The 55,420-nt window shown below is 60.3% G+C and carries 60 protein-coding genes and 3 pseudogenes (1 of these 63 cut by a window edge); 40 read left to right on the forward strand and 23 right to left on the reverse strand.

The annotated features are described in order from the left end of the window. The 4 genes and pseudogenes from NKH02_RS26240 to NKH02_RS34580 all read left to right on the forward strand — a co-directional run. Positions 1-871 (forward strand): trans-sulfuration enzyme family protein (locus NKH02_RS26240; RefSeq protein ID WP_352882621.1); only part of this gene is annotated, 871 nt, incomplete at its 5' end. Between the two features lie 52 nt (positions 872-923). Next, complete coding sequence (locus NKH02_RS26245) at positions 924-1,826, forward strand: dihydrodipicolinate synthase family protein (protein ID WP_352882622.1); 903 nt, start codon at positions 924-926, stop codon at positions 1,824-1,826. 29 nt (positions 1,827-1,855) lie between these two features. Beyond that, complete coding sequence (locus tag NKH02_RS26250; RefSeq protein ID WP_352882623.1) at positions 1,856-2,509, forward strand: FMN-binding negative transcriptional regulator; 654 nt, start codon at positions 1,856-1,858, stop codon at positions 2,507-2,509. A 395-nt stretch (positions 2,510-2,904) separates the two neighbouring features. Next, positions 2,905-3,996 (forward strand): annotated as a pseudogene (locus NKH02_RS34580) (IS6 family transposase). A 217-nt stretch (positions 3,997-4,213) separates the two neighbouring features. On the opposite strand, the gene NKH02_RS26265 reads toward NKH02_RS34580, so the two are convergent. The 7 genes from NKH02_RS26265 to NKH02_RS26295 form a co-directional block, all read right to left on the reverse strand. Further along, on the reverse strand, positions 4,214-5,236 hold the full coding sequence (locus NKH02_RS26265) for a transketolase family protein (protein WP_502913862.1): 1,023 nt from the start codon (positions 5,234-5,236) through the stop codon (positions 4,214-4,216). Continuing rightward, positions 5,233-6,072, reverse strand: coding sequence for a transketolase (locus NKH02_RS26270; RefSeq protein WP_352882672.1), 840 nt, complete (start codon positions 6,070-6,072; stop codon positions 5,233-5,235). Before NKH02_RS26270 ends, NKH02_RS26265 begins: the two co-directional genes overlap by 4 nt. A 19-nt stretch (positions 6,073-6,091) precedes the next feature. Beyond that, positions 6,092-6,844, reverse strand: coding sequence for an SDR family NAD(P)-dependent oxidoreductase (locus tag NKH02_RS26275; RefSeq protein WP_352882624.1), 753 nt, complete (start codon positions 6,842-6,844; stop codon positions 6,092-6,094). Positions 6,845-6,884: 40 nt separating this feature from the next. Continuing rightward, positions 6,885-7,778, reverse strand: a complete 894-nt coding sequence (locus NKH02_RS26280; protein ID WP_352882625.1) for an amidohydrolase family protein — start codon at positions 7,776-7,778, stop codon at positions 6,885-6,887. A 61-nt stretch (positions 7,779-7,839) separates the two neighbouring features. After that, positions 7,840-8,796 (reverse strand): substrate-binding domain-containing protein, encoded by a 957-nt coding sequence (locus NKH02_RS26285; RefSeq protein ID WP_502913863.1) that lies wholly within the window; start codon positions 8,794-8,796, stop codon positions 7,840-7,842. A 28-nt stretch (positions 8,797-8,824) separates the two neighbouring features. After that, positions 8,825-9,829, reverse strand: coding sequence for an ABC transporter permease (locus tag NKH02_RS26290; RefSeq protein ID WP_352882628.1), 1,005 nt, complete (start codon positions 9,827-9,829; stop codon positions 8,825-8,827). Beyond that, positions 9,826-11,295, reverse strand: coding sequence for an ATP-binding cassette domain-containing protein (locus tag NKH02_RS26295; protein ID WP_352882629.1), 1,470 nt, complete (start codon positions 11,293-11,295; stop codon positions 9,826-9,828). Before NKH02_RS26295 ends, NKH02_RS26290 begins: the two co-directional genes overlap by 4 nt. Before the next feature lie 166 nt (positions 11,296-11,461). On the opposite strand from NKH02_RS26295, the gene NKH02_RS26300 reads away from it, so the two are divergent. After that, positions 11,462-12,436, forward strand: a complete 975-nt coding sequence (locus tag NKH02_RS26300) for a LysR substrate-binding domain-containing protein (protein ID WP_352882630.1) — start codon at positions 11,462-11,464, stop codon at positions 12,434-12,436. 62 nt (positions 12,437-12,498) lie between these two features. On the opposite strand, the gene NKH02_RS34585 is transcribed toward NKH02_RS26300, so the two are convergent. Continuing rightward, on the reverse strand, positions 12,499-12,732 hold the full coding sequence (locus NKH02_RS34585; protein ID WP_502909984.1) for a hypothetical protein: 234 nt from the start codon (positions 12,730-12,732) through the stop codon (positions 12,499-12,501). Positions 12,733-12,949: 217 nt separating this feature from the next. Here NKH02_RS34585 and NKH02_RS26310 point away from each other — a divergent pair. Further along, positions 12,950-13,159 (forward strand): annotated as a pseudogene (locus NKH02_RS26310) (hypothetical protein); the annotation flags it as partial. A gap of 142 nt (positions 13,160-13,301) precedes the next feature. Here NKH02_RS26310 and NKH02_RS26315 read toward each other — a convergent pair. After that, positions 13,302-13,646: pseudogene (locus NKH02_RS26315) on the reverse strand (class I SAM-dependent methyltransferase); the annotation flags it as partial. A gap of 274 nt (positions 13,647-13,920) precedes the next feature. Here NKH02_RS26315 and groES point away from each other — a divergent pair. The 3 genes from groES to NKH02_RS26330 all read left to right on the forward strand — a co-directional run bounded on the left by groES (position 13,921) and on the right by NKH02_RS26330 (position 16,402). After that, positions 13,921-14,217: a co-chaperone GroES gene (gene groES / locus NKH02_RS26320; RefSeq protein ID WP_006199659.1), complete on the forward strand. Its 297-nt coding sequence runs from the start codon at positions 13,921-13,923 to the stop codon at positions 14,215-14,217. Between the two features lie 59 nt (positions 14,218-14,276). Continuing rightward, complete coding sequence (gene groL, locus NKH02_RS26325) at positions 14,277-15,932, forward strand: chaperonin GroEL (protein ID WP_352882631.1); 1,656 nt, start codon at positions 14,277-14,279, stop codon at positions 15,930-15,932. 119 nt (positions 15,933-16,051) lie between these two features. Further along, on the forward strand, positions 16,052-16,402 hold the full coding sequence (locus tag NKH02_RS26330) for a hypothetical protein (RefSeq protein WP_352882633.1): 351 nt from the start codon (positions 16,052-16,054) through the stop codon (positions 16,400-16,402). A gap of 173 nt (positions 16,403-16,575) precedes the next feature. Here the strand turns inward: NKH02_RS26330 and NKH02_RS26335 are convergent, their stop codons facing one another. Continuing rightward, positions 16,576-17,313 (reverse strand): helix-turn-helix transcriptional regulator, encoded by a 738-nt coding sequence (locus NKH02_RS26335; RefSeq protein ID WP_352882634.1) that lies wholly within the window; start codon positions 17,311-17,313, stop codon positions 16,576-16,578. A 1,397-nt stretch (positions 17,314-18,710) separates the two neighbouring features. On the opposite strand from NKH02_RS26335, the gene NKH02_RS26340 reads away from it, so the two are divergent. Continuing rightward, positions 18,711-19,049: a hypothetical protein gene (locus tag NKH02_RS26340; protein WP_245263590.1), complete on the forward strand. Its 339-nt coding sequence runs from the start codon at positions 18,711-18,713 to the stop codon at positions 19,047-19,049. Between the two features lie 522 nt (positions 19,050-19,571). On the opposite strand, the gene NKH02_RS26345 is transcribed toward NKH02_RS26340, so the two are convergent. Further along, positions 19,572-19,850 (reverse strand): hypothetical protein, encoded by a 279-nt coding sequence (locus NKH02_RS26345; RefSeq protein WP_352688647.1) that lies wholly within the window; start codon positions 19,848-19,850, stop codon positions 19,572-19,574. Then, a complete protein-coding gene (locus NKH02_RS26350) occupies positions 19,847-20,941 on the reverse strand; it encodes an acyltransferase family protein (protein ID WP_352882636.1) in 1,095 nt (364 codons plus the stop codon). The genes NKH02_RS26345 and NKH02_RS26350 overlap by 4 nt, the downstream gene beginning before the upstream one ends. A 43-nt stretch (positions 20,942-20,984) precedes the next feature. On the opposite strand from NKH02_RS26350, the gene NKH02_RS26355 reads away from it, so the two are divergent. The 3 genes from NKH02_RS26355 to NKH02_RS26365 are packed head-to-tail and all read left to right on the forward strand — an operon-like array spanning position 20,985 to position 22,843. Next, positions 20,985-21,575 carry a hypothetical protein gene (locus tag NKH02_RS26355; protein ID WP_352882638.1) on the forward strand — a complete coding sequence of 197 codons (591 nt, stop codon included), beginning with the start codon at positions 20,985-20,987 and terminating at the stop codon, positions 21,573-21,575. Between the two features lie 58 nt (positions 21,576-21,633). Continuing rightward, the gene (locus tag NKH02_RS26360) at positions 21,634-22,143 is read left to right on the forward strand and encodes a hypothetical protein (protein ID WP_352882639.1); all 510 of its coding nucleotides are present in this window, start codon (positions 21,634-21,636) and stop codon (positions 22,141-22,143) included. A 1-nt stretch (position 22,144) separates the two neighbouring features. Next, positions 22,145-22,843: a transglycosylase SLT domain-containing protein gene (locus NKH02_RS26365; RefSeq protein WP_352882640.1), complete on the forward strand. Its 699-nt coding sequence runs from the start codon at positions 22,145-22,147 to the stop codon at positions 22,841-22,843. A gap of 42 nt (positions 22,844-22,885) precedes the next feature. On the opposite strand, the gene NKH02_RS26370 is transcribed toward NKH02_RS26365, so the two are convergent. Together NKH02_RS26370 and NKH02_RS26375 are read right to left on the reverse strand one after the other, a co-directional pair. Further along, positions 22,886-23,218: a hypothetical protein gene (locus NKH02_RS26370; protein ID WP_352882641.1), complete on the reverse strand. Its 333-nt coding sequence runs from the start codon at positions 23,216-23,218 to the stop codon at positions 22,886-22,888. A 142-nt stretch (positions 23,219-23,360) separates the two neighbouring features. After that, positions 23,361-23,813 (reverse strand): helix-turn-helix domain-containing protein, encoded by a 453-nt coding sequence (locus NKH02_RS26375; protein ID WP_352882643.1) that lies wholly within the window; start codon positions 23,811-23,813, stop codon positions 23,361-23,363. Between the two features lie 627 nt (positions 23,814-24,440). Between NKH02_RS26375 and NKH02_RS26380 the strand changes: the two genes are divergently transcribed. The 3 genes from NKH02_RS26380 (at position 24,441) to NKH02_RS26390 (ending at position 26,814) form a co-directional block, all read left to right on the forward strand. Beyond that, a complete protein-coding gene (locus NKH02_RS26380) occupies positions 24,441-24,782 on the forward strand; it encodes a hypothetical protein (protein ID WP_352882645.1) in 342 nt (113 codons plus the stop codon). Between the two features lie 603 nt (positions 24,783-25,385). Next, complete coding sequence (locus tag NKH02_RS26385) at positions 25,386-26,138, forward strand: DUF7146 domain-containing protein (RefSeq protein WP_352882646.1); 753 nt, start codon at positions 25,386-25,388, stop codon at positions 26,136-26,138. 208 nt (positions 26,139-26,346) lie between these two features. Next, positions 26,347-26,814: an ABC transporter ATP-binding protein gene (locus NKH02_RS26390; RefSeq protein WP_502894658.1), complete on the forward strand. Its 468-nt coding sequence runs from the start codon at positions 26,347-26,349 to the stop codon at positions 26,812-26,814. Between the two features lie 178 nt (positions 26,815-26,992). Here NKH02_RS26390 and NKH02_RS26395 read toward each other — a convergent pair whose 3' ends face one another. Both NKH02_RS26395 and NKH02_RS26400 read right to left on the reverse strand, forming a co-directional pair. Next, positions 26,993-27,475: an RES family NAD+ phosphorylase gene (locus NKH02_RS26395; protein WP_352882648.1), complete on the reverse strand. Its 483-nt coding sequence runs from the start codon at positions 27,473-27,475 to the stop codon at positions 26,993-26,995. Further along, a complete protein-coding gene (locus tag NKH02_RS26400; protein ID WP_023755433.1) occupies positions 27,472-27,903 on the reverse strand; it encodes an Xre family toxin-antitoxin system antitoxin in 432 nt (143 codons plus the stop codon). Before NKH02_RS26400 ends, NKH02_RS26395 begins: the two co-directional genes overlap by 4 nt. Positions 27,904-28,722: 819 nt before the next feature. Between NKH02_RS26400 and NKH02_RS26405 the strand changes: the two genes are divergently transcribed. Continuing rightward, the gene (locus tag NKH02_RS26405) at positions 28,723-29,961 is read left to right on the forward strand and encodes a DUF1173 family protein (protein WP_352882650.1); all 1,239 of its coding nucleotides are present in this window, start codon (positions 28,723-28,725) and stop codon (positions 29,959-29,961) included. Between the two features lie 175 nt (positions 29,962-30,136). Beyond that, on the forward strand, positions 30,137-30,499 hold the full coding sequence (locus tag NKH02_RS26410) for a hypothetical protein (RefSeq protein ID WP_352882651.1): 363 nt from the start codon (positions 30,137-30,139) through the stop codon (positions 30,497-30,499). On the opposite strand, the gene NKH02_RS26415 is transcribed toward NKH02_RS26410, so the two are convergent. Together NKH02_RS26415 and NKH02_RS26420 are read right to left on the reverse strand one after the other, a co-directional pair. After that, positions 30,456-31,055 carry a thermonuclease family protein gene (locus NKH02_RS26415; RefSeq protein WP_352882653.1) on the reverse strand — a complete coding sequence of 200 codons (600 nt, stop codon included), beginning with the start codon at positions 31,053-31,055 and terminating at the stop codon, positions 30,456-30,458. The two genes, NKH02_RS26410 and NKH02_RS26415, sit on opposite strands and share 44 nt — an antisense overlap. Then, positions 31,055-31,594, reverse strand: a complete 540-nt coding sequence (locus tag NKH02_RS26420; protein ID WP_352882654.1) for a hypothetical protein — start codon at positions 31,592-31,594, stop codon at positions 31,055-31,057. Before NKH02_RS26420 ends, NKH02_RS26415 begins: the two co-directional genes overlap by 1 nt. 110 nt (positions 31,595-31,704) lie before the next feature. Between NKH02_RS26420 and NKH02_RS26425 the strand changes: the two genes are divergently transcribed. From NKH02_RS26425 to NKH02_RS26490, 14 genes are all read left to right on the forward strand, one after another. Beyond that, on the forward strand, positions 31,705-32,541 hold the full coding sequence (locus NKH02_RS26425) for a lytic transglycosylase domain-containing protein (RefSeq protein ID WP_352882673.1): 837 nt from the start codon (positions 31,705-31,707) through the stop codon (positions 32,539-32,541). A gap of 12 nt (positions 32,542-32,553) precedes the next feature. Continuing rightward, positions 32,554-32,862 (forward strand): TrbC/VirB2 family type IV secretion system protein, encoded by a 309-nt coding sequence (locus tag NKH02_RS26430; protein ID WP_352492028.1) that lies wholly within the window; start codon positions 32,554-32,556, stop codon positions 32,860-32,862. A gap of 5 nt (positions 32,863-32,867) precedes the next feature. Continuing rightward, positions 32,868-33,176, forward strand: a complete 309-nt coding sequence (locus tag NKH02_RS26435; protein ID WP_352882655.1) for a VirB3 family type IV secretion system protein — start codon at positions 32,868-32,870, stop codon at positions 33,174-33,176. Positions 33,177-33,223: 47 nt separating this feature from the next. After that, a complete protein-coding gene (locus tag NKH02_RS26440; RefSeq protein ID WP_352882656.1) occupies positions 33,224-35,590 on the forward strand; it encodes a VirB4 family type IV secretion/conjugal transfer ATPase in 2,367 nt (788 codons plus the stop codon). After that, complete coding sequence (locus NKH02_RS26445) at positions 35,587-36,468, forward strand: hypothetical protein (protein ID WP_352882658.1); 882 nt, start codon at positions 35,587-35,589, stop codon at positions 36,466-36,468. The genes NKH02_RS26440 and NKH02_RS26445 overlap by 4 nt, the downstream gene beginning before the upstream one ends. A gap of 50 nt (positions 36,469-36,518) precedes the next feature. Then, positions 36,519-37,193, forward strand: a complete 675-nt coding sequence (locus tag NKH02_RS26450; RefSeq protein WP_352882659.1) for a type IV secretion system protein — start codon at positions 36,519-36,521, stop codon at positions 37,191-37,193. A gap of 226 nt (positions 37,194-37,419) precedes the next feature. Beyond that, positions 37,420-38,490 (forward strand): TrbL/VirB6 family protein, encoded by a 1,071-nt coding sequence (locus NKH02_RS26455; protein WP_352882660.1) that lies wholly within the window; start codon positions 37,420-37,422, stop codon positions 38,488-38,490. Between the two features lie 13 nt (positions 38,491-38,503). After that, complete coding sequence (locus NKH02_RS26460; protein WP_352882661.1) at positions 38,504-39,235, forward strand: VirB8 family type IV secretion system protein; 732 nt, start codon at positions 38,504-38,506, stop codon at positions 39,233-39,235. Continuing rightward, entirely contained in the window at positions 39,232-40,068 is an 837-nt protein-coding gene (gene virB9, locus NKH02_RS26465; protein WP_352809434.1) for a P-type conjugative transfer protein VirB9, read from the forward strand. The genes NKH02_RS26460 and virB9 overlap by 4 nt, the downstream gene beginning before the upstream one ends. A gap of 7 nt (positions 40,069-40,075) precedes the next feature. Next, positions 40,076-41,410 (forward strand): type IV secretion system protein VirB10, encoded by a 1,335-nt coding sequence (virB10, locus tag NKH02_RS26470; RefSeq protein ID WP_352882663.1) that lies wholly within the window; start codon positions 40,076-40,078, stop codon positions 41,408-41,410. After that, entirely contained in the window at positions 41,376-42,422 is a 1,047-nt protein-coding gene (gene virB11, locus NKH02_RS26475; RefSeq protein ID WP_352882664.1) for a P-type DNA transfer ATPase VirB11, read from the forward strand. The genes virB10 and virB11 overlap by 35 nt, the downstream gene beginning before the upstream one ends. A 256-nt stretch (positions 42,423-42,678) precedes the next feature. Continuing rightward, complete coding sequence (locus NKH02_RS26480) at positions 42,679-44,721, forward strand: type IV secretory system conjugative DNA transfer family protein (protein WP_352882665.1); 2,043 nt, start codon at positions 42,679-42,681, stop codon at positions 44,719-44,721. Positions 44,722-44,940: 219 nt separating this feature from the next. Then, on the forward strand, positions 44,941-45,264 hold the full coding sequence (locus tag NKH02_RS26485) for a type II toxin-antitoxin system RelE/ParE family toxin (protein ID WP_023819763.1): 324 nt from the start codon (positions 44,941-44,943) through the stop codon (positions 45,262-45,264). Continuing rightward, on the forward strand, positions 45,261-45,542 hold the full coding sequence (locus NKH02_RS26490) for a helix-turn-helix domain-containing protein (protein WP_006205593.1): 282 nt from the start codon (positions 45,261-45,263) through the stop codon (positions 45,540-45,542). Before NKH02_RS26485 ends, NKH02_RS26490 begins: the two co-directional genes overlap by 4 nt. Positions 45,543-45,674: 132 nt before the next feature. Here NKH02_RS26490 and NKH02_RS26495 read toward each other — a convergent pair whose 3' ends face one another. Together NKH02_RS26495 and NKH02_RS26500 are read right to left on the reverse strand one after the other, a co-directional pair. After that, positions 45,675-47,153, reverse strand: coding sequence for a relaxase/mobilization nuclease domain-containing protein (locus tag NKH02_RS26495; RefSeq protein ID WP_352882667.1), 1,479 nt, complete (start codon positions 47,151-47,153; stop codon positions 45,675-45,677). Positions 47,154-47,941: 788 nt separating this feature from the next. Beyond that, entirely contained in the window at positions 47,942-48,352 is a 411-nt protein-coding gene (locus NKH02_RS26500) for a hypothetical protein (protein ID WP_244493981.1), read from the reverse strand. A 325-nt stretch (positions 48,353-48,677) separates the two neighbouring features. Between NKH02_RS26500 and NKH02_RS26505 the strand changes: the two genes are divergently transcribed. The 3 genes from NKH02_RS26505 to NKH02_RS26515 all read left to right on the forward strand — a co-directional run bounded on the left by NKH02_RS26505 (position 48,678) and on the right by NKH02_RS26515 (position 50,194). After that, a complete protein-coding gene (locus NKH02_RS26505) occupies positions 48,678-49,370 on the forward strand; it encodes a ParA family protein (protein ID WP_352688713.1) in 693 nt (230 codons plus the stop codon). 29 nt (positions 49,371-49,399) lie between these two features. Beyond that, complete coding sequence (locus NKH02_RS26510) at positions 49,400-49,708, forward strand: hypothetical protein (protein ID WP_352603828.1); 309 nt, start codon at positions 49,400-49,402, stop codon at positions 49,706-49,708. Between the two features lie 213 nt (positions 49,709-49,921). Further along, positions 49,922-50,194, forward strand: coding sequence for a WGR domain-containing protein (locus tag NKH02_RS26515; RefSeq protein ID WP_352882668.1), 273 nt, complete (start codon positions 49,922-49,924; stop codon positions 50,192-50,194). Positions 50,195-50,408: 214 nt separating this feature from the next. Here NKH02_RS26515 and NKH02_RS26520 read toward each other — a convergent pair whose 3' ends face one another. Then, positions 50,409-50,711, reverse strand: coding sequence for a hypothetical protein (locus NKH02_RS26520; protein WP_352549336.1), 303 nt, complete (start codon positions 50,709-50,711; stop codon positions 50,409-50,411). A 113-nt stretch (positions 50,712-50,824) separates the two neighbouring features. On the opposite strand from NKH02_RS26520, the gene NKH02_RS26525 reads away from it, so the two are divergent. Next, on the forward strand, positions 50,825-51,718 hold the full coding sequence (locus NKH02_RS26525) for a phosphotransferase enzyme family protein (protein WP_352882669.1): 894 nt from the start codon (positions 50,825-50,827) through the stop codon (positions 51,716-51,718). A gap of 48 nt (positions 51,719-51,766) precedes the next feature. On the opposite strand, the gene NKH02_RS34590 is transcribed toward NKH02_RS26525, so the two are convergent. Together NKH02_RS34590 and NKH02_RS26535 are read right to left on the reverse strand one after the other, a co-directional pair. Next, positions 51,767-51,991: a hypothetical protein gene (locus NKH02_RS34590; RefSeq protein WP_352951167.1), complete on the reverse strand. Its 225-nt coding sequence runs from the start codon at positions 51,989-51,991 to the stop codon at positions 51,767-51,769. A gap of 502 nt (positions 51,992-52,493) precedes the next feature. Beyond that, positions 52,494-52,766 (reverse strand): hypothetical protein, encoded by a 273-nt coding sequence (locus NKH02_RS26535; RefSeq protein ID WP_352549342.1) that lies wholly within the window; start codon positions 52,764-52,766, stop codon positions 52,494-52,496. A 344-nt stretch (positions 52,767-53,110) separates the two neighbouring features. Between NKH02_RS26535 and NKH02_RS26540 the strand changes: the two genes are divergently transcribed. The 4 genes from NKH02_RS26540 to NKH02_RS26555 all read left to right on the forward strand — a co-directional run. Continuing rightward, the gene (locus NKH02_RS26540) at positions 53,111-53,515 is read left to right on the forward strand and encodes a hypothetical protein (RefSeq protein ID WP_352549344.1); all 405 of its coding nucleotides are present in this window, start codon (positions 53,111-53,113) and stop codon (positions 53,513-53,515) included. Between the two features lie 144 nt (positions 53,516-53,659). After that, on the forward strand, positions 53,660-53,872 hold the full coding sequence (locus tag NKH02_RS26545; RefSeq protein WP_031193926.1) for a hypothetical protein: 213 nt from the start codon (positions 53,660-53,662) through the stop codon (positions 53,870-53,872). Between the two features lie 270 nt (positions 53,873-54,142). Continuing rightward, positions 54,143-54,730, forward strand: coding sequence for a DUF309 domain-containing protein (locus NKH02_RS26550; RefSeq protein WP_352795113.1), 588 nt, complete (start codon positions 54,143-54,145; stop codon positions 54,728-54,730). A 171-nt stretch (positions 54,731-54,901) separates the two neighbouring features. Beyond that, positions 54,902-55,420, forward strand: partial view of a DUF2130 domain-containing protein gene (locus NKH02_RS26555; protein WP_352882670.1) — the 5' end (the start) only. 771 nt of this gene lie beyond the right edge of the window; the window shows 519 of its 1,290 coding nt (coding positions 1-519); the start codon lies at positions 54,902-54,904; the stop codon falls past the right edge of the window.

Raw genomic sequence — 55,420 nt, forward strand, 5'->3', positions numbered from 1 at the left:
CAAGACGCTTTATGCGAACACGCTTGCCATGGTCGAACAGGCGGTCCCCCGCTTCGGCATCAAGGTCGTCGCGGTCGATCTGTCAAATCCCCAAAATCTCGATGCTGCGATCACCGAGCGGACGCGGCTGGTTTTCTTCGAGACGCCGGTGAATCCGCTGAGCCGCATCCTCGACATAGCGGCAATTGCCGAGCGCGCTCACGCGCGCGGTGTAAGGGTTGCAGTCGACAGCACCTTCGCCTCGCCCGCGCTCCAGCGACCGCTTGAGCACGGGGCGGACATCGTGCTCCATTCGCTGACCAAGTACATCAATGGTCATGGCGATGCCCTTGGCGGGGCGCTTCTCGGCGACGCCCAAACGCTCCGTACGCTGCATGAAACGGGCCTGCGCTACATCACCGGCGCAGCACTCTCGCCCATGTCAGCTTTCCTGATCCTGCGCGGTCTCAAGACGCTGACGCTGCGTATGGAACGGCACAGCGCCACGGCCCTTGCGGTGGCTAGGGCGCTGGAAGCGCACCCGGCGGTGGCATTTGTGAGTTATCCGTTCCTCGACTCGCACCCTGATCAGGTGACGGCGCGAAAACAGATGTCCAACGGATCGGGCATGTTGGCCTTTGGCCTCCACGCTGGATACGAAGGAGCGCGCCGGATGATGGACCGGCTCAACCTGATCATTCGCGCCGTCAGCCTCGGCGATGCCGACAGCCTCATCTATCATCCAGCAAGCCTCACCCGTGCTCGGCAGCCGATCCGCAAGGATGCCCATTTGGCCGATGGAGTCGGCGAGGATCTCATGCGTCTCTCGGTGGGGCTTGAAGACGCCGATGACCTGATCGCCGATCTGCGGCGGGCTTTGGACATCTTGTAATGACCTGGCGTGCGGCCACCTCTGCGCTCACACATAGATCTGGAGCCTTGCCATGGCATTCCTGAGCGGTCTTTCCGCGTTCCCCATCACCCCGACCAATCGTGACGGCCGCGTCGATAGCGTTGGTCTGCGCAAGCTGATTTCTCGGCTTGGCGCCGCTCAGGTCCATTCAATCGGTCTTCTCGGCAGCACCGGTACATACATCTATCTGTCGCGCGAGCAACGGCGGCGGGCGCTCGCCGAGACCTTGGACGAAACCTCGGGGCGAATGCCGGTCGTGGTGGGTGTAGGCGCGTTGCGCACCGATGAGGCCGTGAGGCTCGCGCAAGACGCCAAGGCCCTTGGAGCTGCCGCGGGACTGCTTGCCGCCGCCTCCTACACCCCGCTCACCGATGACGAGGTGTTCGAACATTTCTCCACTGTGGCGCGCGAAAGTGGCCTGCCGATCGTGGTCTACGACAATCCAGGAACGACGCATTTTCATTTCAGCCCGGCCCTTGTCAGCCGCCTGGCAAAGGTGGGTGGGATTGTCGCCATCAAAAATCCAACAGACAAGAGCGATGCGATCAAGAACCACCTGGCCGAACAGAGGCGCACGCTGCCGGAAGGGTTCTCGATTGGCTACAGCGGCGACTGGAACGCTGCCGAGGCCATGATCGCCGGCGCCGACACATGGTACAGCGTCCTCGCGGGCATCCTGCCCGAGGTCTGCATGACGATCGTCACGGCGGCGCAGCACGGCGATGCGACCGAAACGCGACGGATCGATACCGCGCTAGCCCCGCTCTGGAGCCTCTTCAAGGAGTTCTCAAGTCTTCGCGTCGTCTATGCACTTGCCGATCTGCTCGACATTTGCAGTGCCGAACCCCCGCGTCCCATCCTGCCTCTGCCCGCGCCAGCTAAGCGCCGGGTCGCCGCGGCACTGGAACGCTTGCCATCAGATGCCCGCAGGTAAACACCAACCCGCCCATGAAAGGAATTGTCATGTATGTACCCGCACATTTCGATGAACCGAGCCGAGAAGTCCTTTACCAACTGATCGAGAACAACGCGCTTGGCGTGCTGATAACCCATGGCCAGAGCGGGCTCGACGCCAATCACATCCCCTTCGAACTCGACGCGTCACAGGGAGAAAACGGCACCCTGCGCTGCCACGTCGCCCGCAACAATCCAGTTTGGCAGGATGTGGCGACCGGCGATGAGGTGCTCGTGGTTTTCCGTGCCGGCGACGCCTACATCTCACCGCAGTGGTATCCGAGCAAGCAGGAGTTCCACAAGCAGGTCCCGACCTGGAATTACATTGTCGCACATGCATATGGGCGCATTACAATCCATGACGACGAACGCTATGTCCGCCGCAATGTCGCCAAACTGACTCACAGGCACGAGGCGACCCAAGCTGTCCCGTGGAAAATGGGGGACGCACCCAGGGACTTTATCGACACGATGGTCAAGGCAATCGTGGGTCTCGAGATCGAGATCACCCGCCTTGTCGGCAAGGCCAAGCTCAGTCAGAACAAGGAACTGCGCGACATCCGTAACGCTGGTGAGATAGTCAACGCGCAAGGGGATCATCCGATTGGTCAGGCGATGCTGGCGGCCGCCGATCGGAAGTCACAAGGGAGCCGACAAACATGAGAATTTCCGCAGATTGCGGCGGTCGGGGCGGCTAAGTCGTTGTCAAGCTATCTCGGGAGAGCAGCTCCAATCGATACCGTGAAAACCAGCGAAAACTTGGGATTCCTGGGCGACTTTGCGCGGCAGAACCAACGGATTTCTGAGGCATGTCGTTCACTCAACACCTAGGGCCGGATCTCGTCGACTCACGCCCGAGTGGTTATTAGCTTGGCGCTTACCTATCCAGGTGCAGTGTAGAAAAACGTCAAGGTTATCTGACGGTCATTTCCTGCAACGCCAAAGCGGGCGCGGAAAATCTTCGCCTGAAGCAATAGACAGGCAGGGAACGACTCATTGATGAAGCTCCCGACGAACCGAAGCCTTGAATTTATGCCATCTGATACAAAGGACGCACCGTGTATATACCAACGCACTTTGACGAACCGAAAGTCGGCATCCTTCATAAACTGATTAATAGTCATCCTCTCGGCATTCTATTCACAGTTGGAAAAAGCGGTATGGACGCAAATCACATCCCCTTTCTCCTTGATCCCGAGCAAGGATCCTTGGGAACGCTTCATGCCCATGTCGCACGATCGAACCCCATCTGGCAGGACGTCGTTGACAACGATGAGGTGCTTGTCGTGTTCCGAGCCGCGGATGCCTACATCTCGCCAACCTGGTATCCAAGCAAGCACGAGACGCAACGGCAGGTTCCTACATGGAATTACATGGTCGCTCATGCCTTCGGGAAGGTAGTTATCCACGATGATGAGCGCTATGTACGCGGTATGGTAGCGCGCTTGACGCGCATTCACGAAGCATCCCAAGAAGTGCCGTGGAAAATGACCCTTCCCCCGCAGATCATCGCCCAGCGGTCTGGCTCTACTACCGGTTCCCCTTGAGCCTGCGTCTGGTCGAGGAAATGCTGCTGGAGCGCGGCATCGTGGTCTCCTACGAAACGATCCGCCGCTGGGGCAAGAAGTTCGGGCCCGATTATGCTCGCCGCTTGCGCCGCAAGCAGCCGAGCCGCGGTGACATCTGGCACCTGGATGAAGTCGCCATCACCATTGCTGGCCGAAAACACTGGCTATGGCGCGCCGTCGATCAGGACGGCTATATCCTCGACGAGATCGTCCAGAACCGCCGCAACGCCAAGGCGGCCAAGCGATTGCTGACGCGCCTATTGAAGAAACAGGGTGTCGCGCCGAAGCGCATGATCACTGACAAGCTGCGCTCGTATGGAGCGGCAGGTGATGCCGGACGTCGAGCACCGGTCACACAAAGGATTGAACAACCGCGCCGAGAATTCCCATGTGCCGCTGCGAAAACGAGAGCGGGTGATGCAAGGCTTCCGATCGCCAGGACGCCTGCAGTATTTCGTCTCGATCTTCTCGGCTCTGCGCAACCTCTTCGTTCCACCTCGCTCAAAACGCTCCGCTCTCACCACACATATTCACCGCCTGCAGGCCATGGCGGAGTGGGAAGCCGTGACCGTGATCAGCTGACAACAGCGCCGCAGGTCTCAGCGCGTGCATAGCCAGACAACGTGACATCCCCCTGCGGGCGTTCACGTTCCGCTCAGCGCGCCGCCACGATCCCCTTGCGGCGATTTCGCTGCTGAAACGGCTCTATGCCGAGAAGCGGCGGACCCTTCCGGATACCGTCAGCCTGTCAAAGGTTCAAGTAGATGGCTCAACTGTTGCATGGGACGGCTCTTACTTCTCATTCGCTCCAGGTGCGGACGCGGCGCACGAGCTCGGACGTTGAGATCCCGTAGCGATCATGAAGCGTCGGCAGCGCGCCAGCGTCGAGGAACTCATCGGGCAGGGCGATCTGGCGAAACACTGGGGTCACTCTCTCGCGCATCAGTAGCGCGGCAACGCCTTCGCCAAGGCCACCAATGATGGTGTGGTTCTCCGCCACCACCACCAGCCGTCCCCAACGGCGCGCGGCGGCAAGTATCGTCTCCTTGTCCAGAGGCTTGATCGTCGGAACGTGCAGAACGGCGCAGCCGATCCTGTCGGCTTCCAGCGCCTTCGCGGCCTCCAGCGCGCGCATGGTCATCAGGCCGCTGGAAATGAACAGTACGTCCGCACCCTCGCGCAGCATTCGCGCCTTGCCGATTTCAAATGTATAGTCGTATCCGTCGAGCACGACAGGAACCTTACCGCGCAAAAGCCGCATGTAGACCGGTCCGTTGTAGTCCGCGATTGCTTCCGTCGCCTGTTCGATGTCGAGCGCGTCGCAAGGGTCGATGATCGTCAGGTTCGGCATGCCGCGGAAGATCGCGATGTCCTCGGTCGCCTGGTGGCTGGGGCCATAACCGGTCGTCAGCCCCGGTAAGGCGCAGACGACCTTCACATTGAGTTTCTCCTCGGCTATCGCCATGCAGATGAAATCGTAGGCACGTCGCGATGCGAAGACAGCGTAGGTCGTGGCGAAGGGCGTAAAACCCTCCCGCGCCAGGCCGGCGGCGGCGCTCATCAGCACCTGCTCCGCCATGCCCATCTGATAGAAGCGGTCCGGATGCTCCTGTGCGAAGATATGGAGATCGGTGTATTTCGCGAGGTCTGCCGTCAGGCCAACTATTCCGGGCCGCTGGTGCGCCAGTCTGGCCAGTGTGTGCCCGAACGGCGCGTTGCGCGTCGGAACGCCATCGGGCGCGATCGACGCGATCATCGCCGATGTGGTCTTGCGCTCACCGGCATTGGCGGCGTGGCGCGGTGCGAACTTTGACAACCTCACTGCGGACGTCCCTTTTCCAAAGCTTCGAGCGCCAGCGTCCATTCGTGCGGTTCGACGCGGATGAAATGCGTGATGTCGCGGGTTTCCAGGAACGGCACGCCCTTCGCCATACGGGTATCGCAGACAATGACGCGCGGGCGAGGTTCCTTAAGTTCGCGTGCCTGATCGAAGGCCACCCGTACCGCTTCGAGGTCGTTGCCGTCGACGCGCTGTGCGTACCATCCGAACGCCTCGAACTTGTCGGTTACCGGCTCGGAGGAAAGCATGGCCGTCGATGGACCATCGGCCTGCTGATTGTTGAAATCGACGATCGCAATGAGATTGTCGAGCCTATGGTGCGCGGCCGACATCGTGGCTTCCCAGGTCGAGCCCTCGCCGAGCTCGCCGTCGGACAAAAGATTGTAGACGAAACTGTCGCTCCGCTTGCGTTTCAGTCCCAGGCACATGCCGACGGCAATGCCAAGGCCATGACCGAGCGAGCCCCCGGTGATCTCCATGCCGGGCGTGTATGCCGCCATGCCGGACATCGGCATGCGGCTATCGTCGCTGCCATAGGTCTCGAGTTCTTCCTCCGGAAGAACGCCCGCTTCGATCAGCGCCGCGTAAAGCGCAATCGCATAGTGTCCGATCGATAGCAGGAAGCGATCGCGTCCCTCCCACAACGTGTCCTCCGGCCGGTAACGAAGCGCATGGAAATAGGCGACGGCAAGCACATCGGCGACACCGAGCGCCTGTCCGACGTAACCTTGGCCCTGGACTTGACCCATCCGCACGGCATGTCGCCGGATCCGATAGGCTCGTTCGGCAAGGCTGACATTGCTGCCGGCGCGAGGCATCTCAATCTCTGTTGTCCGGTCAGCCATGGATCAGCATCCCGCCGTTGACGTCGATCACGGCGCCGGTGATGTAGCTGGCCAGATCGGACGCGAGGAAGAGATAGGCGCCGGCGACGTCGCGCGCGTCGCCCAGCCGGCTGAGGGGGATTCCCTTGATGATGTCGGAGCGCATGGCGTCGGTCAGCTTATCGCCGGTGATGTCAGTCTGGATCAGGCCGGGCGTGACACAGTTGATGCGGATGCCGTCGGGTCCGAATTCGCGTGCCATGGCCTTGGCAAGCCCGAGCACGCCTGCCTTGGCAGCCGAATAATGCGGGCCACCGAAGATGCCGCCGCCGCGTTGCGCGGAAACCGACGACATGCAGATGATCGAGCCGCCGCCATTTTCGCGCATATGCGGGATGAAGGCCTGGCTGAGATAGAGGACGCCGCGCAGATTGACATCAAGGATGCGGTCCCAATCAGCGGCGCCGATATCCAGTGTCTTTACCGGCTGCGTGATCCCGGCAATGTTGCAGAGCACGTCGACCTTGCCGAAGGCTTCAGTCACTTCCGCAGCAGCCTTCTTGCAGGCATCGAGGTCGGCGACATTGCAGGCGAGGCCAATGTGCTCGGCGCCGAGCGACACGGCTGCGTTGCGGGCTTGCTCCTCATCGAGGTCGAGTATTGCAACGCGTGCCCCGTGCTCCGCCATCAGCGTTGCCGTGGAGCGGCCAATTCCCCGAGGGCTGGCTGCACCCGAAATCACCACGGCTTTGCCCTTCAGCAACATGTCAAAGTCTCCTGCTATTTCAACTGTTTCGGCGGGTAATCTAGAGCCGGTAGTAGCTGGCGGCGTTGTCGTGGAACAACGCGAGCCGCTCCTGGTGCGTGTAGCCTCGCGTGATCTCCTTGAAGGCGTTCACGATGGCGTCGAAGCTCGAGAACAGCTTGTCGACCGGAAAGTTCGTCGCGAACATGCAGCGCCCGACGCCGAAGGCCGCGATAGCCTCTTCGACATTGGGACGGATCGACGCGACGGTCCATTTCCAGTCGCCCATGCCCAGGCCGGATATCTTGCACGCGACATTCGGCGCCTGCGCCAACTGGTGCATGCCTTTTCTCCAAGCATCGAAATGCTCAGAGCCATCGACCTGCATTCCGGTGTGATTGAGAATGATCTGGCTGTCAGGAAAATCGCGCGCGAGTTCAAGGAACTCCCCCATCTGCGGATAATAGAGCTGCAGGTCGAAACTCAGCCGGCGTTTCGCCAGTTCGCCAAACCCCCGCCGCCATTGTGGCGTCCGGCTCACTTCCGGCCGCGCCTGATAGGTCTTGGCCGGGTCGGGATGGTAATTCATCGACTGCCGGATACCCCTGAAGTTCGGATACTCCATGTGCCGATCGAGAAGGTCGCCCACATCGGGTTTGGAGAGGTCGGCATAGCCGACGATGCCGTGGGGGAAGCCCCGATTGTTCGCGATCTCTTGCAGCCAGCGGGTTTCGCCGACCGGATCGCTGGGATCGAACCCCACATCCAGATGCACCGATTTCACCAGGTTCTGGTTCCTGGCGTCTTCCAGGTAGTCGTCGAGAAGGTAGCTTTTGCGGATCGCCTCGTAGTCGCCGAAGGCCGACGGCTTAACCCCGTCGGTTAGCCACGGATAGTAATTGGCCTCTAGGTCCCACAGATGATGGTGCGGATCGATGAACGGCAGCTCGGCCACGGTCGGTATTCCTCGCTCGGGTCTGGACCCGCCCGCATGGCCGGCGGGTCCATAGGTGCGCTTAGTTGCTGGGCGGGAACACGCGGGCAATGACCTTCTTGGCCTCCGGACTGTCGACCTTGTCGGCGGTCACGAGAGGCATGACCAAGGCCAGGTCCTGGGTCACCGGAGCGCCCGTCAGCGCATTGTAGACCTGTTGGGTGCCGTCGATGCCTTGGCCCACCGCCTCCTGGAAGAAGATGCCCTGGATCGCTCCCTTTTTGAGCAGCGCGATCGTGGTTGGCGAGCCGTCGGCGACGGTAATGCCGATCTTGCCGGTCAGCCCCCGGGTCTCGACCACCTTGGCGGCGCCGGTCCCGGCTTCGTCATACATGCCATAGATGGCCTTGATGTCGGGATTGGCGGTCAACAGGTCGTTGGCCTGGGTGACGGCTTCGTTGATGGTTAGGCCGCGGGTCTCCAGCATCTGGACGAGGTCGCAGCCGTCGGCGGCAAACGCCTCCTTGGCGCCCTTGAGGTACTTCTGGGCATTTTCCCGGTCCTGCGGCAGGGACAGCATGCCAACCTTGTTGCCGCCACGCTCCTTGGCGAGCTCGCAGGTGAATTTCCCTTGCGCCTTGCCGGTCTCATAGTTGTTCGCGGTGACCGAGGACGTATAGTTCGTGAGGCCCGGCTGTGGCCCGATGCCGGCAAAGGCGATCGGCACCTTCTGCTTCGCCAGATAGTCGAGCAGCGGCGGTGTCGACGTCGAACTGACGGGCCCGATCACAATGGCCGAGACACCTTTGGTGACGGCTGTCCTGGCATTGTCCATCTGCTTGGCGGGCGAATTCTCCGACGAGTACTCGACATAGTCCATGCCGAGTTCCTTGGCCTTTTCCTTCACGCCGTAGCCGACCCATTGCCAGTATGAGATGTCCAGCGATGGGGCGATATAGGCTACGGTCTTCTTGTCTTCAGCGTATGACGCGCTGGTTAGTGCGGCCGCCGCCAATGCCGCAAGCAGGATTGTCTTCATTTTCATCTTGGTTCCTCCCGTTGATGATCTAGATGCGGTTCTTGTTGCTGAAGCGGTCAATCAGAACCGCGAGCAGGATTGCGGCGCCTGTGACGGAGCCTTGCCAGAAGCTGTTCACGCCAATGAGGTTCACGCCGTTCTGGATGCAGGTGATCATCAGCGCGCCCAGCACCGCGCCGATGGCACTGCCCGTTCCGCCAAAGAGGCTGGCCCCGCCGATGACAACGGCGGCAATCGCCTGCAGCATAAGGCTGGCTCCTGCCATGGCTTCGGCGTTGAGGATGTAGCTAACGGTCAACAGCCCGGCGAAAGAAGCAAGCAGGCTCGATACGACATAGGCCGCGAACTTGATGCGCAGAACCGGGATGCCGAGCAGCCGGGCAGCAATTGCCGACGAGCCGACGGCATAGAACCATCGTCCGACCACGACCTTGCGTAGGATGTATTCCAGCACGACCATCAATATGATGCAGAACAGAAGATGGTTGGGTATGCCGGGAATGATTTCGCCCGAATTCAGGAGCCAGAAATCCGGCGCGCCGATAGGCATCGAACGACCGTTCGTGACGATGAAGGCAAGGCTGCCCGCCACCGCGTAGGTGATGAGCGTGACGACGAAGGGCGCGAGCCCGACGACCGTGACCAGAAGCCCATTGATCGAACCGAATACAAGGCCGACCGCCAGGCCGGCAGCACTCGCGGTTAGTCCATCAGCTCCACTGGCCATCGCCAGCGCCGTCACCATTCCGGTTAGGGAGAAAACTGAGCCGACCGAAAGATCGATGCCGCCCGTGACCACGACCAGCAAAACACCGAGTGACATGATGATGAGAGGCGCGGCGGCCTGGATGATGTTTTGGACGTTGCCCATGCTGAGTGCGGCGGGCACGAATATGCCGACGGCCAGCAGCAGGACAACGATTGCCCCGGCAATCGCGGCTTCCGTGCGATAGGACAAAAGAACTGCTGGGACGCGGGACCTAGTGGTCCGGCCTTTGTCGGTTGTCCTGGCGCTGTTGGTTGCGTCGGTCATGCCGCCATCCCCGTCAGTTCGGCGAGCCCGCCTTCGGTGAAGTGTTCTGCTGGCAGAAATCCCTTTGGCCGCCCATCGGTGTCGAAGGCGAAAATGGCGTCGCAAAGCTCGAGCAGTTCGACGTTCTCGGTTGACCACCAGATGATGATCGCGCCGGCGTCGGCCATCTCTCGGATCAAGCCGTAAATGTCATGCTTGGTGCCGATGTCGACGCCACGCGTCGGCTCTTCCAGGACCACCATGCGCAGGGGCAGCCCAAGCCAGCGTGCGACGAGAAGCTTCTGCTGGTTGCCGCCGGACAGCGAGGCCGGCAGGTCCCAGATTGAGCTCGCTTTCAACTTCAGCGCCGAAACAAGATCGCGACACTCCTGCCTCTCGGCCGGGGCAACGATCCGCCGCCTCTCGCGAACCCTGCGCGCCGCGAGCACGTTATCGACGATTGGAAGCTGCGAAAGGATGCCCTTGGTTGCTCGGTCGCCCGAGACAAAGCCAATGCCGGCACGCGCCGCTGCCGCCGGGGACGAGAAGCGGCCCCCAAAGCCTTCGCCGGAAAGGCGCCAACCGGCTCCGGGTCCTGCGCCTACAAGGGGAGCAATGAGACCGGTCGGACCCGCCGGTGCGCCGGCTAGACCCAGGATGGTGCCGGTCGAAAGCGCGATCCTGACGTTGTCTGGACCAAGCAGCTCGATTGGTGCGCCATGTTGGAGGTCCCTTTGTGGGCTTCGGTGCGTTGCCGGACGCTGCGCGGGTTGTCCCATCTGCCGGACGATCTCGGCGTCGCCAAGCGAGGCAAGGGGCGTTGCATTGGCGATGGTGACGCCATCGCGCAAGATCGTGCAGACATCGCATAGCTCGCGGATTTCCCGCATACGGTGCGAAACAAAGACGATGCCCATGCCTTCCTCGCGCACCAACCGCTTCAATACCGAGAAGAGTTTGGCCGTCTCGCCGGCGGTGAGATTGGCCGTGGGCTCGTCGAGGAGCAGCACTTCGGCTCCGGTGGAAAGGGCACGAGCGATCTCGACGATCTGGCCTTCGTGGAGGGACAATTTGCGTGCTGGCAGATCAATGATCTCTTCGCCGATCGCCGGGTCGATCAGGCGCAGGGCATCAAGCGCAATTTCGCGCATGCGGCGACGGCTGATCTGCGACCAGCCCGACCGCGCATGCACAATGCCGATGTTTTCGGCGACCGACAGCTCGGGCAACAGCGCCAGCTCCTGATGCACCACAGCGATGATCGGACTGACGCGGCCGGCCTTGGACGAGGCAAAGCCAATGTCGCCGGCATCGCGTGAGGTCAGCCCCGTGATGATGCGGATGAGAGTGCTTTTGCCGGCGCCGTTGCCGCCTAGGAGCGCGTGGATTTCGCCAGCCCGAACCTGAAAACTCACCCCCCGAAGGACCTGCGTCGCGCCGTAGTTCTTCTCGACATTGGAAGCTTCGATCAGGAGCTTCCTGCTCAATGCCTGTCCAACTCCCGGCACATTGCCGGCACTACCCAAGCTTTGGGCTGAACCCGCTTCCATTCTGCATCTCCTCCCGAGACCACCAGATCATGCGACCGATTGACAGTCGGCTCAATTCTCGTTTCTTAACATTCTGTGTAGCTCAGCTTAACTAATGAGAGCGATGTCGGACCTCAAATTCAATTCGATGACCCATTTCGAAGCGGTCGCGCGCCTCGGCGGCGTAGCGAAGGCCGCGCAGGAATTGCAGATCACGCCTTCGGCGGTCAGTCAGCAACTGCGGCTGCTCGAACACCAACTCGGGGTGCGGCTTTTTCAGCGCGAAAAGCGCCATCTCTCCCTGACGATCGACGGCGAACGGCTGTACCAGACCACCACCCAGGCGTTCGAATCTATACGCGAGGTGCGAAACGCCATCGTGCGGCAGCATGAAAGCTCCCAGCTCAGCATTCGCGTCAGTCCTTCTTTTGGCGAGAAGTGGCTGGCGCCTCGATTGGCCGAATTCAGCAAGGACTATCCAAGCTGGAATTTGCGCGTCGACGCCACGCCGAATTTTTCGGACTTCGAAACGGAGGTTATCGATCTGGATCTGCGTTATGGCGACGGCGGCTGGGCCGATCTCTACTCGAACTGCGTCATCAATGACCTGATCCTGCCGATGTGTTCGCCGTCATACCTTGCCGAACTGCGTGCACTTTCGGCCGATCCGCGCGAACAGATTCGCCATGCGAGACTGATCGACAGCGTGAAGGCCTATTTCCGGTGGGATTATTGGCTGCCGCGCAACGGTATCCTGGGCGCCCGCATGACTTATCCCTATCGCTTCGACCGGTCGTCGATGTCTGTCCAGTTGGCGAAGGATGGGGCGGGCGTGGTTCTGGAAAGCACTTCCATCGCATTCGAGGACCTGGCGTCGGGCTCTCTGGTTCCGGTCTCGACCGAGTTCGAGGTCATCGAGTTTCCGGGATACTGGCTGGTCTGTCCTTCGCGGCATATGAACCGACGCGCGGTTCGCGTGTTTTCTGAATGGGTGTCACGGGTAGGCATACGCTATACTGATCTGGCACGCCGGTTCTTGACCGAGAAGGAGCATCGCATATCGTTCGAACGTCGGCCACACTTCGGCGCGTCGACATAGCACTTTGGAAAGGCACGCAGCACAAAGCAGGCTGCTAGGTGTTTGATCCCGAGGAGGCGCTGCTAGTCGACCCGAGAGCGATCGAATTTCAGCCACGACGAAAAACCATCCAGCAGGAGGCGCAGGCGCCCTGCCCTGCGCGCGGATATGGTCGTATTCACGCCAACCGGATAGTCGATATAGGTCTTGGCGCCGCCGCCATAGAACGTGGACTTGTCTGGTGTGTTCAGTTCGGCTCCTTCCCAGAGCCTGCGCACGAGATTCGGATTGGCAAGGAAGAGTTTGCCGAAGGCCACCAGGTCGGCCCGCCTTCCGCGAACACCGTCTGAGCAAGCTTGCCGTCATAGCCATTGTTGACCAGCCAGGCACCGTTGCTGACAGCGTCGCCATTTAGTCGAACGGCCGCTCGCCTTGCCGAAAATCCCGCGCTCCCCCTGTCGCCCTTTTATGACGTGGACATAGGCAAGGGCATAGCGGCCAGCCGCCTCACGACATTGAAGCAAGGTTGCTCACCAGACCGATCGAAAACTCATCTTCGGGCAGGAGAAGCCCGAGCGCCGGCTCTATGAGATTGCAACGCTAGCGGCTTTGCGAATTCGGCTCCGATCCGCAGATATTTGGGTCGATGGCAGCCGATCCTTCCGGCCGATCGACAAGCATCTGATGCCGCGGTCAACGTTCACCACCCTGAAAGAGCAGGATCGCCTCGGACTGGGCGTCAGAAAAATAATGTCACATTGACGACGCTGCAGATCATGGCAAAAGGCTTGCAAGTGTCTTTTGCAGGATTGCTCGCCGGCGGTAAGAAAGTTCCGGAATGGGCGCATCGGTTGGACGACAGGCGGAGGCGACATTCATAAAACTGGAATGCGTTGCCCAATCTGAAGTCCACGCCCGAGAAGCGTTGCACCAGGCCGTCGTAGAAATTCCTGGAGTATTCGACCGACACCAACTGATGCGGTTTGATGCCCCTCTCCAGGATTGCCTTGGTGATGACGCCGGTTCCCGCGCCAAGCTCCAGGATCGGCATTCCAGACCGCGGGTTGACGACGCTTGCCATCCGGCGCGCCGCATAAATCGAAGTGGGGATGAGGGCTCCTACGCCCTTCTTGTCCTTCTGCCAGCCTTTGAAGAATTGCACCTCTTGATCAAACCTTTTGCCGAGCAGCTCCTTCAGTCGCAAACCATGTTCTCTCCGAGCTCCGGCCATTTAGCGAAGCGCGTTGTGGCCAAGCTCAGCGAATTTTGCAAGCCCGTTACAACTTGCTTGCGTGTTAAGGCCCGTCACAGGCAGTCACGAACAGCGAGGGCGTCTTGCGCTCGCAGGGCCACGCGATTTTTGCACTTCGCCCGTCCCTCTTTCGTCTTGACTAGTATGAGCTTACAGCCTATCCCACAGCCGCGTTAGCACTCGCCACTTGCGAGTGCTAACGACGCTCCGGCAACGGGCAACCGTTCAACCTCCGCACCAGGGACATCCAAAAATGGCAAAGTCGAATTTCCGGCCGCTTCATGACCGCGTGGTCGTTCGCCGCGTCGAGTCCGAAGCGAAGACCGCCGGCGGGATCATCATCCCCGATACGGCAAAGGAAAAGCCGCAGGAAGGCGAGATCATCGCCATCGGCTCCGGCGCCCGCGACGAAGCTGGCAAGCTCGTCCCGCTGGACGTCAAGGCTGGCGACCGCATCCTGTTCGGCAAGTGGTCGGGCACCGAAGTCAAGCTCAATGGCGAAGACCTTCTGATCATGAAGGAATCCGACATCATGGGCATCATCGGCTGATTATCGGCCTCACCGTCAACTGAATTCTGGGCTTACCCCAAGTTGCCAGGAGCTAAAAAATGGCTGCCAAAGACGTAAAATTTTCCCGTGACGCCCGCGAGCGCATGCTGCGCGGTGTCAACATCCTCGCCGACGCGGTGAAGGTCACGCTCGGCCCCAAGGGCCGCAACGTCGTCATCGACAAGTCGTTCGGCGCCCCGCGCATCACCAAGGACGGCGTCACCGTTGCCAAGGAAATCGAGCTTGAAGACAAGTTCGAGAACATGGGCGCGCAGATGGTCCGCGAAGTTGCTTCGAAGACCAACGACATCGCCGGCGACGGCACCACGACCGCGACCGTTCTGGCGCAGTCGATCGTCCAGGAAGGCCACAAGGCGGTTGCCGCCGGCATGAACCCGATGGACCTGAAGCGCGGCATCGATCTGGCCGTGACCGAAGTCGTCGCGGCACTCGGCAAGGCTGCCAAGAAGATCAAGACCTCCGAGGAAGTTGCCCAGGTCGGCACGATCGCCGGCAATGGCGACGAGTCGGTCGGCAAGATGATCGCGGAAGCGATGCAGAAGGTCGGCAACGAAGGCGTCATCACGGTTGAAGAAGCCAAGACCGCCGAGACCGAACTCGAAGTCGTCGAAGGCATGCAGTTCGACCGCGGCTACCTCAGCCCCTACTTCGTCACCAACGCCGACAAGATGGTTGCCGAGCTCGAGGACGTCTACATCCTCCTGCACGAGAAGAAGCTCTCCAACCTCCAGGCCATGCTGCCGGTTCTCGAAGCCGTCGTGCAGACCTCCAAGCCGCTGCTCATCATCTCGGAAGACGTCGAAGGCGAGGCTCTGGCCACGCTGGTCGTCAACAAGCTGCGTGGCGGCCTGAAGATCGCCGCCGTCAAGGCGCCGGGCTTCGGTGATCGCCGCAAGGCCATGCTGGAAGACATCGCCATCCTCACCGGTGGCCAGGTCATCTCGGAAGACCTCGGCATCAAGCTCGAGAACGTCGGCCTCAACATGCTCGGCCGCGCCAAGAAGGTGTCGATCTCCAAGGAGAACACCACCATCGTCGACGGCGCCGGCACTAAGGCCGAGATCCAGGGCCGCGTTGCCCAGATCAAGCAGCAGATCGAAGAGACCACGTCGGATTACGACAAGGAGAAGCTGCAGGAACGTCTCGCGAAGCTCGCGGGCGGTGTTGCGGTGATCCGCGTCGGCGGTGCGACGGAAGTCGAAGTCAAGGAAAAGAAGGACCGCGTCGATGACGCCCTCAACGCAACCCGCGCGGCCGTGGAAGAAGGCATCGTTGCAGGCGGCGGCGTTGCCCTGCTGCGCGCTTCGGCCAACATCAAGGTCACCGGCGTCAATGCCGACCAGGCTGCTGGCATCAACATCGTGCGCCGCGCGCTGCAGGCTCCGGCCCGCCAGATCGCGTCGAACGCCGGTGCGGAAGCATCGATCGTTGCCGGCAAGATCCTTGAGAACAAGGGCGCGACCTTCGGCTACAACGCCCAGACCGGCGAATATGGCGATATGATCGCCATGGGTATCGTCGATCCGGTCAAGGTTGTCCGTACCGCTCTCCAGGACGCGGCCTCGGTCGCCGGCCTGCTGGTCACCACCGAAGCCATGATCGCGGAGGCTCCGAAGAAGGAGTCGGCTGGCGGCGGCATGCCTGGCGGCATGGGCGGCGGCGGCATGGGTGGCATGGGTGGCATGGGCTTTTAAAGGTCCACGCATCTCGACAATTTCGAAAGGGCGGCAAGCAATGCCGCCCTTTCTTTGTGCCCTTGCGCCGGTTGTCGGCGACCCGCAAGCCGGGGGATACGCCCGCCAAGGGTATGCTTATGTTTGAACGGATTCTGCCTTTTTTCCTGGGGCTGGCCTTACTGTTGGGCAGCGGCTGCGCGCACAGCGATGATGGTACAGTGATTATTCCGAGATCGCTTGATGCCAGGCGATTCTTTGACAAAGAGCCGCCACGCCTGCAGCAGCGGCGGATCGAAGCCAGCGTGTTCCCGGTTGCGCCACAGGAGCCGGAGAGACTCGAACCGAGCCGTACGGCAAGTCTCAAGACATCAAACAGAGGGGCATCGCCGGCCGCAAGTCCGCCGCTCTCCTCTTCCGAGCCACACAAGCCGCTTGTCTGCAAGAACATCAGCAAGCCCGGCAAGCGGTACCGTGTGGTTTGCGAATAGGACACTTGGTTTGGCCAGCATTCTACCCTTGGAGCGTCGCGGTGCCTTTCCGGATCAGGTCGTCCAGAGCGACGCCTCCCTTCTTTCCCCATGATTCAGTCGTTCTAGCATTCCCAGCTTCACGAAACGGAACGAGTTTGCCGGCGGCTTCCCGCGAAGCGCTTGGCGACCGATCAGAACACTCTTTGAAAGAAAAGGCCGCGCTCTGCCGCGATCGCAACCGCATGGGCCAAGCTTTTGGCACCAAGCTTGGCCCGTGCCAGATCAAGATGAAATCGGACCGTGCGAGGGGATAGCGACAGTATCTCTGCGGTCCGTTTGACCTTCTCTCCCCTCGCGTACCATTTCAGGCATTCGATCTCTCTATCGGAGCAGACAGTCGGATGGCGTGGCCTTCCTTGGATTCGACCGATAGCATTGTGAAATTCACCGGCGAGATGCTGGAAGTCGCGAACCTCGGATTTGAGAAACGTCTGCCACGCCGCTGCGTTCTCGTTGCTCGTCACGGTCAGAATGCCGCGGTCGCCGTCGACACCCCTAACCGGGAACGTGACGCCATGCTTCCCGACACCATGTTCCCTCGCTTCACCGAAGAACGTGCGCACGGGCTTGTCCGATAGGTCGATCTCCTTCCAATCAACCAATTTCACAGCACGCAGCCCATAGCGAAGCACGGGATCGATGTCGAAAAAATCCTTCTCGATGTAGCGTTTCACCCAGTCAGGCGAATAGGTGGTCACATAGAACGGCTTACTCGGTTCCTCGTAAACCGGCCTGACGGTAAGAAAGGCCGCCGTCTCAAGACCGTAACTTTCGACAACTGTGTTCAGAAGGTCCGCCGCGTCCGCAGGAGAGGCAACTGCGTGAATACCCTCCGTCACGTCGTGAAAATTTGAGTCAAATCTCGCCATATCCAGCTTACCTCCTTGCTATCGACGCGCCTCTCCAGCCATTCGCGCGGCTATCGAACTAGGTTGCTCCTCGCTGGATTCCAGCGTCTCACGACCTGTCAAAAGTGACAGGCAAAACCGCCAGTATACATAGGTTGCAACCCGCATTATTCCAGATTGGATGACCACAACCCGGCGTGGAGGAAACGCCTTGGATACGATTTTACTTTCGTCGAACGATGTGGGTCGGCAGACTAACCCTACGCGTACCTCGCGCCGTGCATCACATCGGAGTTCCGGAACGGACGACCACGAAATTTGCCGTCTCTGCTCGGAGCTAAAACAATTAGACGCTGATCGGGAAGCTCTTTTTGCTTTCTTCCCCCCGCCTGCGCCGGGCAACGCTGCGCAGAGCAGGCAGTTTTTCACAAAGCTGAACTCGATTACGGCTCGCTATTTAGCGCTCGAACAGCGGCTTCGAAAGGCTCGCAGCGATATCAGGCAAGGCCGGCCACGAAGCCGCTGAGTTCGTCCAGCGGATGCCGCTGCGACCGCCACGGCATAGCGCGCATTCAGAGTATCGATTGCCGGATGGCCCCGCGTCAAGTCGACACCGAGGCCCTGCCCGGCCCATCGGGCGCGGATCCGGATACGAGCACCCTCCTCCCCTCGCGGGATATGAGTCAGAGACACTTGCACAGCGATTTGCAAGATAGTTTACTGACTCAATGAATCTGAAGCGGAGTGATCCATGGGGAACCAGCAATCAACTTTTGCTTCGTGCACCTATCGCGGCGTCGACGGCTGCGACCTGGGCCAGACCGCGACGCTGGGAAAGCAGGCGTTGCCTTGTGGCGTTGTCGCCATGGCATGGCTCGTAACCGCCACCTTGAAACAATGGCTTGTCTGCTGCCGATCCGGAAAGACGAGGGCGTTGTGCAACCAGCGAAATGGCCGACGTCGCCGGCGAAAGGCTGAAAGCAGGCGTAGCCGTCACCCTCCCCGATGATCTCGATCGCCGCATCCCCCCTCTACGCCCAGATCGAGCGTCAGGCTCGCAAAACCCATCGCGGCATTTGGGCCAGCACCTTCCAGATGCCTTGGCTTCACCGGAAATTCTCACCTGCAAACCCATGACCCCCGAGCACGATATGCGTTCTTTTCGTCACATCCTCCACCTCGTAGCATCCGCGGCCTTGCTCGCCGGTTGCGCCGAGCGAGTGCCGGATGCTTCACATTCGGCCGGCCCCGTTTCGGCTACGGACTCCTGTTGGAAGCCTGATCGGGTCAGTCGCAGCCGGCAAGAATATGCGCCAGACTGGGGGCGCTTCCCGCCGGTCATTACCCGGCGAGCCGGCTACCCAACCGAAGCTCAGGCGAATAACGCCTTGCGCCGCTCGCATTGGAACTCCGTGCCTGTGCGCACGCTCATCACCAAGGAAGGCATCAAGACGATCTCCGTCCCCGCGGAAGCCCCGGACACGATCGCTGCAGGCGTTCGCGTCTTTGCCTGCCGGCCAGGAGCGCTCAACGGCTATACTGGCCGCGTGCAATTTTACGACGGCCCCGTCGTCGCCTGCGCTTCCGACCTCCTGTCTGCCGATGGTCGCGTGCTCGCCCGAGTACCCCTCAATTTCTACTACTGGCAGAAGGCTTGGCGCGTCCAAGACCCGAGGCCGTCCTACAAGTCTGTCCCGTGGGCCTATCAGGAACCCTCGCCGCCCAAGAGCAAGGGCTGGTTCGGCGACCGCTACTAAGCGGCGGCCGTCACACTGCCGCGTGTCGGCTGGCCAGATGCGCACAGAAGCCGACGGCCAAACCAACGGCGCCGGCGTCGGCAAGATTTGTCCGCGGGCGTATGAGAGGTACGCTGCGAGCGGCTTTTACGACGCTCCGGATGTGTCGTCACGCAGCGTGCCAATTCACTACTGCGTCTCTTCGTGCAGATCCCAGTACGAAGATTGCGACGACCGTCTTCGGCGACTTCGAGCGTATTGCGTGTGGTCGCGCCAGCAGTCATGGCGACCTTCACGCATGGAGGCCGCATCGCTCACCTCCGGCCGAAAAATCATGCGTCCCTATGCGAGACCGATCAGTCGTTCGGCCAAAGCGTTTTGCAAGGCTTTAGTTCAATCTCTTTCCTGGCGAAATCATTGTCAGTGGCATTGCTGACGGTCGTCCACGAAGATCAAACTGCGGATATCGTGCATTCAGCATTCCGGGGGATCGAGCGGCAGGCCGCACAGCCCCCCAACATGGTAGCTACTTCGCGGTCGAAGTCATCTACCGGTCAGGTTCTGCTCTTCTGCTGGGAGCTCGCTTCGCACGAACACGTCCAGCACTTGCGCGATATCGACCCCTGACGGCGATCCGTTGCGCACCATACCCCTCGATACCGCCGAGCGCATGGCTCCAACGACGCAGCATGCCGCGACGAGCGCTGCCACGGCATCGCCGTCGGTCTCGGTCAACAGCTGCTCCGCCAGCGCCCTCGCTCCTCGCGGAATTTGATCGACATCTTCACCACCAAGCGACCACTGACGATTTTCTCCCGTCACGGCGACACCTCCCGGACTGTTCGATTTGACCATTGGCGGCCGAGCTGGCGGAGCGGATCTCCGATTGCCACCGTCAGCACATGAGACAGCCCGATCGCGCCGGCGATCGAGAGCGTTGCCGTCGCCGGAGCGTCCAGGAATTGGCCAAGCGACCAGTTGAACAGCGCCAGCACCGGCAGATGGATCAGATAGAGGGCATAGGAGATGCCTCCCAAACGGCGCAGCATCCGCCCCGGCCAGTTCACAGAATCATCCCGCAAGGTCGCCCTTGTCACGATCCACCCGCACATCAGCGCCAGCACGGCAGTCGCCCCGCCATGCATCGCCGGCGGCAAGATCGCCAACATGAAGGCCGCGATCGACATCCAGAACGCCGCTTCCATGTTGCCGATCACCCGCAGGTGTTCCGCCAGACGGGGCCATGCGCTTGTGCCCATGGTTGCTCCGATCGCCAGCCCGACCGCGATTGCATCGATGCGGAACGTCCAAAGCGTTCCGCCCCAAGGCCGCAGCGTGAAGGTCCCGACCACGAGAACGAGTCCGGCCAACGCGACGAGCGCCCGCTGCGGTAGCAAGAACACCAGGAGCGGAGCCACTAGATAAAATTGCATCTCGGCGGCAATCGACCAGAATGGCCCAAACGCAAAGGCGTTCCCGCATCCTGTGGCGCCCCCGAAACAGGGCGCCCAGTGCGCATTCGAGATGAAGGCGAATGCCGCCTTCGCGTCTGCAGGCTCAACGCCGCTTCCCGGGATGATCAACCCGATCGAGAGGATGGCGCCGACGCACCAGGCCAGCGGCACGATCCGCATAGCACGCCTGACATAGAAGGCGGAGGCCGCCTCGAGCGCACCGCGCTCGAGGCGCAGGCTTCGCAATGAGCGTTCCACCACCAGGCCGGAAATCACAAAGAACAGATCGACCCCGACGCTCCACGCCGGCGCAAACAGCAGAACGGCGACCGTCCCGCCTTCTCCGAAGACCGGCCCGACATGCGACAGCACCACCAGCCCGATCGCCAGGCCTCGCAATTCATCCAGCCCCGATAGGCGGGCTTTTTGTTCCATCCAAATATCACGCTCGACAATCATCACAACATTGATTTAATCATAGGGCACACAAGCGAGGCAAGGAATGCATGCACGCCTGACATTTGTCGCAGTCGCGGCTGCCCTTACATTGGCGCCCCACGCTTCGGCCCAGTCGCTCACGCATGATCCGAACGCCTGGCGCGCCGTCGCCTATGCCGATCTCGAGCTCCCGAACTCGGAAGCCGTGCCCTACGCCTCCCTATGGGCCGACCGACTGAAGAAGAACAACGACGCCTACGTGGCCAAAGGTGATACACGCTTTGCGGTCGCCAACGCGCCGGCTTCCGAGAGTCACATCGTCGTTCGCAGCCCGACCAAAACCGTCGTCCTCTCGGTCCTGCACACGCTCACCGGCTGCTCGCCGATCCGCACCGACCCTGTCGGCAATGCCATACTGAAACGATGCCCCATGCGCTTGGCGATCTACCAGAACGGCCGATCAACGGTCGCTGACGCTGGCTCCGGCTGTTTCATCGAATATGGCGCGCAACCGAATAACGTCCGCCCCGACCTCGCTCGGAATGGTGCGATGGGTGCATATGATGTTCAGGCCAAAAGCATTCGCGCCGGCATCGTATTCCAAGGTGAAATCGCCCAGGAATGCCAATTCCGGGTCCCTGTCCCTCAACCCTAGAGGAAGCAGCCCACGCCGTTGTGTTTGGGCAACCTCGATATCCCCAAGGAGCGCAATCATGATCGGCACGGAGAACCTGACGTTATTCAGGACACCAGCCAGCCACCGGCCATCGCCAACGGATCAATGCTTCCCTGACGGCGCGCGATGCGCGGCCTTGACCGCGGCTCCTGCCGGCGGCCACGGCGGAATGATGTTCCGGAGATCTGCCATGGCCAGCCGGACAATCTTAGCGACACTAGCCGTCTTGATCTCGCCGGCAATCGCGCAAGCACTTGATCCGCTCAAGGCTCCGCAGGGATCATATGTAGCGTCCACGCACACATGTGCCGATCTCGACCATGGCGTCGGCGCTCTCGAACTTGCCGAATTCGACGGCGACGCAATCACCGTCGGCGCAAGCACCTGCGAGATAGCAGGCACCCGTCATGCAGACGATGCGTTCGAAGCCTCATGTACAGAGCGTGGCAGCAGCTCCCCGGTCATCACGCCGATGAAGATTACGCGCCCATCCAGCAACGCGCTCTCCATCAATGGCACCATCTATAATTTCTGCCCGGGGAAGTAAGATGCTGCGTCCCTTCCCAATACTCCTCTCCGCGCTCCTGGTCGTTGGACAAGCGCCTGTTGCGCAAGCGAATTCCTTCGATCAGGATGCAAGTTCTTGCGATCTCCATGACAAAACAACCTTGCGTACCCTTTGTACGAACGGTGCGGGTCTGCCGAGCTATCCGTCCACGCAAGAGATGACGGAGCGCAGCCCGAACATCGCCAATATGATTGTCGACGCCGCCAACAAGTATGGTGTTGATCCCAAGCTCGCTCTTGCCGTGTCCGCTCACGAAGGCGCGATGTCAGCATGTGCCGGCTCCTTCAGTGGCGTTCTTGGACCGATGCAGCTTACGGGGGCGACCGGCCGGGCCTACGGAATGGATCGGGGCATCTTGTCCGAAAACATTGAAGGCGGCGTAATGACGCTTCGCGATGCCGTCAAATCGTGCGGCGGCACGTCAAGTATTCGCTGCCTCGCCGATCGTTACAACGGCAGCACTGAAAGCCAGCGCCGTAACTGGACGAACGACGTAAACCGCCGCTATGCCGCCCTCAATTCGGCCGGCCAATCCATTCCTCAGGGATGCGGCGCGCAAGCGGTCTGCCAAATGGGACCAGGCGACTTTCCGACGCCCAATGGTGGTGACACAAAACTCGCTTCATCCGCTCCCGGTCCCGCCGGCAGCGACATCAACGTTGCCCTTGGTCAGGTGTAACCCCGCCTTCCTATTGAGGGCCACGCCGTTGGCCCGCCGCCTTCAATGGGAGAGATTGCGCGACGAGAGCTTTCCAAATCCCCGTTTCAGATGGCTTGCCAGCTCCTGGCGCACATCATCAGGCCATTGCTCCATCCCAACGCAGTTCACTTCGGCGGCAACCAGCGACCAGTACAGCAGATCCGCGTGTCGTCCTTCGAACAGAGCCGCCACGATGAACTGTCCGATCACCAACGTGATCGTCTCGGGCTTGCCTTTCTCCCGTAGAAATTCCGAAACCTCTTCCACCGATGGTTTCGGGTGGCAATCGACGAACGCCGCCGCTTCCCTATAGAGCGCATTGTCTCCTGCGACTTGCCAGATATTCGCTTGCATCGTGAACCCTTCAGCAATGATGCCAATGCATCGACGCTGGCGGATTTTCTGATGCTAGTCAAAGAAATATAAGATAGATTTTTTGCCTATCGCAGCAAATAAATCTACGCTGATTGTTTAGCATCTTCTACTTTTCTTGTATCTACTGGCTTGTCCTGCGTCCCTTTTTGGCCGGAGGCAGCCGCTTCTTCTCGGAGGTTGCCCCAGCGGGGCTGGCTGCCTCTCTCAAAGAAGGAACACCACTGAACTCCGTCATCGAGCGCTTCACGGCACGCGTGGCCTCAATATGCCGCGCAATCTCGGTGAAGCTGAAGCCGAACGTCTCGATGTCCCGCTTCACGCTGTCGTCGTCACCAGTCCGACCAATGAGCGTCCACACCGGAACCTTCAGGTGCCGCGCCAGCCGCTCCAAGGTGACCAATGTCGGGTTCCCCTTCCCCGTCCGCAACTGGTAGAGCGTGCCGCGCGATAGCCCCGTAGCGTCGGCAAAACTCGCATAGTCCGGGTACTCGTTCTCGATTTGGCGAAGTCGCAGCGCGAGCAGGATCGAAAGCCAACCATCGCTGTCTTCTGTCTTGTTTTTAAATATCGGCACAGCTGCCCCCCTGCTTATCGGTCGGAATATGACGGCCATTTTTTGCAGAATGTCTAGTGCTCAGGGCTTGTAGCCGAAACGATAACTCATTGCCCTATTAAAGTGTCGAGGCATCCTCCCCATACTCCGCAAAGTGACGGCGTACAGCTTTTGACCCGCTAAATCGTTCCAGATGCAGATAGCCATTTGACGATCTGCATGCCCTGTTGGAAATGTATAATTAAATGAATCCGGTTTGGATCTCGTGGGTCCCTTGCTAATGAATTTGTCGTGTGCCACCTCATCCGGACGGACAACCCTGATCTCTGCCCTTGCGGCAGGCAGGCCCTGCAATCGTTGCCCGACCACTTCGAATGACCTGGTTCAGGTCGACCACAAGCGAGACCTCGACGCCGGTGCTTCTGGCGATTACACTCAAGGCGGGGCCGCAAGGCTTGGCCCCGGAACCAATCTCTATGCCTGTTCGAGATGGAAATGGCGCCGGGCAATACTCTGAAGCCGATACCGCCAAAAACGGCACCAAAACGCTTGATCCCATGAGGGGCCATCCTATCTCCAGTGATCATTATAATGACGATCAATCTGTGACATTATATTGATCAGCATCGGAATAGGAGACACTCTGTCATGTTCATGAGGTTTGCGTTCGCAATTTTCGCCGGCGGCGTGCTCGCTTTCTTCGCCCTGCCCGATCAGGAAGCCGGCCTTCGCATGCTCAGCTTTTCCACTGCTTTCTTGATCCTGTCCCTCGCCGCCGTCTGTGTCATCGAATTTCTAACCCGCAGTATCGGACGTTATCGTCTTCGGTCGTCGTTACAACAGTCGCGCTGTGATGACGATCTTCCTTTGCATGATGCTGCAAAGGTCGAGCGCTCCGCCTGGTCAACGTCGGGCGTCAACCCCAAGGATTTGAAACTGGCCTGGCAGTACCGCGTCAACGATCAGCGCCTTGGCCGCTTCAAACTCTAACAGGCTCTGCGCGCCAGGATCTGCTCAATCACGCACACAGACGATCCTGCTGTTCCGTCAGGTCTGCGAGCTCCTGATACGGTAGCCCCAAATGATTCGAGGCTTGCGCAACGCAGCGTCCCGAATTCCCAAAAGGCCCCGACCGAGCCTCCCAGGAACGCCACAAAGGTGCCGATCGTCTAAAGGTCAGGTTGCGCGTTCGCGCGCAAATGGTTCTCGTAATTACCTCATGCAACGGCTCCTGATCGCTAATCTCGAGTGTTTGCGAATGGCGCTCTCAGCGATGCAGGCTTGGGCTACCTGGCCGAGGCGATCCTGCCGTCACGTCACGACGGCTAAGTCCTGGCCCTTGAACCGCCCCGGCTATTTCGCAGGTAATGTTCAACGCGCTATTGAATCATTCTATTGATCCGATAGAGAGTTGGCGGCATTATCAGGTCCATGACAAAGGTGTCGTGGCCAAGCGCTGCGCAGGTATATCGCGCTTTAGGAGGGTACCCGGCGCGCGGCAGCTACTTGTGCCGTTGCCCAGTACCAAGTCACGGGCAGGGGAAAGGCGACCGCCATCCCTCCCTCTCTGTTCGTGACGGGGATTATCGTCTTATGCTCTACTGCTTTGCAGGCTGCGATCCCGTCGACATCCAGATCGCCATTGCGGACCTGGATTTGTCGAAGCGCGCGGCCGTGCCTCTGCGTCGTGTTCGTCCGGCGGCGCCCAAAACCACGGCAGCGGACGCGCTCGCGCTCTGGTCGAGAGCGACTGCGCTCGCCGGTACGCACGGCGAAGCTTATCTTGCCTCTCGCCGTCTGCCGGCGACGTTGCCAACTTTGCGCTATCTGCCGGATTATCGGTTGGGAAAGAACCGCTTTCCCGCGGTGGTGGCTGCTCTGCAGGCCCCAGACCGTTCAATCTGTTCGGTGCAACTCACCCTCTTGCACCCGACACGGCCAGAAAAGGCGGCGCTGGACGAGCCGCGCCGCATCATCGGCCCCAGCCGGGGCTTTGCCTTGCGGCTCGCCCCAGCGGCCGCCGTCCTTGGTATTGCCGAAGGCTATGAGACCGGCCATGCCGTAATGCTGCGATACGGCCTGCCCGTCTGGTGCTCACTGGGGGCACCACGTTTGCCGTTTCTTCAGCTGCCCGAATTCGTACAGCGGATCGTCGTCTTCGCCGATCCGGACAAGCCCGGCCTCAGCGCGGCCGAACGCGTTCGCGAAGCCAACCCTGAGCGCCAGGTCCTCATTCACAGACCGCCCGACGACCGGGATTTCGCGAAGCTGTGGGAGGACGATCCGACTCCCGAGACCCTACCCTTGGATCTTCTGCTGCGCGAAACACTCGGCGCAGACACCTGAATCTCTCGGCGGGCCAACTTACCATCAACTTTGATCACGAATTTGGCACCACTTGTTCTGGCGAAGGGTGCCTTCGAGCATCTAGAACCGGCACTAGATGCGCGCCTATCTCTACTCGACACCCATGCCTTGGCTTCAGAAGACCGGCGCCGAAGTCTTCCGTCAGAGGATACTGTCGACCACTCGGTGAAGGCGCTAACCTACCTCGCTGCACAGTCGCTCAACGAGAACTCACAACCGCCAAAAGCGGAGGAAGGATGCCGAGGAACGGGCTCGCTTCTACATCGCGCTGGTCGGTCTCGCCGAATTCGCCGATGCCTATCCCGCGCAGCTCTCGGGCGGCATGGCGCAGCGCGTCGGCATCGCCCGGGCGCTCACTGTCCAGCCCGAGATCCTTCTGCTCGACGAGCCGCTGGGGGCGCTGGACGCGATGACCAAGATCGGCATGCAGGAGGAACTGGCCCGCATCTGGAGCGAAGAAAACGTCACCATGGTGATGGTCACCCACGATCTGGAGGAGGCGATCTATCTCGCCGACCGGGTGCTGATCCTGCCCAGGGAGAAAGGCGGGGCGGCGCGGTTGATCGATGTCGACCTGCCCCGCCCGCGCGAGCGCAGCGAAAGCCGGTTCGTGCGCTACCGTGAAGAGTTGCTGCGCAAATTCGGCCTGCACTGACGGAAGTGAACGGATTAGCCCATCTCTTTTGGCCGGTGTGGTAACCCGGCGGGATGGGCAAGAAAAACCGCTGAGGAATGCTCAAGCGCGATCGGTCCAACGCATGAAACGACGATATCTCAACGCTTTGAGCCATATGCGGTAGCTCTGGAGTAGTAGGGACGGAAAGCCCCTCCCCTTACGCGCCAAACAGCCGCCGGTCCCAGTAAACAGGCTGGTGGAGACTCGTCTGGATCCTTGAAAACTCCGGATGCGTTGGATTGATCAGCACATTGCTATCGAGACGCGCCACGACGCTCGGCACCAGCAGGATGACGCTGCGCCGTTCTAAACACCAGGTTTCGCCAAATCCCTTGCTTACCGTCGCCGGCATCGTGTCCCAGCCGGGCAGTGACGGCTGCGAAAAAACCTCGTAGCTCAGTCCGCGCGGAATTGTGACTTCGATGTAGTGCTGGTTGGGCGGCAGCCGGCCACTGCCATGCACCAGCTTTTCCAGGAGGGCCGTCGAATAGTGCTCGCTGGTGTAGATGATAGGACTTCCGGGCGTGTTCCATCGCCCTGGTGCGACTGTCGAGCCTGTCGCGTCGAAGATCGGGTAGGTGCCGGCCGGATCGCCGACACGAAAGGACAATAGGGTGCGATCGAGAGTCTGCGCCGTCACGCAGCACTGCCATACTTCAGACCTCCGAGGATATCGACTACCATTTCGGCGCCGAACTCGCTGAGGATAACGATGTCGATCGGTCGCTTGTCCTCAATCATCGGATGCGGCCGAAACAAGAAATCGCGTGCTTCCTCTTCGTTCTGCCAGACATCGACAGCAAGCCCCCAGACCCGCGCCACACGGGCCAATCGTGTGCCCTCATCCGACGACAGGCGATGCGCCGTCTTGCGCCGCTCATAGGTTGCCTTGGGAATCAGCCGGTATTTGAACTGAGCATCTCCCGGGGCAACGAGATGGGCAACGCGCTCGACCACCCCAATGGGAAGTCCATTCTCGATCCGGGAGATCAGCCCGAATGGCGACCGCGCCGCCACCTCCTTAGCAGGCAGCCCCAACACGTCGGCTACATTTCCGAACGCCAGCATTCCACTCTCCATTCATGTGAGGCACAATATAGCCTCACATGATGCGCCCTGCAAGTCCCTGCGTCAGCGCGAACCGATCCGATCACCCTGCGATCCTTGCTGCCACGCGTTAGCCTTTGGCGCCCGCCAGCAGCATCAGTCCCACCGACACTCGCCTGCGTAGCCCTTCGAAAAGCGCTAAGGCGGCGAGTGCGAACCGCCTTGGTTGCGAATGATTGACACCGGGAAAAACGCGTTTCCGCCGGCGCTGAACAAGGAAGCCCGGAAGAAAGAATGGCCGGGCTCGGATACGGCCCGGCCAAAGAAGGTTAAAGCCTTCAGGGAGGAACACCGTCCGGTGGAAATGGGAGGAAACCATCGAACGATTTTACCTGTTTGATCTTATTTCAACGCGTTGGCGACGAATGGGATTCCAAAGAACATATAAAACGGCAAAAATTTGTGCGCCACATTACAGAAGGTCACAAGCGCGCGGTTCCGGTCTTGAGAGGTCACCATAGTGGCGTAGCTTCGTCGGATCATCTGGCACGAGGACATGACCGCGTGCTCTTCATGCACGCCATTGATGAAACAGTCTAAGTTGACGGATTGTCATCATGCTTCACCATCCCAGGCGGATCACGCCGCGGACGGCTACATCGCCGCCACAGCCGCTGCTTGCGGCTCTATGGTCGCCTACCTGAAACATCAGCCCCTTCGAGTCTGCTGGGTTAACCACTGTCAATCCATGGGAAGCATCGTTGAACCCAATGGGTTGAACGAAACATCGGTTCAATGATTTAATCATAAGCCGAACGATCTAAAGCCGGATGGCACCTTATGAGTGACTTTGCTATTTTGGGTCGCACGGTTGGCCCGCAGCACCCGGAAATTCAGACGCTCTTGCGTCAGGCGCGGGATCAGCAGGCTCGCGTCTTGTGTTTGTGTCGGCATCCCGGGGTGCCGATGTACATCGCCGCCGTCGGCGAGGAATTGATCATCAAGCGCATGCCGAACACCGGCAAGGACCATGCGGTTGACTGTGATCGCTATGAACTGCCCCTTGCACTGTCGGGAAAGGCGGAGATCCTGGGTCAAGCAATCATCGAGGATTCTGCATCGGAGGCGGCGCGGCTGAAGCTGGCCTTCGCACTGACACAAGGCAAGGCGCGACAGGGATCATCCGGCGAGGGGGCTTCCCACCATACTGTGAAGGCCGATCCGAAGAAGCTCACGCTGCGAGGCTTGCTCGACTATCTCTGGGAAGAGGCGGAGCTCACATTAATGGCACCCGGCTTTGTGGGAAAAAGAAATTGGGGGTTGGTCCGGAAATTTCTTTGGGGCGCGGCTGATGCGAAGTCGAGCCAGAAGTTCCAGTTGCGCGAGCTGCTGTTTATGCCGGGAATGTACTCCCCTGAGCACAAGGATCGCCTGGCAGCGGATCGGGAGCGGGCTTTCGCGGCGGCAGCCAAGGCGAAGCACAAGAAGATTGTGATCGGTATTGTGAAATCGCTCGATCCTGCCCGGTTTGGCGGCAAGCTGTCGATCAAGCATATGCCCGACGCGCAGCTCTTCATGGATGAGAAAATGTTCAGGGCAGTGCCGAAGCGCTTTGCAGCAGAATTCGACCTGTGGCGACTGCACGAAAATTCGCACCTGATCACCATCGCGACGGTCATGCAGATGCCGTCCGGCATTCTGGCGATCGACGAAATCGGCTTTATGAACGTGACGGAGAATTGGATTCCGTTTCAGCACAACTACGAAAAGGAATTGATCGAGGTCCTGACCGGGGAGCATCGGCGATTTGTGAAAACGTTGCGCTACAACGTGCTGCCGGCGGTACCGATGGCGTTCGGTCTTCTGACCGACGTTGACCAACAGGGAACCGCGCTTTTTGTCGTACCGCACGATGCTAACGAGGCGGTACGGGCGGAATTCGACCATCTGATTTCAAGCTGCGAGCTCGAGACCTGGCGCTGGGACGCAAGCGGCCCCCGACCGGCGCTACCGGGCAAACAGCAGCGGCTTTCGCCTCCGCCCGGCAGGCAGGCTTTGGAATATCGACCGAACAACTGAAAAGCCGAAGCGCGTGCGAGGCTGCAGCTGTAATTGGACCCAGCCAGGACATAAAAATCGTGAACAAGCGAAAGACAAGATGAGGGCAATGATTCGATGCGGTTGGCGAGGGTCCGTGAGCGCGACGAAGCGCGGACGACGGCTGGCGCACCCGTAGGGCAGGCTACGTCTGAGCTTGCGTCTGGCGCCGGCGTTTGCGCTGGAAGCGATCGTTGATCGGGGCCGTGACCAGGGAGTGCGAAAAGGAGAAAGCGATGCTGAAGAATTCGACATGGATCCGGGAACGGGCATCGTCATCGCAGCAGTCCTGATTTTGGTGCTGTCCGGCGCCCGGCTTTTGAACCAGTGGGACAGTCTATCGTTTTGGCGAGAGCCGGGGCTGGTCGCGGCTATTGTTCTCGGATTGATTTCGGCGATTGCGCTTGCCGTCGCGTTCGTGGTCCGGCGATGGCCTCAGCAGAATGTACAGTATGATCCAACGCGCCGGGGACCAGTTATCGATTTGCAGGCGGATTCGAAGACTGACCAGCCTGGTTAGATGCGTTTCGGATATCGCGGAGGATGATGGCATTCGGATCGGGCACGTCGGCAAACTGCCACAGGCCAAGGTGCTGCTTTTTAGCGACCTCCTGCGCGACGATATAGGGAGCATGGACCGGAGCGCCGTTCGGAGTGACGGCCGCGAACGCCCAGCCGGTCGAGATCAGCGCCGTGCCGAGATCGATGCGAGAACCGGCCGCGGATCCTGAAGTAGGCTGCGCGACGCAAACGACGAAGCGCGTTTTGGTCGCGGCCTGCCAAGCGGCCGTGTAGCATTGAGGTTTGAGATCCCGGATGAGAGACACGAGCATTGCAAGGCTTGCCTCCCCGCAATCGACATGCCCCCCTGCGCTATTTGTGAAATATGTGCCTCGCAGGCAGGCTTGAACGCCGTAGAGACGGTGGGTCTCACCGGCATAGGTCCAGGTGTCGCCGGTGCTGAACGATGCTGTGGCGGGGATCGGAAACCAGGGATTGGATCTGTCCTCGGCCAGTGCCGGAACACTGGCGAGGACGGCCGCGAGAATGCCGGCGGCGGCGAAGCCAGGTTTCATTATTGATACCTGCTCAGATTGAACCAGAACCGTTGTTTGCCGTCGGTCGTCGTGAGATCGAGATAGTTTGGCTCCGTCCTCTGCTCGCGCCGCGTCACCGCCGATGTTGGACGCGCATCGTAACCCGAACCTCTCGGGTTCGTGCCCCAAGAGGCATTCGTTGCATTCCGCGCAGCACAGAAAGCGCCGTTATTGTCGGGCTTGTAGACAGTTTGTGAGCGAGAGCTGTTGTCGCTCCCGCTCGATTCCGTCTCGGGCGAGACGGCGATCGTGCCGTCCGGGCAGGGTTTGAATTTCTCATATCCGATACGACCGGAACTGCCGGCCTCGGTGCACTGGGGCCAGGGCTCCCCATGCGCGACCATACGGAAAGCGCGCTCGACCGGGGGCACACATTCCCCGACGCTCGCCCAACCCTGCGGGTTGAGGATGCACAGCAAGACCTTGCAGCCAAAATCATCAGCATGGGCCGGCGCCGCCGACAAAACCGACAAGGTCGGCAAAAACGCCACAACGGGAAGAACCTTGCTCATTTTCATTGTGTCTGCCTCAATTTCGCGATTGCAGTTCATCGAGTCATTGTATTAATTCAGCATTCCAGAATCGGCAACGGCGCAGGACTATTTTAATGATTCGATCCCGCAAAACGGTGTTGGCAGCGGGTGCGATCTTGGTGACATGCCAAGCGGCGTCTGCACAGGAAGCTTCCCGGAACTTCCCGGGCAGCGTCACGTCACCCACCGGTCGCATCGTCAATGCGGCCGTCGACGCCAAGGGCCGGGTGATGCCGGCCTACCAGGTCGAAAGCCAGGACGTGCAGCGGATCAGTGCGGCGGGAGGTGCTGACAGCGCGGCCGCTACGGTGACACCGAGCTTGGCTGACAACCCCTGCCCCGGCGTCGCTGCCCTGTCGAAGGAAGAAGGACAGCGGATCGTCGAAACGGTCGCGCGCAAGCAAGGCTTTGCCCCGCCCCTCGTCCTCGCGGTTGCCCGGGCCGAAAGCCGCTTCAATTCCGGCGCGCTATCGCCCAAAGGAGCCTATGGCCTGATGCAGCTTCTGCCGTCCACGGCGGTAAGCTACGGGGTCGATATCTGCGATCCCGCGGATAATGTGAAAGGTGGAATCGGCTTTCTGCAGGATCTGCATCGCAAATTTCCGAACCCGATATACATGCTCGCCGCCTACAATGCCGGCGAGGTCGCGGTTCTCAAATATAAGGGCGTCCCGCCCTACTCCGAGACGGTTGGCTACGTCGCCAACGTCATCAACGATTTCTACCAATGGCCATCGGTCGGGTCTGAGGCGGTGATGCCCGCCGGGGCGGTGAGCCTTGACCTGGCCGGCGTTCAACAGGCTGCGGCCGGCGCAGCTGATCAACGAAATGATCCGACATCCCGCGCCAACTCCCGCAATGGCGGCACAATGTCGTCTCGCGAAGCGACGGCGCCGGTCTGGCAGGGCGGGATGGTGCAAAACTTTGACTGAGGAGATGCTTTGATGACCTTGTGGAAGATGATTGCTGCACGCAGCGCTGGTGTGGCGATGCCGCTCATGCTCTTGGCGACGCAGGCGATGGCCGGGGGCGGAAATCTCCAGCCGGTGCAAAGCACGCTGCAGACCTTGGTGCAGACCTTGACCGGTCCGATCGCGACCGCCTTGGCCGTTCTGTTCTGCATCTTCATGGGCTTCATGGCCTGGGCGGCACGCCTGTCATGGTTTGTGGCCGGAAGCTGGGTCTTGGGTATCGTGCTGGTCTTCGGCTCGGCCCAGATCGTCGAATTCTTTCAATCCGCGGTCGGCAGGTGATCGGCATGGCAGACGGCTGGATCGATCCTGGCGAGCCCAAATTGTTGATCACTCCGCTGGTCAAGGGCTTGACCCGAGCGCCGACGGTGCTCGGCATTCCCTACGAGCTTGCGGGGTTCATAGGCGTGCTGACGGCGGTCGTGTTCCTCGCAACCCATAATCTGGTCATGCTCTCTATCTGCGTGCCGCTCTATGCGGTTGCCAGGATCGCGATCATGCGCGATCCCATGTTCATCGAGATCATGTTCATCCGTTCACGCAAGACGCCGCCCCGAAGCGCCAGCTTTTGGGGTGCGCGCAGTTATCGGGTGTGACCGTGGCGATCGCGCGGGCTCTTCGCGATGAACTGAGTTTCGGGGCCGTGTCTCGTCGGGAGAACCCGGTTTCGGCCCATATACCCTATTCGCGGCATGTGTCCGACGAGGTGATCAAGACGCAGGACGGCATGTTGATGTCCTTCGTTCACATGAGCGGACTGTGCTTCGAGACGATCGATATCGCCGAGATCAATTCGCGCCTGCTCGGCCGCAACGATCTCATCCGGGGGTTGGCGAATTCCCGCTATGCGATCTACTCGCATATCGTGCGCCGCGAGGTGAAGCCCGCGATCGAGTCGAGCTTCGAAAACAAGCTCTGCCAAGAGCTGGACCAGCGCTATACGGCGGCCCTGCGCACCCAGCGCATGTTTGTGAACGATATCTACCTGACCATCGTGCGGCGCGAGCTGCAAGGCACGGTGGGGACGGCGGATCTCGTGATCCGCAAGCTTTTGGGACGAAGGGCTGCGGACGGTCGCTCTTCGAGCGAGGAGCGGGCGCTGATCGAACTCACGGACGTGATGAAAGCCGTCCGAGAGAGCTTGCAGGCGTATGGCGCGCGGGTTCTCACCGTCGTCAAGCGCAGTGACGTTTGGCATTCCGAGCCGCTGGAATTCCTGGTGCAGCTCGTCAATGGCGGATTTCCGCGGCCGATGGCACTGCCGCGCATGAAACTCGCGGAGGCGCTAGCGACAAAGCGGCTGTTCTTCGGCCCGAATGCGCTGGAAATTCGCGGGGCGTTCCCTGGCGAAACGCGATACGGGGCCATCATTTCGGTAGGCGAGTACCCCTCCATCACGGGACCGGGGATGCTCAACCCCATGCTGAAGGTGCCGCACGAATTCATCGTCACGCAATCCTTCGCCATCATCGACAAGCCCCAGGCGCTGACCCAGATGGAGCGGGTCGGGCGCAAGATCGACATGTCGGATGAAGCCGGCTCGATCGTGGCCGATCAACTTGATGAAGCACGCGATGAGCTTCTGTCCTCGGAAGCGCTCTATGGCTTGCATCATCTGACGGTGCTGTGCCTCGGGAAAACCATGGACGACGTGGCGCGCTGCGTGACCGATGTCGGCACGGCGCTGACCGAGGTATCCGCCCTGTGGGTTCGCGAGGACCTGAATTGTGAACCTGCGTTCTGGGCCACCCTGCCCGGCAATTTCGCCTATGTGGCGCGCAAGTCGATGATCTCATCGAAGAACATGGCAGGCTTTTCGGCCTTCCATAACTATCCGAGCGGCCGGACTGGCGGGGTGCATTGGGGAACGCCGATAAGCGTCCTCGAGACGACGTCGCAAACGGCCTACTTCTTCAACTTCCATGTTCGAGACCTCGGCAACTTCACTCTGAACGGCCCCTCGGGCTCGGGCAAGACGGTGCTGCTCGGCTTTCTCGCGGCACAGGCGCAGCGCATCACGCCGCGCCCCAAGCTGGTGATGATCGACAAGGACCGCGGCCTGGATATCTTCGTGCGGTCGCTTGGCGGCCGCTATGAGGTTTTGAAGGCCGGCGAGCCTTCCGGCTTCAATCCGTTGCGCCTGCCCGATACGCCGCGCAACCGGGAATTCCTCTTCCAGCTTTTCAGCTTCATGCTGCGTCGATCCGACGGACACGCCCACTCGACGCGCGAGGAGCAAGTCATCCGCAACGCGATCGCCCAGGTGGCGAGCGCGCCGCCGGAAGGTCGAACCATGGAGGAGTTCGCCGAACTGTTGCGCGGTGCGATGCGCGCCGGCGATGACGATCTCTATTCGCGCTTGCAGCCATGGATGAGGCCCGATCAGCGCGGTTGGTTGTTCAACAACGCGGAAGACTCGTTTTCGATGTCGTCCATTTTCGGCTTTGACATGACGAGCGTGTTGAGCGACGCAACGACCAGCACGGCAGCCTTGCTCTATATCTTCCATCGCATCGAGGAGCTGCTTGACGGGCAACCGGTCATGATTTTCCTCGATGAGGGCTGGAAGCTGCTGGACAATGATATTTTCAGCTACTTCATCAAGGACAAGCTGAAAACCATTCGTAAGCTGAATGGCATCGTTGGCTTCGGCACGCAGTCAGCGGCGGACATTGTGAAGTCATCGATCGCCAACACGCTGATCGAACAGACGCCGACCAATATCTTTTTCCCCAACCCGAAGGCCGACGAGGAATCGCACAGGGCGTTCGGGCTGTCGGAGCGCGAGATCAAATGGATCCGCGAAACCCCGCCCGAAGCCCGCAAATTCCTGATCAAGCATGATCAGGACAGCGTCATTGCGCGCCTCAATCTGGGCGCGATGCCTGACGCGATCAAGATCCTCTCCGGTCGAATTGAGACGGTTCAGGAGCTCGACGCGCTGCGCGCGCGTGTCGGCGACGACCCGCAGGTTTGGTTGCCAATCTTTCTTGGGAGGGACCCGGAATGAAGACCATTATGGGCACGACGGCCGCCCTTGTGACGATTTTCGCGGGATCGACGGCCATGGCGGCCGTGCCGGTTTCTGACAGCCCTATTCTGTCGCAGCGGAGCGAGGACAAGGCCGACAAGGTTCAGATCAAGCTCATCCAGGAGGACACCAAGTCCGCCACGCAGGGCGTCAATTGCTCGGTAACGACACCCAAAAAGGCGCAGAACGTGAAGAGCCCGAAGGCTTCGGTCGAACCGGCGAGTGGCCGGGCGTCCTTGGAAGAGGCCAATCCGGACATCAAGGGCTCTTCGGCTTTCGCGTCGACCGGGTCGGGATCGGGCGCTATCGGCGGCAATGCCGGCGAAAGGGGCCAGTTGGATATCACCGGTCAGGTTCTCGGCGGCATGAATGGCAGCATGTCAACGGTGGCCCCCAATAAGCAGTCCTTCGAGACCATGAGTCAGGATATCGGGACTGACAAAACGGTCATGGAAGCCTTCGACCGCAACAGCGCAATCCGCGCCCAAGGCGGGCTGACCTTCAACGAGGTGATCCAGGCGACAGGGTTCTTCGCCCAAGCTTTCAACGTGCGCAACATCGGCACTGCCACACTGACAAGTCGGGGATCCTCCGGCCTGGTGGTGCCCACTCCCGCGTCCCCGCCGCCTGGTTCGGGTGGCTCGACAAGCTGTCCCGGGGCTACGAGCGGCGGCGGCACGGCCGGCAACCCGTGCTGCCCGTCGACGGACGGCGCATGCACGGCGCCGCGCACGACCGACACGGTTGAAAACGTCTCGCCCGTGCTTTCGCAAATCCAGCGGGACGCGAACCGCGCTCCCGTCACAATGACGACCGACGAACTGATGTCGGCGGTCAAGCAATATCAGGCTCAATAGGAGAAAGCGCTATGCGTGGAATTCCGTTAACAGCGGCACTCTTGCTTGGCTTGGGCGGCATCGCCTTTGCGCAGGTGCCTACGATCGACGAGGCTAATCTGGAACAGGCTCGGCAGATTGCATCGGCCACGAGCGAGATCCTCAGCACCGACCGCAACATCATGAACTATACACAAAAGACGCTGCAGGCAGTCACTGGCGACCGGTCGAGCCAGGCCGGCCAGCTCGCGCAGATGGCCTTGGGCAATGGCGGCTTCTCCATGGGGGACGCGCCTTCGCTTGGTAGCGTGATCTCGGGCGGCTCGTTGTCGTTCGCCGGCCTCGGCAATGGATCGCAGGGCATCGTTTCGAACATGATCAATGGCTTGCAGCTGGTGAAAACCATTTCGGGCCTGATCAATGGCCAGACGACGCAGATGGATAAGAACTACAGCGCCCTGGTGAACGTCGCGGCCACGGTGACCGGACTGGTCGACTCCTCGCAAAATGGGGTGAAGACCCGTTCCAGCGCTTTTCAGTCGGGCGCTCAATGGATCGGCACGGCGCAGGACATCAAGGGCTCGATCGATCAGAACAGCCAGATCATGGTGCAAACGGGTCTGACCGTGAACGAGCTGATCGGCGCAGTGAATACCGCTACGGCGGCCGCCAATCAGGAAAACATCGATCGTATGAACCTGATCACCCAGGCCTCGCGGGGGCTCGAATACAAATCCGGCCAATGACGGTGCGCTTTCTTCTATCAGCGGCCGCCATCATTGGCGCTGTCGCGACCTCGGGGTGCGGCCACAAGCCGCTCAAGGCTCCATGCTCGCGCGACGAGGGACCGTTGCGGCCGATGGCGTTCGCGGCGCCTGAACCAAGGACAGGAGCGAAGAAGCCATTCGAGTGCGGTCCGATGAAGGCACTCAATAGCGATCCATCTTTGTTTCCAGGTGGGACGGCGAAAAAATGAACTTCAATATCACGACGCTTCTGCAGCAGGTCGATCAGTTCGGCAATAACTATGTATCGCAAGCCTACCAGAACCTCGCGTCGGCCCTGACCGGCGGGGGACAGGTGGGTGTCGCCGGCCTGATGCTGACGCTGTACGTGATATTTTGGGCCATCGGCATCTGGCAGGGAACCTCGACCGGATCGGGAAAAGAGATGGTCTGGCGGCTGTTCCGCGCCTTCGTGATCTACGCTCTGGCGACGAGCTGGGGGGACTTTCAAACATATGCCTATTCGTTCGCGAATGAGACACCTTCCGCGATCGGGAACAGCCTTCTGACGAGCGTTTCGGCCAATGTGACCGGGACATCGGCCGGGCTGAACTCCGTCGACTCCGTGCAGACTGCCCTGCAAAACATCTGGGATTCGCTCGCCAATTCCACCTCCGCCTTTATCAAGAGCCTTGGCGTGTTGAACTTCGGCGGCTACGTACTGGCGGCGATCATCCTTGTCGTCGGCGCGCTGCTCATCGGCTATGCGATCTTCCTCATCATCCTGTCGAAGATCTTTCTTTGGCTTTTGCTGGCGCTCGCCCCAGTGTTCATCATTCTTATGCTGTTCGGCTATACGACCCGGTTCTTCGCCGGCTGGATAACCGCGATCGTGCAGTACATGAGCGTGCAAATTCTGGTCTATGCCTTCTGTGCCTTCTTCATCTCGATTACCCAGACCTATTTCGACGCGGTCAACCGGTCGAATGGTGCTGCGACAACGACCTTGACCGAAGCCGCGCCGCTGATCCTGATCTGCCTCGTCGGCGTGCTGCTGCTGTCGCAAATCACCAACGTTGCCGCCTCGCTCGCGGGCGGAATTGGTATTGGAACGCCTTCGTTGTGGCGCTTCTACGGAGGCGCCTTCGCAGCGATGGGCCAAGCCGGTCAGCGCAGGCTGATGGGACGCTTGGGCTGGAGCACGCGGCAGGAACGTCTGGCGGGTCGCGAGCGGGCGCGCGTGAGCCTCGCACAGAGAAGGTATGAGGATTCAGCGGAATATGCACGGCTTTCCCGAAAGCTGACGGATCCCGCATAGGTTTGGGGCACCAATGAGCGATGTGAAGGGAAGCGCTGGGGGACCGGCGAAGGAAACCGAGTCTCCGTTGCCGTACTACGTGGATGCGGCAATCTGGGAAAAAGATATCGCGCGGCGCAATCGCTGGTCGCGATCTCTGGCGTGGTGTGTGGCAAGCGTCGCCTCGGTCATTGCCGTTGCAGCGGTGGGCGCGCTGATCCTCGCGCTGCCGCTCAAGACTTATGAGCCCTACATGGTGGTGGTCGACAAATCCACCGGGTTTGTCGAGGTCAAGCGGCCGCTGGCCGACGGGCCTTTGCAGCAGGACGAGTCGATGGGGATGTTCGATATCGTCCGTTATGTGAAGGCTCGCGAGACCTACGATCCGAAGGCGCTGAAGGACAACTTCGATCTCGCGCAATTGCTGAGCGCCGGCGATGCCTCGAGGGAGCTCGTCGAGCTTTTCAGCCCGGCAAACAAGGTGACGAACCCGGTCGTGCTCTATGGGCGAAACACCGTCGTGGCGGTGACCGTGAAGTCCGTGACATTTCCCAACCAGAGGACCGCCCTGGTCCGGTTCATGACGGAGGAAAAGAGCCAAGCGAACACCGTGCAGCGGCATTGGGTGTCGTTGATCCGGTTCCGCTACACCGGCGTGCCGGCCAAAAACGAGATCCGCTTTCAAAATCCGCTCGGCTTCCAGGTGCTCGAATATCGGCGCGATCAGGAGACGGCGCCGGCACCCACCGCGGAGACACCGCAATGAAGGTCGCCCCCATCCTGATGGCAATCGGGCTCGGCGTTTGCGCAGTTCAGCCGGCCCTTGCCGAACAGACCCCTCGGGCGGGATCTCGTGACAGTCGCATTCGCTTCGTCTGGTATCAGAAGGACGATGTGGTGTCGGTGCCGGCCAGCTATGGCGCCTCGACCATGATCGAATTCGGCGATGACGAGAAAATCGAAACCCTCGGCGCTGGCGACGTCCCGGCCTGGAGCATCGAGCCCAACAAGAAGGGCAATGTGCTGTTTGTGAAGCCGATCGAGAAGAATGCGGGCGGGAATCTCAATGTCCTGACCAACAAGCGCAGCTACGTGTTCTTCCTTAACGGCGAGTTTCGGCCGGTTGCGCAACAAGTCTATGTGATCAAGTTCCGCTATCCCGAAGAGGTGTCGGACGCGGCGCTGATGGACGAAGCCCAGGCCCGGGCGGCACAGCCGAACCGGCAGGGTTTCAAGGCCGAAAACGCCAACTCGTCCTATGCCTATAAGGGGTCGTCGGCAAATAAGCCGCTCGTGATCTACGACGACGGCGTGAAGACCTGGTTCCGCTTCGATCCGGCAAGGGAAGTGCCGGCGATCTATGTCGTCGATAGCGAGCGCAATGAGACGCTTGTGAATTATCGCCGCGAGGGGGCGTACATCGTCGTCGACAAGGTCAATTACCAATGGACGCTGCGCAACGGCAACGAAGCAACCTGCGTCTTCAATCTGAGACTGAACAATGTGAACGAACCGACCGGGCTCGAACCTTACGAGCCGCAGCGTGTCGGCGGTGGGACTGTTCGGAAAGTGAGGGGGCCTGATGCCATCTCCCAATGAGTACAGAATGCTCGCCGAGGAAGGAACAGTGGTCGCCCCGCCAAAATTCGGGGCGAGCACATTCTTCAAGATCGTGGTGCCGCTGGGTGCGGTGGTCTTCGCCGGCTGGATGATCTATGCGGCGACGCGTGCGCCAGACAAGCCGCTGTTGACGGCGTCGGATGGCGAGGAGTTTCACACCACACAGTTTCCCGCACCTGGGCTCGTTACGCCGGGTCCCCAGCTTGATAACGGCACGCTGAAAATCCCGACGGCTCCCGAGGAGCCGCCGGCGGCGCCGGCACAGCCGCCGTCGACGGTCGAGGCTCCGCCTCCCCCTCCACCAGCCTTGCAACCGCCTGCAGCTCCACCACAGGTGCAGGATGATGCCGAGGCCCGTCGTCTGGCTGAGGAAGAACGGCGCAAGAAAGAAGAAGAGGAGCGCCGCAAATGGGAGCGCTTGCGCGCCAAGCAGCTCGTCGTCGATAGCGGCGATGCGCCTGGCAGTGCATCAGCGCTGGGCGGCAATGGAGCGGATGCAGCGGCGGCCGGAAACGCAGGCGAGGGCGAGGAGGACCCCAATCGGCGTTTTTTGGCAAGGGCGAGCCAGAGCGGAGCGGATACATCGAAAGCCACGATGAACCCGCGCACGGACGCTCTGGTCGCCCAAGGGACGATGATCAAGGGCGTGCTCGAGACCGCGATCCAGAGCGATCTTGCCGGTATGGTTCGGGCCGTCGTGTCGGAGGATGTGTGGTCGTTCGACGGTCGCAGGGTTTTGATCCCCGCTGGCTCCCGCCTTATCGGTGAATATCGCAGTGGCCTCGCAACCGGCCAAACGCGGGTGTTCATAGTGTGGACACGCCTGCTTCGATCGGACGGCATGTCGGTGCAGCTCGGCTCGACCGGCACCGACGAGCTCGGTCGCAGCGGCATGCCGGGCGAGGTCGACAACCATTATTTCGAGCGGTTCGGCTCGGCGATCCTTCTAAGTGTCGTGGGCGGTGCGACGCAATTCATCGCCAACCTTGGCAACGACCAGAATGGGTCGAACACCAACCAGACCTACACGGACCCGCAGACCGGACAGACGGTGACAGTCCAGACGCAGCCCAACCAATACCTGCAGAGCGCCCGCCAGATCGGCGCTCAACAGGTCTCGCAAAGCCTCAACCGCATTGCCGAAGAGGCGCTTCGAAATTCGATCAATATCGCGCCCACGATCCATGTCGATCAGGGGTCGCGCATCATGGTGTTCGTGCGCCGCGACCTCGATTTTTCGGAGTTCTATCCGGACCCGGTACGCGAGGCGTTGAGGGAGATACGACGTGAGCGGGCAGCAAAGAACCGTCTTTCTAAATAAGGCGCTGGAGCCGGTGCGGCGCTGGCTCGACGACGATCGCGTGGTCGAAATCTGTGCAAACGGACCTGGACTTGTGTGGGTCGAAAATGTTGGCTCGACACATATGGAGCCCTTCGACGTCCCCGAACTCGACCGCGCCGCGATCACCTACCTCATGGAGCGTATAGCGGCATCATCCTCGCAATCGATCAGCGAGGAAAATCCCTTGCTTTCGGCCGCCCTCCCCGGCGGCGAACGCTTCCAGGGCGTGCTTGCGCCGGCGACGCCGACAGGAGGCGCCTTCGCGATCCGCAAGCAGGTCGTGAAGGATATGCGCCTTGACGATTACCGGAAGCGGGGGTCGTTCGATGCGATCTCCGTCCAGGATCCCGGCGAATTGAGCGAGACCGACAGCGCCCTTTGCGAATATCTCGACGCCGGCAAGATCGAGGATTTCCTCCGCCTGGCCGTGCGGGAACGGTATTCGATCCTGCTTTCAGGAGGCACATCGTCGGGCAAAACGACGTTTCTGAACGCGATTTTGCACGAGGTGCCTTCGGATGAGCGGATCCTCACCATTGAGGATACGCGAGAGGTTAAACCACACCAGCCCAACTATCTGCCCCTCGTCGCATCAAAGGGCGACCAGGGCCTGGCGCACGTGACCGTTGAAACGCTGCTGCAAGCCGCCATGCGGTTGCGGCCGGATCGAATCTTCCTGGGCGAGATCCGGGGAGCGGAAGCCTATTCGTTCTTGCGCGCCGTCAACACAGGTCATCCCGGATCGATCACGACGATCCATGCGGACAGCCCGACCGGTGCGTTTGAGCAGCTAGCATTGATGGTCATGCAGGCTGGGCTCGGGCTGAGCAAGGCAGAAATCATCGATTACGTGCGGTCGGTCCTGCCGATTGTGATCCAACAAACGCGCCGGGGCGGCTGGCGCGGAACTTCGGCGATCTGGTTCAACCGCATGACCGAATGGAGAGCCGCCAGAAAGGTTCCCCAGAATGTCTCGCGTATTCGCTTATAGGCTTCTCCTCGGCCTCATCGGCCTCGCCGCCTTCTTTGCCCTTTGGAGCCTGGCCTACGAGCTGGTGGCGACATGGCGGTGGAATCCCGCGCTGTCCTCTGAAGGCGCCTCGCGCTGGGGGCTTCTAAAATACCAGAACGCGCAACGCAGCCTAAGCGGCCTGTTCGTTGCCTGGCAGCATTTCAGCCAGCGCCTGGCCTATCATCCCACGCAGGGCGAGACGATCATCCGGGGCGCGATCGCGGTCGCGGTTGTCATGGCGATCGGCGTCGGCCTGATCTTTGCAAGCCTGATCAACCGCAAGCCAAAGCACTACGGCAATGCGCGGTTCGGCACGATCATGGACGCCGAAAGGAAAAACCTGCTGGCAAAGCAAGGCTTGATCCTCGGCAAGATGGGTGGGGCGACGATCCGCTCGGACGAGCCCGCGCACGTCTTGGTGGTCGGGCCGACCCGATCCGGCAAGGGCGTCAGCTTTGTCATTCCGAACGGTTACATGTGGCGAGGATCCTCGGTGTGGTTCGATCCGAAGCGGGAGAACTTCGAGGCGTTCGGTGCGCACCGGCAGGCTCTCGGCGATAAGGTCTTTTTCTTTTCGCCCGGCGAGCAGGATTCGCATCGCTATAATCCACTGGATTTCATCCGGCGCGATGCGCGCATGCCGACGGACTGCGCGGTGGTCTCCTCCTTCATCATCCCCGAGGCGACAGGAAGTTCCGAGATCTGGGCGCGCGCCGGCCGGCAGCTGCTTTCGGCCATGATCGGCTATGTGCTGACGTCACCACGCTATGAGGGGCAGCGTCATTTGCGCGCCGTCGCGATGCTTCTTTCGACCGGCGTGGATTTTCTCAGAGTGCTGACGAATATCCGTAATGAAGAGGAAAAATATCTGCCTTCGTGGGTCGTGCACGGGCTCAACCAGTTCATTGCGCTGGAAAAGGAAACGCGAAACTCGGCCTACTTCAACCTGACGGCGGCTCTCAACCCCTGGACCAATGATCTCGTTGCAGCCGCTACGGCGTCGACCGATTTCGATATCTCGAAGTTTCGCAAGGACCCGACGGCTCTCTTCATCGGCTGCTCGGTGGCGCAGCTCGACGTGTTCCGGCCCATCATCAAACTCCTGGTTCAGCAAATCCATGATGTGCTGATGGCTTCCTCGCCAGGCCCGGACGAGCCCTATCAGGTCCTGGTGATGATCGACGAGTTTCGCCAGCTCGGCAAAATGGAGTCCATCGTTTCCAAGCTGGCGATCAACGCGGGCTATGGCTTTCGCATGGTCCTGATCCTGCAGGATCTTGCCCAGCTTGACGAAGTCTATGGAAAAGCGACGCGGCACACCACGGTGACCGCGTGTCAGGTGAAGCTTTTCATCCGCATGAACGACGTGGAGACCTCGGAACATGTCTCTGTAATGCTGGGACCGACCACGATCGAGGTGCCCACCCCGATCATCAGGGCTGGTCAAGGTATATTTGGGGCCCGAGACAAGAGTTTAAGTTATCAGGAAAGGCCGTTCCGGACGGCGGCGGAGCTTCGGCAAATGCCGGCGAAGCAGGCCGTGGTTCTGGGCTCGAGCCCCCCTGGTTTCATGGTGCGCAAGATCACTTATTATAAGGACGCTCCCTATAAGGCGACCTATCAGGAATTTCGGCACCGGCGCTTGAAGGTTCCGCCTCTCTCACGATGGCAGGATCTTCCGCTGCGCTCCATGGCGGAGGTCGAAGCGGCGGCTAACAACGCGCCGGCGGCCCCTTTCGAGTTGGGGGAACCTGATACCGTCGAAGCGTCGGCTTCGGGCGATACAGCCTATGCCGATGCGGTGCCGCGTGCGACTGCGGCTGAAAGGGCTGATCCCGTCGCGTTAAAGCCGAAAGTAAAGAGCGACAGCGCGGACGCACCACAGGTGCTGCCAAGCTCAGGCCTTTCGACGGGCGGTGAGGCTGAAGCAAAGAGCGAGGTCGCCGCTGAAGTTCCGGAGTTGAAGCCGAAGCGGGCCGATCAGACGGCTGATGATGCGCCGCGGCCGCTTCCCACCCTTGGCCGGCGATCGGCGCCGGCAGCGTCAAAGACGTCCGACCCGAGTGCGTCTGAAGGCAAGGCGAGTGTCTTGCAATTCCAAGTCCGGCCGGGAAACAAGTCCACGTCGATCGCCGCGCTGCTCGCATCGCTCGATCAGGAAGTGGAGGCCGGCGCTCGTTCCCTGTCACCGTCAGTGGATAGCGGAGATGTCGACGGGGGACCGTCAGCCGCTCTTGAGGCGCTGCAGGATCAAATTAGACGTCACGGCGATCGCTAGGACGTGAAATTCAGTTGAATACAAATGAGCGATTTGTGCCTTCGGTGCCTATGTCGAGTGAGAACAAGGCGAAGCGTCTCTAATCCGATGGCGGGCGCATCGAACCGTTTCGTTGCGCCTCCCGGTTCTTGGTCGGGACGTGAGTTGATTGCTGGTCCGTAAAACGCGATTGATTTTCACTCTACCCAACATGTATCAAAACCGATACAGTGCACCCCGATGAAGGTGATTGAATGGCTTGGAAGCAGCCGGGCGGATGTTCGAGCGTTTCCTGACGATGCGCGGATAGAGGCCGGCTGGCAGCTCGAACTTGTCCAGCGCGGCGACGATCCCGACGACTGGAAACCTATGCAGATCGTGGGGGCCGGCGTCAGGGAAATCAGGGTTCGGGAGGCATCGGGAGCGTTTCGCGTCATCTATCTGGCGACCCTAGAGGACCGCGTTTTGGTGCTTCATGCGTTCCAGAAGAAGGCACAGGCCACATCCAAGAAAGACCTCGATCTGGCGGCTCAACGGCTAAAACGATGGAAGGCAGAACGATGAACGTAGAAATCTATGAGAACGTCTGGGATGCCCTGGCGGACACCGAACAGGAGGCAGCAAACCTCAAGGCGCGCTCGGCGCTGCTCTACGAAATCCGTAAGGCAGTCCAGCGTTGGGGCATTCCCCAGGAGGAAGCCGCCAAGCGGCTCGGCCTGACGCGCCCTCGTATCAATGATCTGCTGCGCGGTAAGCTCGCCAAGTTCTCGCTTGACGCGCTCGTCAACATCGCCGCCTCCGCTCACCTGGATATAGAAATCCGGGTGAAGGAGGTTGCATAATCACGAGATGTCTAATCATCGTCTTTCCTCGGAGTACATCCGCGTTTGGACGCGAGCGTGTGCCGAACGGAGCCGCTGCCAGAGCCTGGCTTAGGGAACAACGAGCCCACGCAGTGCTGCATGACGAGGCAACTACTGCTTTTGCGGCTTTTGTGAATCCGGCTCTTCGCCTTCGACTGGAGCGGTGTTGATGCTCCTCGACTGCAGGCGCTGCAGTTCTTCGAGCCGTTCGCCTTTGACGATCTCGGGATCAAGCCGCTCGTTAGGATTCTGTGCCAATGATCGCGCGGCTTCGCTTGCGGCTTGTGCCTCGCGGGCTTCCTTCGCGGCGATGCTTTCGGCGTTGCGCACCACTTCGCGGTCTTGCGCAACCTGCTCAAGCGAGGTCGGATCAGCCGATCCGGCTCGTTCGTCGCGGATCTCCTGCTCGATGGCGCGATTACGGATCTCGCGAGCGCGATCGGCCTCAAGCCGCTCAGCGGCCTCGATCTCCTGGGCGCGATGGATCAAAGCTTCGGCGCGCGCGCCGGCAATCCGATGGGCCTGGTCTTCGCTGACATGCGTGACGCCGCCTTCCTGCAGGGATTTGAGATCCGTCCGGATCGCCAGCAGTTCCATGGTGGGCGCTGCGCGCCGTAAGAACTCCGCTTTCGTCTGGCCGTTCATCATGGCCGCTGTCTTGTTAACGGTCTCGTTGATCTGTTTCAGGTTTTCCCGCATCTGGTCCGCGGTGGCATCTGAACTCATTTGAACACCCTTTCCATCTCGAATAGCGACCACAACAGTACCGGATCGGGAAGCTTGCGTCATCCGAACAATGAATTGACTCGCTATCGCGTTATCCGGCCGGGAAGCAGCAACCGAGTGCCAGTCCCGAAGGCTTGCCTGGGTGGCCTGCAGCTGGCGCGCCGAAATCGGAATCTTTATCGGGTTGGCCCTCGCGTGGTCGATCCGCTGGCGGGCTTTCTCGATGACGTGCGGGTTTGCACGGGCGTAGGCGCGGTCACGCGCCTCCCTGCCCGGCCGCGGCTTTTCGGCCGTGGCCACAATCGCCTTGTCGCGCGGGCCATAGCTTTGTGATGACGCTCGATAGGCCGCGGAGGTCGCGACGATTTTCATGCCCTGTGCTTGTGCGTGCTGGGCATAGAGCGCGCGCCATTCGCGAAGCTGGGCCGGACCTGGTCGCAAGCGCTCACCGTCCTCACCCTTCACCGCAACGATGGCGTGGACATGAATATGACCGCCCTCCTCGGCCATGTCGGCATGCATGCCGAAGGCGAATTTGTGATTGGGGAACTGCTCATGCAGGAACCCACGTGCGGCCCTTACCAGAGCTTGCCTGTCCTCGCCCGCCTTGGCCGACAGGATCATGTGCATGGTGTCGCGAGGCTTGTAGGAATTCAGGGTCTTGTCCCAGGACTGCGCGGTCTGCCGAACCGCCTCCTCAGACGCGATCGCGGCGCCGTCGGCGCCGATCGCCGCTCCGTTATGGCTAAGGCGCGCGAGCTGGAACACGACACCGGCTTTGCCGTGGCTGGGCTCCCCAATTGGCTTCACCGAAACGGTATCCTCCTTGACCCCAAGCGCCCCGGAGATCCGCGAGGCGATCATGGCCCGGGTCGGTGCCGAGAACTGGCGATCCTGCTGGCGTCGATCCGAAAAGTGGAACCGATGCTTCACCTTGTCGTCCCCGTTCTCACCCCGCACGACGCTGTGTCCGGCCATGGTCGCGACGACGCGCGCGACGCTCGATCCGTCCTGCAGTGTGTCGATACGATAGGCGAAACCGTGGCCGGCGAAACCTGCCTGAACTGCCTGTGAAAGGCGCTCGGCATTCTCCTGCCCTCCCAGCGAAAGCCGAAACGTCGCCACATCCTCGCTCTCCCGCCGCTTGTCGAAACCCTTGCCCCACTGTTTCATTTCCTCGGCAACAGCTTCCTGCGTTGCCAGGATACGCGCGTCATGCGTCTCGAGCGCGACGCCCTCCTTCTGGATATATTGACCGATGGCGGCTGCCCTTGTGACGCCATGCCCGTAGGAAATCACCTTCAGAACGGCCGGCTGATACCCGGCCGCCAGCTTGTCGGCAGCGGCCCTCGGCCGAGGTCCGCCGGCGAGCTTCCGTCGCTTCGCTGGCAGGCCGAGGTTTAGGCGCCCGGCTTTACCGCGCGGCGGCTCCAGTTCCCCGGGAGACGAGCGCGGCACGGCGGGTTCCGGTGGCTGGCTTGCCCCGAGACCGCCCTCCCCCTTCCGGCCGCGAACCGTCTTGAACAACCCATCATCGTCATTTCCAGCAAAGGACAACAGGGCCCGACGCCGGCGCTTGCGGTTCTCTTCTTCAAAAGCCGCGCTCGCGCGAATCCGATCGGCTATGGCCTGTATGGAAGACTGGTCGAGGTTCACGCGCCCTCACCATCCAGCAGATGCGCCGCCTTCCGAAGTTTCAGGCCATGGGCGATCGTCATCGCCGTCAATTCGGCGTCGACAGCTTTCACCCTCTCATCCAGCGCTTCCCATATCGGCAACGCCGCCTCCATGGGGGCAGCGTGGCCGGAATGAATGGCATGGAGAAGCTGGCTGAGGTTTCGGCCGACCATCCGAACTTGTGAGGCCAACGCCGCGACAGTGCGTGAATTCTCAGCTGACAGAGCGGGACCGACATCCAGGCTGGCCCGGATAATGCGCCGCAACGTCTCCGCTCGGTCAAGCTGGAACACCTTGCAGGCCTCATCCAGGAGCGCGCCCGCCTCCGGCCCAATATCGATCCGGGAGCGCTTTCGGGTGTCCTTGTGGGCGGCGCTGGTGTCCAAAAATTCCTCGCTATGGCGGATGGGCCTCACGTCGAAGACGGTCCAGGTCGAAGCGAAGCGACGACCTGCTCAGCCAATTTGGACCCAAATTGCGTATCTTGTCAATTCAATACGAAATATTATACTGAATCACAGACACAATAATGCAGAGCCGATCATGCATCCTGGGACATTGCACCGATGTGCAAATTCATATTATCACACGGGCACTTATGCGCCTCGGCACTTTGTTGCACCGGCGCATAGTCATAATGCAAGAAAGTCACTTTGGCGCCAAATCGCCTATGCGCCTTGACGCCAAGGTACGCAACATTGGGAAAAAACAATGCCGGAACAACGCGCGGTGCAAATCACAGTGGCCTCTCCCAAAGGCGGGGTCGGCAAGACCATGACCACCATCCTGCTCGCTGGCGAGTTCGCCGCCGCCGGTCATCGGGTGACGGTGCTCGACACCGATCCGCAACTGTCCGCGCTGGAGTGGAGCAAAAACAGTCGCCGCGCCGGGTACGCGCTTTCAAACATCGACGTCATCCCCATCAGCTCGACCGACGAACTGATCGATCGCCTGGCGCAAGCCGACGCCGAGGACCTGCTGCTGGTCGATGTCCAAGGCACGGCCGTGGCTGCACTCGGCCCGGCCGTCGCCAACGCCGACTTCGTGCTGATTCCGACGAAAGCGCACGTCTTCGATGTCAAGCAGTGCCTCGGTCTGATCCGGCACATCCGCTCACTTGGAGGGCGCCACCGCGAAATTCCCTACGCGGTGATGCTCAACATGGTTTCGGGGATCGAACACAACACGATGGCCTTCCGCACGGCGATCCAGCTGCTGCGGCAGGCCAACGCAAGCGTGCTTGAGACCTTTTTGTCGCAACGGCCGACCTTCGCCTCAATCGCAACCGCCGGGACGCTTTACGAAGTCCAGCCTGTGAACAAGGCCGTGCAGGACGCTCGCGACCAGACGAATGCCCTGACCGCCGAGATCATCCGCAAACTGAACGGAGCCACCCCGCAATGAACGAGAAAAGCGATCGGACCGCAAACCAATTGCCGCTGCCCGCCTTGAAACCGCGTGCCCGTTCGGATGATCCGTTCTCGCGCAACATGGCTGCCATAGTGGAATCCAGCATCAGCGAAACGGACAACCTGGAGCAGCAGACGAGACCCCGCTCGGCCAGAGAGGCGAAAGCGAAGCTCGAAAGGCCAAAGGCAGACGGCGAGACAGCCCGGCTGCACACACGCATTCCGGTCTCGCAGATGATCGAGCTGCAGGTCCATTGCGCGCGCAATAGAACAACCATGCAGGAGGTGGTGCAGGGCCTGATAACGGAATTCCTTGCTCGGCAGCCGAGGTAGCCAGACGCGCCAATTAGCGTCGATTTTCGTTACGACCGACCGCGCACGATACCGCCCAACGAGGATTGGCTACATCTCTCCGGGGAAGGCCATCAAAGACGCTGCTGAACGACTGACGTTCGGTTCCATCCATCACCAGAGTGAATCGATCCGCGTCCGCTGATTCAAACCATTCATTGGACGCGCGCGTCCGGCTGCGCGATTCTGTCCGTAATGATCGCGCAGCTCTATCGCCTCTGTATCGAACGCCGCGACGCGGATCGGAACATGGCGCGCTTCTATGCACTGTCGGTCGAGGAGACCCTGTTCGGCCAGACCTGCCTGATCCGGCGTTGGGGCCGGATCGGAACCACCGGCCGCACGGTACAGCACTCCTTTGATACCGAGGGCGAAGCCGTCGCCCTTTTCCTCGAGCTGCTGCGCGCCAAGCGGATGCGCGGCTATCAGCCGCGATCCGCCCGACGCGCAGAAGCGATCCCGTCTTGACAGGTAGCCGGTAGAGCGACGGGAGCGAGGTTCTGGAACAAAGTCGCTTCGTGTACCGGGCGCGGGGCGATGTCGCCAGTGGGAAGTCAGTGATCTTGACACCGTGGCAAGATGTCGGCGGTCACTTGTGAGGCGATAGGTCGGGTGGAGTCGACAGCGAAGATTGTCCGGAGCACGACGAAATTCTCGGCGAAACGTTGAGACGTTCGACAATTCAGCCGGCAGCCACTTTGCCCTCGACCAGCATGGTGACGACATCGCGCATGCGAACTTCACTAATGCGCTGGGCCAAAAATGTCCCCGCCATGTTCTGGCACGATCCCTGTTCCGCTATGCCACCGTCGCCACCGTTCTGGCTTTGATCTTTTTGTCTGTCAGGATAGGTCAGGATGGCGGCGGGCACACACAAGCGGCTTGCCCGATCCGGCAAAGAAGCCCGGTCTCCAGCGACCACGACTCCGGCTTGTATCGAGGAGGCAGCGATGATTACGGCTTCAATGCTGGGTATCGTTCTCATCGCACTGGCCGGGATTATCGTCATCCGGCGTTAGTGGCGATACATTGGAGCACCGAGCCGGATGATGGCTTCGGATTTTTGCGACATTGGGACCAAATGTGTATTTGGCGCCTATGATCGATATCGACAAGGATTGGCTCTCTTCCCAATACTCGCTCCGTTTTGACGCCATTGAACTGGTCGTTGACAGCGTGAATCGTACTTATCGGGCACGTGCGGGGCAGAAGTATTTCTATTTACGGCTCTACCGCGCATCGGGAAGGCCCCTTTCGCAGATCATTGCCGAGGTAACCCTGCTGACGCAGTTTCCTGACCGCGCGGATGTGGGTGTTAGCCAACCTGTCGCCACGGCCGACCGGTCCGCCCATATCCTTGAATTGGCATGTGGTGGTAGCCTTCGTCATGCCTACCTTTTCGAAAGTGTCGAAGGGGACCCGATCGAGCTTACACCTGCTGGTATGGCGCAGTTTGGAGCGTTCATCGCGCACCTGCACCTGGCTATGCCAACCGCCATTGGCGGAGACATCCGAAGCCTTGAGCCGATAGCGATAGTCCAAGATACGTTGCTGGCACTTTCTCCCATCCTTGAGAGCCGCGAAGTCTCGGGAGTGATTGAGCACGACTACCTGGCATGCTTGCGGCGATCTGAGTTGCACTCCCTTCCAGCCGGCCTGTGTCACGGCGATGCCTGGACAGGCAATACTCGCGTTCACCATGGGAAGGTCCACTTTTTCGATTTTGATGATTTTGGGCACGGCCCTCTTGTTCTCGACCTCGGCACGGCGGCATGGCACTTAGCGCGCGCCGAAAGCCCCAATTCCGGTGAGATGGTCGCTTCATTGATATCCGGATATGAAAAGATCCGCCCGTTGTCGAAGATTGAGCTCGACGTGCTGCCCCTTTTCATGGGCCTTGCTGAAGTCCGCTCGCTGCTGTTTCTCGCGCGCTATTGTGCGTTGACCAATGATTTGTGGGCCGACGCGGAAGTTGGATCGCATAATGAGTAATTCGAGCCGTCCAAACCCGAGCGAAATTCATCCGCTATCGGAAGCGCCCTACGTACAAGTGACCTCGCCTTCGTCACCGCGATCGATGTCGGTTGCCTCCACCTCGGCGAATTGACGACGCTTCTCGGCCAGATCGCCGGTGAACGCAAAAGTCACCACTATCACGCGACTGGTATGACACGAGCCTGCGGGCGCATGGGCAAAAAGCTGGCGCAAGCGCTCCCGTTCACCCTCTAGATCGTCGAGGGCGGGCTCGAGGGCGGGACGGCCCAAGCGGCGTCACGGTCCTGGGGGGCTCGATCTCGTAATCCGCGCCGGTCCCCATCGGCATGGTGCTGTAACGGTAGCTCCCCGCCGAAGCGCTGACCCTCACATTCGAGATCGAAACCGCCGATCGAGCGATGATCGTCTCTGCTCCTGCTGGAGGTGCACGAGCGTCAGGATCTCCCTCATCAGCACCTGCGAGCAGCACAAACATTCCAAGCGCAAGTTTTGAGGGTGGAGAGGGACCCTCTCCGTTCTTGCATAGCTGCATTGCACAAAACGTGTTTGCGCATTGCACAACTTTTAGCCATTAAGCCTACAGCTGATGCACGCGATGGTTTCCTCCCATTCCATCGTATCAGCTGTTCCCCTCTGAAGGTTTTGACCTTCACACCTAAAGGGCCTCGGTTTACCGATGGCCCTATTTTTTTTGGCGGCCGAACGTCGTTGATTGCCTTCGTCACTGTGTGGAACGCGGCGCGATCGCCGGTTCAGCCAGCAAGCTTTGGTGTCATTTCTCCCTGGCGAAATCGACCCCTTCCGACAAAAGCCTGACCTTTGCCAGTCTTCTACGGGCAAGCGTTCGCGCCAGAAGTTCAAAGCCGCGTCCATAACATTCAACAATGAAAGCCAGTGTCATGAGATCGAGCAGAAAGTCGTCGATCGCATGTGTGAGCGCATCGGACCTTTGTTCGAATTGAAGTAGCAAGGCGCGCGCCTCTTGGATCGCGGCCCGACAATCGCCTGCGTCTATCAGGGAATCGATCCTGTCAAAGATCTGCAAGCGTCCTCACTCTCCCAAGCCACACTCAACGCATCGAACGCCGTTGGTGAGCGAGCTTTCAGCGAAAAAACAGGGTAGCGTTTCGCGAAAAGGCATCGTTCAGCAAAGTGCCCGTTGATGAAGCATGGCGCGTCAAACGACAAGCATGAATCCGGGCTTCACCCAGGTGATGTCGTCGAAGGCGAGTGAGCTGGCCCACGTCTGCGTCTCGGCCGCCCGACCACTGGTCAGGAGGAGCTGTGGCCACATTTGTCGGAGGCAAATGGGCTTCGACCGCATGCATGCGGCTCCAGGATGACAATTAGACTGCGCTAATATATTCTATGCGGCATGTGGGGGATGTCATGAGACAGCCACGAAGACGTATCGCGCTGGCGTGGCTTGTCTTAACTGGCAATGCGGATGCTCACGATTGGTACACCGGCAAGACTGATCCGGTTCTGCAATATGATTGCTGCGGCAACAAAGATTGCCATCCGATAGACTCTCGCAATGTCAGGGAGACGAAAGACGGCTATTACGTCAGGCTGCTTCGCCCTTCCTATCTGAATGAGCCACAAGAGCCAGAGTGGTTTATTCCTAGGGAGCGCGTCCAAGCCTCGGCCGATGATCGCTACCATCTCTGTGAGCGGTTGATGACCTTCTATCGAACGATCATTCCTCACATGAAGTTCGAGGCCTACCAGAGGTTCAGATGGACGTGTTTCTTCGCGCCCAAGGGCACGAGTTCAATCGAACAGGGCCGCTAGAGGTTCTTCACCCGATCCTGGTCGCGCTCCACCGGATGAATGCGCATTAGCGGAAGTTAAATTTCGACTGTTTCGGCTTGCCGCAAATTAGGGTCTCGGTGGCATAACTCGGGCATGACTTTGGGGGTGCTGGCAGGAAGACTGATGCGCGGGCGTGGATGGATCAAGGCGTTGCGTCAGGACGATGCCCAACAGGTGCGTGCGCACATTGCCGAACTTGAGCGCAACCTCATTGCGACCACACCTCAGGGACGCCATCGACGTTTCGAAGCCGGGAACGAACTTCGCATTGCGAAATTCCGCCTGGAGCGACTCGAGGAATGTATCGCCGGAATAGCGGAGAAATGTGGGGGTTAGATGAGATGCTCTCGAAGTTGCCGCGCGGTACGGCCGGGCTGTGCGTCGGGGCTGTCACAAGGCCAGCCGTCTGACGCCGCTCGGTCAGGAGCACCCTTCAAGCTGCGCTGGGCGGCAGACGCGCAGGCACACGAGACTGCCTGGAGACAACCCGCAAGGGGTTCCTGTTCCAGAGTACCGGACGAGGGGCGACCGGCCTGCGGGCCCCGCCCGTCGTCGGCCAAATCACCTCTATCGTAATTGATTGCCAAGTGACAAAATGCGTCTTTGATGGCTATTGGTTCGACGTTGCGCCCGCGCTGGCTACCGGAAAAGAATTTTCCGTCCTATGCGTATCTTCCCGGCCGGCAGCCGCATCCCGTGCGCGATCCTGCAGGACACAGCTATCACAGCGAAGCAATTCAGATTGCTGAAGAGGCGTCGCTTGACTCGGACATGTTCCTCTGGGGTATCGACCTCTTCAATCATGGCTATTACTGGGAAGCCCATGAGGCTTGGGAAGGTCTTTGGCAGGTTGCAGATCGAGGCGCTCCGCTTCGGATGCTCTTCAAGGGATTGATCCTGTTATCGGCGGCCGGCGTGAAGATCCGCGAGGGCAAGCATGCGGCGGCGGTGCGTCATGCCGGACGCGCCGCGGCGCTCCTTCGTCGGCTGATGAACGCGCCGGATCGCGCCTTCGAATGCGCGCTCGGCATGTCACTCACCGTGCTTGCCGAACAGGCCGAAGCCGCAGCAAGGATTCCGGCAGCCTTGCAGGCGACAGCGCTGGGTCAGCCTCAAGCCGTGTTTGATTTCATTCTCGGGTCACGTTCCCGCGGAATGCCGATCAGATCGCAAAAGAGAAACAGTCATTCGTAGAAGACGGCGGATTCACCGTGCCGTTTTGCGGGAATTCGACGACGAAATCGGCGTTCCGTCCTTACGCTGGGGATAACACCCTTGTTCGCTCTTTGTTCTTTTCCAAAAAAGAGCGGTAATATATAGTCTGAAACTACATCAGCCCTCAGTGAGTCAGCGCGCCAAACGACTGTGCAGCCTAGGATTCTCAATGAACCGACAATCAGCTGCCCGAGCTGCAAAACGGAGATCAAGCTCAACGAGTCGCTCGCGGCGCCGCTGATTGCCGCGACTCGCGAGGACTATGAACGGCGTTTGGAGCAGAGCAACGCGTCCATGGCGGCCCGGGAGGAAAAGCTTAAACGCGAGCAGGCCGCGATCGACGCCGCCAAGGAGGACATCGGCAACCAGGTCGCTGAGCAAATCAAGCTTGAGCGTGCCGCAATCGCGCTCGAGGAAGCCCGCAAGGCAAAATTGCCGCTTTCGGTAGACCTGGAGGACAGGGATAACAAGCTTGCCGAGCTGGAGGCGACGTTGAAGGCGCGCGACGAAAAGCTCGCCGAGGCCCAGCAGCAACAGGCGGGATTTCTCAAACAGCAGCGTGCGCTTGACGATGAAAAGCGCGAGATGGCGCTGACCATCGAAAGGAAGATCCAGGAGGGATTGGACGCCGTACGCGTAAAGGCGAGGTCCGAAGCCGAAGACGGCCTC

The organism is Mesorhizobium sp. M1396 (genome assembly GCF_040317725.1).
GTDB lineage: Bacteria > Pseudomonadota > Alphaproteobacteria > Rhizobiales > Rhizobiaceae > Mesorhizobium.

What these genes read in the sequence shown, in the direction of transcription:
- NKH02_RS26540 (WP_352549344.1), top strand. Translation starts at nt 53,111, where the DNA reads ATGAGACAGCCACGAAGACGTATCGCGCTGGCGTGGCTTGTCTTAACT.
- NKH02_RS26350 (WP_352882636.1), bottom strand. Translation starts at nt 20,941, where the DNA reads ATGATTGTCGAGCGTGATATTTGGATGGAACAAAAAGCCCGCCTATCG.
- NKH02_RS26420 (WP_352882654.1), bottom strand. Translation starts at nt 31,594, where the DNA reads ATGAAAATGAGCAAGGTTCTTCCCGTTGTGGCGTTTTTGCCGACCTTG.
- NKH02_RS26405 (WP_352882650.1), top strand. Translation starts at nt 28,723, where the DNA reads ATGAGTGACTTTGCTATTTTGGGTCGCACGGTTGGCCCGCAGCACCCG.
- NKH02_RS26550 (WP_352795113.1), top strand. Translation starts at nt 54,143, where the DNA reads ATGGCTATTGGTTCGACGTTGCGCCCGCGCTGGCTACCGGAAAAGAAT.
- NKH02_RS26365 (WP_352882640.1), top strand. Translation starts at nt 22,145, where the DNA reads ATGCTGCGTCCCTTCCCAATACTCCTCTCCGCGCTCCTGGTCGTTGGA.
- groL (WP_352882631.1), top strand. Translation starts at nt 14,277, where the DNA reads ATGGCTGCCAAAGACGTAAAATTTTCCCGTGACGCCCGCGAGCGCATG.
- NKH02_RS26275 (WP_352882624.1), bottom strand. Translation starts at nt 6,844, where the DNA reads ATGTTGCTGAAGGGCAAAGCCGTGGTGATTTCGGGTGCAGCCAGCCCT.
- NKH02_RS26525 (WP_352882669.1), top strand. Translation starts at nt 50,825, where the DNA reads ATGATCGATATCGACAAGGATTGGCTCTCTTCCCAATACTCGCTCCGT.
- NKH02_RS26460 (WP_352882661.1), top strand. Translation starts at nt 38,504, where the DNA reads ATGAGCGATGTGAAGGGAAGCGCTGGGGGACCGGCGAAGGAAACCGAG.
- NKH02_RS26495 (WP_352882667.1), bottom strand. Translation starts at nt 47,153, where the DNA reads ATGATCGCCTCGCGGATCTCCGGGGCGCTTGGGGTCAAGGAGGATACC.
- NKH02_RS26415 (WP_352882653.1), bottom strand. Translation starts at nt 31,055, where the DNA reads ATGAAACCTGGCTTCGCCGCCGCCGGCATTCTCGCGGCCGTCCTCGCC.
- virB10 (WP_352882663.1), top strand. Translation starts at nt 40,076, where the DNA reads ATGCTCGCCGAGGAAGGAACAGTGGTCGCCCCGCCAAAATTCGGGGCG.
- NKH02_RS26300 (WP_352882630.1), top strand. Translation starts at nt 11,462, where the DNA reads ATGTCGGACCTCAAATTCAATTCGATGACCCATTTCGAAGCGGTCGCG.
- NKH02_RS26455 (WP_352882660.1), top strand. Translation starts at nt 37,420, where the DNA reads ATGAACTTCAATATCACGACGCTTCTGCAGCAGGTCGATCAGTTCGGC.
- NKH02_RS26520 (WP_352549336.1), bottom strand. Translation starts at nt 50,711, where the DNA reads ATGAGAACGATACCCAGCATTGAAGCCGTAATCATCGCTGCCTCCTCG.
- NKH02_RS26515 (WP_352882668.1), top strand. Translation starts at nt 49,922, where the DNA reads ATGATCGCGCAGCTCTATCGCCTCTGTATCGAACGCCGCGACGCGGAT.
- NKH02_RS26250 (WP_352882623.1), top strand. Translation starts at nt 1,856, where the DNA reads ATGTATGTACCCGCACATTTCGATGAACCGAGCCGAGAAGTCCTTTAC.
- NKH02_RS26480 (WP_352882665.1), top strand. Translation starts at nt 42,679, where the DNA reads ATGGCGATCGGCGTCGGCCTGATCTTTGCAAGCCTGATCAACCGCAAG.
- NKH02_RS26485 (WP_023819763.1), top strand. Translation starts at nt 44,941, where the DNA reads ATGAAGGTGATTGAATGGCTTGGAAGCAGCCGGGCGGATGTTCGAGCG.
- virB9 (WP_352809434.1), top strand. Translation starts at nt 39,232, where the DNA reads ATGAAGGTCGCCCCCATCCTGATGGCAATCGGGCTCGGCGTTTGCGCA.
- NKH02_RS26430 (WP_352492028.1), top strand. Translation starts at nt 32,554, where the DNA reads ATGACCTTGTGGAAGATGATTGCTGCACGCAGCGCTGGTGTGGCGATG.
- NKH02_RS26360 (WP_352882639.1), top strand. Translation starts at nt 21,634, where the DNA reads ATGATCGGCACGGAGAACCTGACGTTATTCAGGACACCAGCCAGCCAC.
- NKH02_RS26290 (WP_352882628.1), bottom strand. Translation starts at nt 9,829, where the DNA reads ATGACCGACGCAACCAACAGCGCCAGGACAACCGACAAAGGCCGGACC.
- NKH02_RS26370 (WP_352882641.1), bottom strand. Translation starts at nt 23,218, where the DNA reads ATGCAAGCGAATATCTGGCAAGTCGCAGGAGACAATGCGCTCTATAGG.
- NKH02_RS26285 (WP_502913863.1), bottom strand. Translation starts at nt 8,796, where the DNA reads ATGAAGACAATCCTGCTTGCGGCATTGGCGGCGGCCGCACTAACCAGC.
- NKH02_RS26505 (WP_352688713.1), top strand. Translation starts at nt 48,678, where the DNA reads ATGCCGGAACAACGCGCGGTGCAAATCACAGTGGCCTCTCCCAAAGGC.
- NKH02_RS26380 (WP_352882645.1), top strand. Translation starts at nt 24,441, where the DNA reads ATGTTCATGAGGTTTGCGTTCGCAATTTTCGCCGGCGGCGTGCTCGCT.
- NKH02_RS26490 (WP_006205593.1), top strand. Translation starts at nt 45,261, where the DNA reads ATGAACGTAGAAATCTATGAGAACGTCTGGGATGCCCTGGCGGACACC.
- NKH02_RS26445 (WP_352882658.1), top strand. Translation starts at nt 35,587, where the DNA reads ATGAAGACCATTATGGGCACGACGGCCGCCCTTGTGACGATTTTCGCG.
- NKH02_RS26385 (WP_352882646.1), top strand. Translation starts at nt 25,386, where the DNA reads ATGCTCTACTGCTTTGCAGGCTGCGATCCCGTCGACATCCAGATCGCC.
- NKH02_RS26355 (WP_352882638.1), top strand. Translation starts at nt 20,985, where the DNA reads ATGCATGCACGCCTGACATTTGTCGCAGTCGCGGCTGCCCTTACATTG.
- NKH02_RS26330 (WP_352882633.1), top strand. Translation starts at nt 16,052, where the DNA reads ATGTTTGAACGGATTCTGCCTTTTTTCCTGGGGCTGGCCTTACTGTTG.
- groES (WP_006199659.1), top strand. Translation starts at nt 13,921, where the DNA reads ATGGCAAAGTCGAATTTCCGGCCGCTTCATGACCGCGTGGTCGTTCGC.
- NKH02_RS26400 (WP_023755433.1), bottom strand. Translation starts at nt 27,903, where the DNA reads ATGCTGGCGTTCGGAAATGTAGCCGACGTGTTGGGGCTGCCTGCTAAG.
- NKH02_RS26435 (WP_352882655.1), top strand. Translation starts at nt 32,868, where the DNA reads ATGGCAGACGGCTGGATCGATCCTGGCGAGCCCAAATTGTTGATCACT.
- NKH02_RS26545 (WP_031193926.1), top strand. Translation starts at nt 53,660, where the DNA reads ATGCGCGGGCGTGGATGGATCAAGGCGTTGCGTCAGGACGATGCCCAA.
- NKH02_RS26335 (WP_352882634.1), bottom strand. Translation starts at nt 17,313, where the DNA reads ATGGCGAGATTTGACTCAAATTTTCACGACGTGACGGAGGGTATTCAC.
- NKH02_RS26245 (WP_352882622.1), top strand. Translation starts at nt 924, where the DNA reads ATGGCATTCCTGAGCGGTCTTTCCGCGTTCCCCATCACCCCGACCAAT.
- NKH02_RS26270 (WP_352882672.1), bottom strand. Translation starts at nt 6,072, where the DNA reads ATGCCTCGCGCCGGCAGCAATGTCAGCCTTGCCGAACGAGCCTATCGG.